Origin of the sequence: Aeromicrobium phragmitis, assembly GCF_003674095.1 — a bacterium.
Classification (GTDB): domain Bacteria; phylum Actinomycetota; class Actinomycetes; order Propionibacteriales; family Nocardioidaceae; genus Aeromicrobium; species Aeromicrobium phragmitis.
In genome coordinates this window covers 1-56,673 of record NZ_RDBF01000012.1, presented here as the reverse complement: position 1 = coordinate 56,673, position 56,673 = coordinate 1, and the positions used below count along the sequence as shown (strand labels likewise).

Here is a 56,673-nt window from a genome sequence, read left to right as displayed (position 1 = left end):
GAGCGCCGTATCCGCGCCCAGTTCCCAGCGGTCCCCGTCGCGCTCGTAGCCGGCCTGCTCCAGACCGGCCTGTACTTCGTCGTCGGACAATGCCGAGGACCAACCGAAGGCCAGGATCGCTCCGGAAGCGCTTCGGGCGGTCAGCTCCCAGTCCAGCGACTGAGGGGAGAAGCCGAACACCTGCTCCCATACGAGCGACTGCGGGGCGATCGTCGAACGGGTGAGGCTGTCATCGCGTAGCCCCTCACGCACCGCGGAGGCGAGGTCGCCCTCGTTCACGCGGGACCAGTCGGTGAAGCTCGCTTCGAAGGCGTCGCCGGGCGCGACCGCCAACGCCTGCGCCACGGAACCACGCTCGACTGCCGACGCACCGCAGCCGGACAGCAGTGCTGCCAGGGCCGCGCTCACGAGCATCACCGATCTGGGCCGCATCTCACACCCTTCCGTGGTGGCGTCGACACCTTGAGCATGGACAATACTCACCATGGCGACGACCAAGGTCACTCCTGCCGCCGGCGGCGTCGTATGGCGCAAGGCCTCGTCGTCGAAGGACGGCGTCGAGGTTCTCCTCGTCCATCGGCCCCGTTACGACGACTGGACGTACCCCAAAGGCAAGGCCGAGGCCGGCGAACTTCCGCCGGTGACCGCCAGCCGGGAGATTCACGAGGAGACCGGGCTGACGGTACGACTCGGCCGGCCGCTCCCCGCCGTGACGTACCGCGTCCGCGGTGGCGTGAAGGAGGTCTCCTACTGGCTCGCCCGGCCCCGCGGCGAGTCCGAGTTCACGCCGAGCAAGGAGATCGACAAGACCGCGTGGCTGGGTCTGCGTGCAGCACGCAAACGGCTCACCTACGACCACGACATCGCGCTGCTCGACCAACTGGAGGACCTCGTCGCCGCCGGCACCCACCGCACGCGCACCCTCGTGCTGCTGCGTCACGCCACGGCGGAACCCCGCGAGGAGTTCGACGGTCCCGATGATCTCGCCCGCCCGCTGAGCACGCGGGGGCTTCGCGAGGCCGAGCTGATCGTCCCCACCCTGGCCGCCTTCGGCATCCGCCGGGTCGTCTCCTCGCCCGCGCTGCGCTGCCGCCAGACCGTCGAACCGTTCGCCACGGCGCACCGGCGTGACGTGCACCTCGACGAGGACCTGACCGAGGACGCCCGCCCCAAGGCGGTGCGCGATGTCGTCCGCGACGCGCTGGAGCACAAGGCCGTGCTGCTGTGCTCGCACCGACCGACCTTCCCCGACCTGTTCGCTTCCCTCGACCTCGACGATCCGGGTCTCGACCCCGGCGAAGCCGCGGTCGTACACCATCGCAAAGGCAAAGTGCTGGCGTTGGAACGCTGGTGACGAGGACGTTTCACCATCGTTCACCTTCCGTTCACCGGCCTTCGGCTTCCGATACACCTGCCCTCCTTAGCGTCGTTGACGTCAGGCTGACCTGGCACCTGTCGTAAAAACCCAGAGAGGGAATCCACGTGAATCGCATGTCCATGCGCAAGGCCGCGGCGCTCGGCGCCGGAGCCGCGCTTGTGTTCGGCCTGTCCGCTTGTGGTGCCGGAAACGAGTCCGGCGACGGCGAAGAGAGCAACAGCGACCTGTCCGGCACGCTCAACGGCGCGGGCGCCAGCTCTCAGCAGGCCGCCGTCTCCGCGTGGCAGCAGGGCTTCCAGACGGCCAACTCCGACGTCACGGTCAACTACGACCCGATCGGTTCCGGTGGCGGCCGCGAGCAGTTCCTCGCCGGTGGCACCTCGTTCGCGGGCTCGGACGCGTACCTCGATGAGGACGAACTCGCCGACGCCCAGGAGCGCTGCAACGACAGCGACGTCGTCTCGGTTCCCACCTACGTGAGCCCGATCGCCGTCATCTACAACCTCCCCGGTGTCGACGACCTGCAGCTCTCGCCCCAGACCATCGGTGCGATCTTCGAGGGCACGATCACCACCTGGAACGATCCGGCCATCGCCGAGGACAACCCGGACGCGGAGCTGCCCGACAGCCCGATCACCCCGGTCCACCGTTCCGACGACTCGGGCACGACCGAGAACTTCACCGAGTACCTGGACGCCGCCTCGGAGGGCAGCTGGACCGCCGGTCCGGTCGAGACGTGGCCCATCCAGGGCGGCGAGGCCGCCAACGGCACCTCGGGCGTCGTCGCGGCGGTCGAGTCCGGTGAGGGCACCATCGGGTACGCCGATGCCAGCCAGGCCGGCGACCTCGGACAGGTCGCCGTCAAGGTCGGCGAGGAGTACGTCGGCCCGACGCAGGAGGCTGCGGCTCGCGTGCTCGACACCGCCGAGCGCGTCGAGGGTCGCGCGGAGACCGACATCGCTCTGCACATCGACCGCAACACGACCGAGTCGGGCGTCTACCCCATCGTGCTCGCCTCGTACATGATCGCCTGCCAGTCCTACGAGGACTCGGCCGAGGCCGAGCTCGTCAAGGAGTGGCTCATGTACGTCACGAGCGAGGACGGCCAGCAGGCTGCCTCCGAGAGCGCGGGCTCGGCTCCGCTCACGGACAGCTTCCGCGAGACGGTGCAGTCCGCGATCGACACGATCAGCTGATCGAGAGACGCGTCATGATCCCGGCGAAGGGTTCGACCCTTCGCCGGGGTCATGGGTTTCTCGCCCAGTACCACCGCGACGTTCGAAAGGCTCCACTGTGACCTCGATCCAGTCCACCGCCCGCAAGCGGTCGACGCCCACCCGGCCGGGTGACCGGATCTTCCGCGGCACGTCCATCGCCGCGGCGCTGACGATCCTGGCGACGCTTGCGGGCGTTGCGCTGTTCCTGACCATCGAGGGCATCCCCGGCGTCCTCGCCTCGCCCGACGAGGTCAAACACGGCACCACGTTCATCGACTACGTCGTCCCGCTGGTCTTCGGCACGCTGCTGGCCGCGGTGCTGGCCTTGGCGCTGGCGATCCCCGTGGCGATCGGCGTCGCGCTCTACATCTCCCACTACGCGCCGCGCCGCCTCGCCTCCACCCTCGGCTACATCATCGACCTGCTGGCCGCGGTGCCCAGCGTCGTCTACGGCGTCTGGGGCATCAGCTTCCTCGCCACGGCGCTCGTGCCGGTGTACTCCTGGCTGGAACGCACGCTGGGCTTCATCCCGCTGTTCGCCGGTCCCCCGTCCGCCACCGGGCGCACGATCCTGACCGCGTCGATCGTGCTCGCCGTGATGGTGCTGCCGGTCATCACGGCGCTGTGCCGCGAGATCTTCCTGCAGACTCCCCGACTGCACGAAGAAGCCGCGCTCGCCCTCGGCGCCACGCGCTGGGAGATGGCCAGGTTGGCGATCTTCCCGTATGCGCGCTCGGGCATCATCTCGGCCTCGATGCTCGGCCTCGGCCGCGCGCTGGGCGAGACGATGGCGGTCGCCATGGTGTTGTCGGCCAGCGGCGTCATCACCTTCAACCTGATCAGCTCGACCAACCCGTCAACGATCGCGGCGAACATCGCCCTGACGTTCAACGAGGCGACCGGCCTGACCGTCAACGCGCTCATCGCGTCCGGCCTGGTCCTGTTCCTCATCACCTTCCTCGTCAACTTCGCCGCGCGCGCCATCGTCGAGCGCCGCAAGGACTTCTCGGGAGCGAACTGATGACTTCCACCCTGCAGCCCACCAGCCCCCCGACTCCCTCCCCGGAGATCGCCAAGAGCCTGCGGGGCCGGAGCCTGCCCACCTGGGCCCCCAAGGCCATCGGAGCCCTGTCCGTGGCCCTCGCCCTCGTCGGCGTCTTCGGGCCGGTCGGGTTCTGGCTCGTGTTCGTCGCTTGGCTCGTCGCCGCCATCGTCCCGCTGTGGTCGATGTTCGTCGAGGGCCGGCGCAAGGCCACCGACCGCTTCGTGACGCTCCTGGTGACCACCGCGTTCGTGATCGCCCTGTTCCCGCTCGGCAGCATCCTCACGACGGTCGTCACGCGCGGCGCGCCCGTGCTCAGCAGTGACTTCTTCACCTACTCGATGCGCAACGTCCTCGGCGAGGGCGGCGGCATCTATCACGCCCTCATGGGGACCTTGCTGATCACGGCGGCCGCGGCGGCCATCTCCGTGCCGATCGGCTTGTTCACGGCGATCTACCTCATCGAGTACGGCGAGGGGAAGCGCCTGGCGCGTTGGATCCGCTTCCTCGTCGACGTCATGACCGGCATCCCGTCGATCGTCGCCGGTCTCTTCGCCTACGCACTCTTCGTGATCTTCTTCGGTCCGGGCGTGCGGATGGGCGTCGGCGGTGCGGTGGCGCTCTCGGTGCTGATGATCCCCGTCGTGGTGCGGTCCTGCGAGGAGATGCTCAAGCTGGTGCCCAACGAGCTGCGCGAGGCCTCGTACGCCCTGGGCGTGCCGAAGTGGCGCACGATCGTCAAGGTCGTCCTGCCCACCGCGCTGGCGGGTATCGTGACAGGTGTGACGCTGGCCGTCGCCCGCGTCATCGGTGAGACGGCCCCGCTGCTCATCATCGCCGGTCTGACCGACTCGGTGAACTTCAACCTGTTCGACGGACGCATGGCCACGCTGCCGGTGTTCACCTACTTCTCGATCATCACCCCGGGCGTCCCGCCCGGACCCAGCATCGAGCGAGCCTGGGGAGCGGCGCTGGTGCTGCTCATCATCGTCATGCTGCTGAACTTCGCAGCCCGGCTCGTCTCGTACTTCTTCAGCCCCAAGGGAGAGCGGTAAATCCAATGGCCAAGAGCATCGACGTCAGTGATCTGAACATCTACTACGGCGACTTCCTCGCCGTCGAGGGGGTGACGATCCCCGTCGCCGCCCGCTCGGTGACCGCGTTCATCGGCCCGTCCGGTTGCGGCAAGTCCACGTTCCTGCGCTCGCTCAACCGCATGCACGAGGTCATCCGCGGTGCCCGTGTCGACGGCAAGGTCCTCGTGGACGGTCAGGACCTCTACGCCGACGACATGGACCCGGTGAACGTCCGCCGGATGATCGGCATGGTCTTCCAGCGCCCCAATCCGTTCCCGACGATGTCGATCGCCGAGAACGTGCTGGCCGGGCAGAAGCTCAACAGCAAGCGCATGAAGAAGTCCGAGGCGGACGACATCGTCGAGCGCTCGCTGCGCAGCGCCGGCCTGTGGAACGAGGTCAAGGATCGTCTGGACCGTCCCGGCTCGGGCCTGTCCGGCGGCCAGCAGCAGCGCCTGTGCATCGCTCGCGCGATCGCCACTCAGCCTGAGATTCTGCTCATGGACGAGCCCTGCTCGGCGCTCGACCCGATCTCGACGAGCGTCATCGAGGATCTGATCCACGAGCTCAAGAAGGACTACACGATCGTCATCGTGACCCACAACATGCAGCAGGCGGCGCGCGTGTCCGACACGACCGCGTTCTTCAACCTCGCCGGCGTGGGACAGCCCGGCCGGCTCGTCGAGCACGGTCCGACCGAGAAGATGTTCTCCAACCCCGAGGATCCCGCCACCGAGGCCTACATCCAGGGTCGCTTCGGCTGATCGGTCCCCCACGCGTTGAGTGTGGGGGCACCGCCCTGCACGAAGCGAAGCGAGTGCTTGGGGGAACGTTTGGCAGGTGAATTCGTCGATTTCACCTGCCAAACGTCACACTCAACGCGTTCTTTCAGCGGCGCTTCAGCGAGCTTCTGCCAGGATCGGGACGTGCGCATTCTCGTCGTCGAGGACGAAGTCCGGCTCGCGAGCGGGCTCAAGGCAGGGTTCGAGGCCGAGGGCTTCGCCGTCGACGTCGCCCACACCGGCACCGACGGCTTGTGGCTCGGCCGCGAGAACACCTACGACGTCATCGTCCTCGACATCATGCTTCCGGGCATGAACGGCTACAAGGTGTGCGAAGCGCTGCGTCACCACGAGGTGTGGTCGCCGATCCTCATGCTCACCGCCAAGGACGGCGACTGGGATCAGATCGAGGCGCTCGACACCGGCGCCGACGACTACCTCACCAAGCCGTTCTCCTTCGACGTCCTGCTCGCCCGGGTACGCGCGCTCATCCGGCGCGGTCGCGGCTCTCGGCCGGCCACGCTCGCCGCCGGTGACCTCACCCTCGACCCCTCCACGCGCGCCGTGCATCGCGGTGAGACTCCGGTCGAGCTGACCTCCCGGGAGTTCGCGGTCCTCGAATATCTCCTGCGCCGCAAGGGCGAGGTGGTGTCCAAGACCGACATCCTCGGCAACGTGTGGGACTTCGACTTCGACGGCGACCCGAACATCGTCGAGGTCTATGTACGGCATCTACGCAACAAGGTGGACCGTCCGTTCGAGCGCGGCGCGATCGAGACCATCCGGGGCGCCGGATACCGGCTGGCCGCGAACGGAGGGTGAGCGTGTCCTCGCTTCGCGCCCGCATCACGATCGGCGCGACCCTCATCGTCGCCGCCGTCCTCGCCCTCGGCGCGGTCCTGTTCACGTGGTCGCTGGAGCGGTCGCTCATCGCCTCCACCGCCGATGCCGCGGAACGGTCGGCCTCGGCGATGGCGCGCGACCTCGATGACGACGACGGGCTGCTCGTCGGGGTCGATGACGAGGACCTCGCCCAGCTGCTGTCCTCCGACGGCACGGTACGGGCCAGCAACGCGGGTGCGGCGGGGCTCGGACCGATCACCTCGCCGGAGCGGGATCAGCGCGTGATCGCGGTCGAGGAGGACCGCTACGTCGTCGTGACCACCCCCACGGAGGACGGCGTCCTCGCTTTCGGAGTCCCGCTCGACGAGGTCGACGAATCGGTGGCGACCACGCGGCGGCTGTTGTGGCTGGCCGTGCCGGTGCTGCTCGCGCTCGTCGCCGGCGTGACGTGGCTGACCGTCAGCCGGGCGCTGCGTCCCGTCGATCGCATGCGCGCCGAAGTGGAACAGATCGACGCGGCCGATCTCAGCCGGCGCGTCCCGGTCCCGCCCGGTCGCGACGAGCTCGGCCGGCTCGCGCGCACGATGAACGCCATGCTCGACCGGCTCGAGGCCTCGTCGGAGCAACAGCGCCGCTTCATCTCCGACGCCTCCCACGAGTTGCGCTCCCCCATCGCCGCGATGCACCAGCACGCCGAGGTCGCTCAGCGGTACCCCGACCGCGATCTCGACCTACCCACGACGGTCATCGCGGAGACCGAGCGCCTGCAGGGGCTGGTCTCGGCGATGCTCGTCCTCGCGCGTTCCGACGAGCACGGGCTCGCGCTGCGGCGTGAGCCCGTCGACGTCGACGACCTCGCGGTCGCGGAGGTGGGACGGCTGCGGTCGTCCACGGCCCGGACCGTCGACGGCTCCGGAATCGCTCCTGCGCGCTTGCAGGGCGACCTGCGCCTGCTGGGGCAGGTGTTCCGCAACCTGGCCGACAACGCGGCGCGGCACGCCCGCAGCACGGTCGCCTTCTCTGTACGCGAGGAACCCGGAACGGTTGTCGTCACCGTGGAGGACGACGGAGACGGCATCGCCGTGGGTGATCGGGAGCGCGTCTTCGAGCGTTTCGTGCGGCTCGACGAGGGCCGCGCCCGTGACGCGGGCGGCAGCGGCCTGGGCCTCGCCATCGTGGCGGAGGTCGTGCGGGCACACGGCGGCGACGTGCGCGTCGACGACAGCACACTGGGCGGGGCCCGTTTCACCCTGCGCCTGCCTGCCTGAAAGCACGTTCAGCAAGCTTCAGGGAGCGTTCAGCGGCCACCGCGGAGAGTGGTAGCACTGACCCGTTCGACCCAGGAGTTGAGTGCCATGAAGAAGACCATCATCGCCGCCGGAGCCGCTGCCGCCATCATCGCCGGAGGAGCCGGATACGCGCTCGCCTCGACCGACGACCGCGACGACATCCCCGAGATCACCCGCTCGACGTCTTCGGCATCGCCGAGCACCGCCCCCGACGCCGACGGTCGCTCCGACGACCGTCACGACGACGGACGCATCGATCTTCGCGATGACGACGACGATCGCGACGATCTCACCGGAGAGACGCTGCAGCGTGCCGCGGACGCTGCCCTCGCGCATACCGGCGGCGGCCGGGTGACCGAGGCCGAGAAGAGCGACGACGACGACCGCCACGAGTACGAGGTGGAGGTGACGATGGACGACGGCAGCGAATACGAGATCGACCTCGACGAGAACTTCACGATCGTCGACGTCGACCACGACGACGACTGACCCTCCCCGGGCCGTAGGTGGTCGAGTGACGGCGCCCTTCGATACGCCGCTCGTTCCTCGCGGCTACTCAGGACCCGCAACGAGGGCGCAATGGATCCGTGGCAATGAGGGCGTAGCCGCCACGTGTCGAGACCAGCTCACACAACCTGGTCTCGATACGGCACTCCGCTAGCGCTCCGGCCTACTCGACCACCGACGACCGGGATAACTGGTCGAGCGGCGAGTCCGCCCGTAGCCGCCACAGAACGAGACCAACTCACGCAACCTGATCTCGATACGGCACTCCGCTAGCGCTCCGCCCTACTCGACCACCTACGACCGGGACAGCTGATCGAGCGGCGAGTCCGCCGCAGCCGCCACAGAACGAGACCAACTCACGCAACCCGGTCTCGCTAGCGCTCCGGCCTACTCGACCACCGACGGCCGGGACAGCTGGTCGAGTAGCGGCGAGTCCGCCCGTAGCCGCCACGGAGCGAGACCAGCTGACGCAACGTGGTCTCGATACGGCACTCCGCTAGCGCTCCGGCCTACTCGACCACCGACGGCCGGGACAGCTGGCCGAGCGGCGAGTCCGCCCGCAGCCGCCACAGAGCGAGACCAACTCACGCAACCTGGTCTCGATACGGCACTCCGCTAGCGCTCCGGCCTACTCGACCACCTACGACCGGGATAACTGGTCGAGCGGCGAGTCGCCCGCAGCCGCCACAGAGCGAGACCACCTACACGCGGGCGCGGGCGATGGCGTAGAGGGCAACTCCGGTCGCGACGCCGGCGTTGAGCGACTCGAGGTCGCTCGACATCGGGATGCTGACGAGCTGGTCGCAGGTCTCGCTGACGAGCCGCGAGAGTCCCTTGCCCTCGCTGCCGATCACCACAACGAGCGGACCGTCCGCGAGATCGAGCGCCGGCAGTTCGACGTCACCGTCGGCGGCCAGGCCGACGACCATGAGGCCCGCCTCCTGATACGCCTTGAGCTGCCGGGTGAGGTTGGTGGCCCGTGCCACCGGGACCCGCGCCGCAGCACCGGCCGAGGTCTTCCAGGCGGCCGCGGTCATCTGCGCCGCACGCCGCTCGGGGATCACCACGCCGTGCGCGCCGAATCCGGACGCCGACCGCACGATGGCGCCGAGGTTACGCGGATCGGTGATCCCGTCGAGCATGACGATGAGCGGCGGCTCACCGAGTTCCTCAGCGCGTCCCAGCAGGTCGTCGGGGTGCGCGTACTCGTAGGCGTCCAGCTTGGCTGCGATGCCCTGGTGCACGGCACCGCCGGTGAGCCGGTCGAGCTCCGGGCGGCCGACCTCCAACAGCGCGATGTGCTGCTCGGCGGCGAGTCGGAAGATCTCCCGCAGCCGTTCGTCGCGCTCCGTGCCCTCGGCGACGTAGACGCCGTTGACCGGAACGTTGGCCCGCAGCAGCTCGACGACCGAGTTCCGGCCCGCCACCCATTCGGCGCCGCCATCACCTGCCTTGCGGCGCGGCTTGCTCTGCTGGCGCTTCTCCTCAGCGCGCACCATCTTGTACTTCTTGTGATTGGGGCGTTCCTCCGCGCGCGGCGTCGGCCCCTTGCCTTCCAGGCTGCGGCGACGGCGACCACCGGATCCGGCGGTCGGGTTGCCCTTGCCTGACTTCTTGATGGCGCCTCGACGCTGGCTGTTGCCTGGCATCAGCGCTCTCCCTCCTTGAGGCTCCAGCGCGCGCCCTGCGGAGTGTCCTCCACCTCGACGCCGGCTGCAGCCAACTGGTCACGAATTCGGTCGGCGGTGGCGAAGTCTCTCGCGCCACGCGCTTCGGCTCGCTGATCGATGAGACGCTGCACGAGGACCGCGAGCGCGTCCTCGACAGCGGTGTCGGTGCTCGAGGACGCCCACATCGGGTCGAGCGGGTCCAAGCCGAGTACGTCCAGCATCGCCCGCACGGCACCGAGGGCCGTGGCGAGCCCGGACGGCTCGCCGCCTCCGAGCAGCTTGTTGCCCTCGGCCACGGTCTCCTGCAGCACCGCGAGCGCGGCGGGCACGGACAGGTCGTCGTCCATGGCCGCGGCGAAGGCGTCGGGGATCTTGCCGTCGTCACACGGCCCGACGAGCTCTGCGGCCCGCCGGACGAAACCCTCGATGCGCGAGAACGCGGTGGCCGCCTCGGCCAGCGCCTCCTCGCTGAACTCGATGATCGAGCGGTAGTGCGCGGCCACGAGGTAGTACCGCAGCGCGATCGGCGGCACGCGCTTGACGACCTCGCTGACCATGAGCGTGTTGCCGACGCTCTTGCTCATCTTGGCGTTGCCGAGGTTGAGCATCGCGTTGTGCATCCAGATGCGCGCGAACGGCTGGCCCGCGGCACGCGACTGCGCGAGCTCGTTCTCGTGGTGCGGGAACCGAAGATCGAGTCCCCCACCGTGGATATCGAACTCGGGGCCGAGGTACTTGGCCGCCATCGCCGAGCACTCGAGGTGCCAGCCCGGACGCCCACGGCCCCACGGGGTGGGCCAGGAGGCCGACTCTGGCTCGCCCTCCTTGTGCCCCTTCCACAGAGCGAAGTCACGGGGGTCGCGCTTGCCCTCCAGCGGAGCGTCGGGAGCAGCCTGCATGTCGTTGACGGACTGGTTGGACAGTTCGCCGTATGCGGGCCAGGAGCGCACGTCGAAGTAGACGTCGCCGGAGCCGTCCTCAGCCGGGTAGGCATGGCCTCGCTCGATCAGGGCCGCGATCATCCCGATCATCTCCGGCACGTGCCCGGTGGCGCGCGGCTCGTACGTCGGCGGCTGGCAGCCCAGCACCTCGTACGCGGCGTGCAGAGCGCGCTCGTTGCGATAGGCGACGGCGAACCACGGTTCGCCGGTCTCCGCGCCCTTGGCGAGGATCTTGTCGTCGATGTCGGTGACGTTGGCGATGATCCGCACCTCGTACCCGGCGCGCTCGAGCCACCGCCGCAGGACGTCGAACACGACCTCCTTGCGGATGTGGCCGATGTGCGGCGGACCCTGCACCGTGAGCCCGCAGTGGTAGATCCCGACGCGGCCCGGCACCACCGGGTCGAGCGGCGTGATCCGCCGGGTCGCGGAGTCGAAGAGATGCAGCGTCACAGCTCAACCCTATCGGCGTGGACCACTAGGGTTTCGGGCATGGCGCTCGTTCCACGTGTCGGACTCGGTACCGATGTCCACCGGCTCGTCTCCGGCCGTGAGCTGTGGCTCGCCGGACTGTCCTGGCCCGACGAAGAACTCGGACTCGAAGGACACTCCGACGGAGACGCCGCAGCGCACGCGATCGTCGATGCGCTGCTGTCTGCGGCGGCTCTCGGCGACATCGGCCAGCACTTCGGCACCGCCGCTCCCGAGTTCGCCGGCGCCTCCGGCGCGACGTTCCTCACCGAGACGGCGCGGCGGGTCCGCGAGGCCGGTTTCACAATCGGCAACGTCAGCGTGCAGGTGATCGGCAACCGGCCGCGGATCGGTGCGCGCCGCGAGGAGGCGCAACGCGTGCTCGGGGAGGCGATCGGCGCGCCCGTGGCGGTGTCCGGCACGACGACGGACGGCCTCGGACTCACCGGCCGCGGCGAAGGCATCGCCGCGGTGGCCGTCGCGATGCTGTTCACCTGACCCGCTCCCCTGAGCGCGCTGCCAGAGCGGGAGGGAAACGGCGACGGCGCCGCCCCCGAAGGGACGACGCCGTCGGCTGATCGAAGATCAGGAAGCGAGGACCTCGTCGAGGCGGGTCTCGGCTTTGTCCTCGTTGGTGTTCTCCGCGAGCGCAAGCTCGGAGACGAGGATCTGCCGGGCCTTGGAGAGCATGCGCTTCTCACCGGCCGACAGCCCGCGATCATGATCGCGGCGCCACAGATCACGGACGACCTCGGCGACCTTGAGGACATCGCCGGAGTGCAGCTTCTCCAGGTTGGCCTTGTACCGGCGCGACCAGTTGGTCGGTTCCTCGACGTGCTCGGCACGCAGGACCGAGAACACCCGCTCCAGACCGGCTTCGTCGACCACGTCACGGACGCCGACCAGGTCGACGTTGCACGCCGGGACACGCACGACGAGGTCGTTCTGGGCCACGATCCTCAAAACCAGGTATTCGCGGATCTCCCCCTTGATCGTTCGCGTTTCGATGTCTTCGATGACTGCAGCGCCGTGATTCGGGTACACAACGGTTTCGCCGACAGTGAAAGTCATAGACATTACACCTTTCCTAGGTGACTAGGATAACACGGGAATGCGAGCCAGTTCCCGGCCATTTCCCCCGGGCGGAACGCCCTCCGATACGATGCCATCGTGAGCCTTCGACGACGCCGCCTCGCCGCCACCGCCCTGGTCGCCACCGCTCCGTTCGTGCTGTCCGCGTGCGGCACCAGCTTCAACGCCCAGACGAACCAGCAGTACCAGCCCGGCATCGGTGCCAACGTTCGTGATCTCGATGCGCCCGTGCAGGTTTACAACGGCCTCTTCGTCGACAACGGCGACGGCACCGCCACCTTCTCCGGTGCCCTTCTGGCCCGCGGCGAGGACGAGCGGATCGTCGAGTCCGTCGAGGTCACACCCGAGGAAGGCCAGTCCGTGGAGGCCGTCCTTCCCGGGACGCTCCGCCTCCCCGCGGAGGTCCTGGTGCCGGTGGGCGAGGCCGGCGAGATCTTCGTCGAGAGCCCGGCCGTCCGCGCCGGCTACTACGTCTCGATGACCCTCACCCTCGCTTCCGGCGACCAGGTCAGCCTGCGCGTGCCGGTCGAGCCGCGCGAGGAGATGTACGCTTCCGTGGCCCAGACGCCGTCGACGCCCGAGGCTCCCGGCGACGACACCGGCGAGACCGGCGTCGAGGTCGATCCCGACTTCGGCGTGGAAGGTGAGTCGACCCTCGACACCGAGCGGTAGATTTCGACCACGAGCATGACGAAGGGGGCTGCCGGTGGCAGCCCCCTTCGTCGTTCGGTGAGATCAGTTGCCGACCGGCAACTCGCCGGTCACGAGGAAGACGACTCGACGGGCCATGTTGACGGCGTGGTCGCCGAGGCGCTCGTAGTAGCGGCCCAGCAGCGCGAGGTCGATGGCGGCCTCCATGCCGTGCTCCCAGGAGCCGCCGAGCAGCACCCGGAAGAGATCGGCACGCAGCCGGTCCATCTCGTCGTCCTCGACCTCGAGGGCGGCGGCAGCAGTCAGATCGCGGTTGCCGACGATCCGCGCGGCCTTCTCGATCATCGAGTCGGCCACCGACGCCATGGAGCGGATGGTGGGCTGCACCGCCAGCGGCACCGCCGACTCGGGCACCCGGCGGCGGGCGACCTTGCTGACGTGCACCGCGAGCGCGTTCATGCGCTGCAGGTCCGCGAGCATGCGCAGCGCGGCGACGATCTGGCGCAGGTCGGTGGCGACCGGCTGCTGCGTGGCGAGGACGACGAGCGCGCGCTCCTCCACCTCGTCGATCGACGCGTCGACCTCCCGGCCCGCGTCGATCACCTTCTCCGCGATCGTGGTGTCGGCGTGCAGGAGCGCCGTCGTGGAGTCGGCGACCGAGCCCCGGACAGTCGTGGTCAACGTGACGAGGTCGTCGACGATGCGGTCGAGTTGCTCGTAGTACTGGTCTCGCATGCCGCGAGACTACGCCGGGCCGGTGAACGGTGAGCGACGCATGGTGAACGGGACGTGAACGACAACCGAAACTGTGGGCGAGGTGCGGTCCTGGATGCGGATCCTGGGTGAACAGCGCCCTACGATCGAGCATGTGGAGGTCAGCGCGAGCTATGTCATCGTCGGGATGCTCGGCGTCGTGGTCGGGGCCGCGCTCGCCTGGGTCTGGAGGCTGAGCGAGCGACGCCAGGAGGCGCTGCCGCCGGTCGAGGAAGCTCCGCTCGTCCCGCAAGGGGTCACGGACGTCCTGGCCGTACTCTCCTCGTCCGCCGTGCTCATCGACGACGCCGACGCCGTCGTGCAGGCCTCGGCACCGGCCGTGGCACTCGGCATCGTCAAAGACGGCGAGCTCGCACCCGGTGAGCTCACCGAGCTCAGCCGGCAGGTGCGGCGCGACGGGCAGGTCCGCGAGGCCGAGCTGACCATCCGTCAGCGCCGCCGCCCGCCGATCCACGTGCAAGCCCGAGTCGCACCGCTGACGAGTCGCCTGCAGCTCGTCCTCATCCACGACCGCACGCGCGAGCGACAGGTCGAGACGATCCGGCGCGACTTCGTGGCCAACGTGAGTCACGAACTGAAGACGCCGATCGGCGCGCTCAACCTGCTCGCCGAGGCCGTGGGCGAGGCGAAGGACGACCCCGAGGCGGTGGTCCGGTTCTCGCAGCGAATGCAAGCCGAGAGCGAGCGCCTCACCCGGCTCGTCCAGCAGATCATCGACCTCTCGCGCCTTCAGAACGACACGGCGAGCGAGGACGCGGCGACCGTCAAAGTCTCCGAGCTCGTCTCCGAGGCCGTCGAGCACTCGACCACCGAGGCCGAGGGCAAGGACATCGAGATCGCCACCGAGGTGGAGCCGGACCTGGTCGTGCACGGCGACCGTGCCCAGTTGCACTCCGCGGTGAGCAACCTCGTCGAGAACGCCGTCACCTACAGCGACGCCGGCGGCAAGGTCTCGGTCGTCGCCACGCGCGACGAGGACGACGTCCGCATCACGGTCTCCGACACCGGTATCGGCATCCCGGACACCGAGTTGGAGCGCATCTTCGAACGCTTCTACCGGGTCGACCCGGCCCGGGCGCGTTCCACGGGCGGCACCGGCCTCGGGCTGTCCATCGTCAAGCACGTCGCCGCCAGCAATGGCGGCACGGTCGAGGTCTGGAGCGAACCCGGCCTCGGTTCGTCCTTCACGCTGGTGCTGCCAGCCGTAGCGCTCGATGAGGAGCAACTGTGACCAAGGTTCTGATCGTCGAGGACGAAGCCTCCTACAGCGAAGCGCTGTCGTACGTGCTGCGCAAGGAGGGCTTCGATGTCGCCGTCGCCGAGACCGGAACGGACGCCTTGGAGGCGTTCGAACGCGGCGGTGCCGACATCGTCCTGCTCGATCTCATGCTGCCGGGCATCCCCGGCACCGAGGTCTGTCGGGCGATCCGGCAGACGTCAGCCGTCCCGATCATCATGGTGAGTGCCAAGGACACCGAGGTCGACAAGGTGGTCGGGCTCGAACTCGGCGCCGACGACTACGTCACCAAGCCGTATTCCCCGCGCGAGCTGGTCGCGCGCATCCGCGCGGTGCTGCGCCGCGGTGGCGTGGAGGAGGCCGAGGAGAGCCCCACGCTGCAGGTCGGCACGGTCCGGATGGACGTCGACCGTCACATCGTCACCGTCGACGGCGTGGAGGTGCGGTTCCCGCTCAAGGAGTTCGAGCTGCTCGAGTTCTTCCTCCGCAACCCGGGTCGCGTGCTGACCCGCGGGCAGCTCATCGATCGGGTGTGGGGCGCGGACTACGTCGGCGACACCAAGACGCTCGACGTCCACGTGAAGCGCCTGCGCGCCAAGATCGAACCCGACCCGGCGCACCCCACGACCCTCACGACCGTCCGCGGCCTCGGCTACAAGTACGGCACCTGACGCGAGTTGTAGGTGGTGAGTAGCGGCGCCCTTCGATACGCCGCTCGTTCCTCGCCCTGTTAGGTGGTCGAGTAGCGGCGCCCTTCGATACGCCGCTCGTTCCTCGCGGCTACTCAGGAACCGGAACGAGGGAGCATGGAGCCGTGGCAATGAGGGCGTAGCCGCCGCGTATCGAGACCACGCGACGTGGCGAGGTCTCGATACGTCGGTCGCTGAGCGACCTCCTACTCGACCACCAACGGCCGAGTGAAGGTGGCCTCGATACGTCGGTCGCTGAGCGACCTCCTACTCGACCACCTATGCCGGGATAGGTGGTCGAGTAGCGGCGAGGAACGAGCCGCGTATCGAGACCACGCGACGTGGCGAGGTCTCGATACGGCGCTCCGCTAGCGCTCCGGCCTACTCGACCACCAACGGCCGAGTGAGGTGGCCTCGGCCTCGATACGTCGGTCGCTGAGCGACCTCCTACTCGAGCACCTATGCCGCTTAGCGGCCTTGGTTGGCGACGGCGGCGATGGCGGCCGCCGCGGCCTCCGGGTCGAGATACTTCCCGCCCTTCTCGATCGGCTTCATGTCGTCGTCGAGTTCGTAGACGAGCGGGATGCCGGTCGGGATGTTGAGGCCGACGACGGCTTCCTCGGAGAGGTCGTCGAGGTGCTTGACGAGCGCGCGCAGCGAGTTGCCGTGCGCCGTGACGAGGACCGTCTTACCGGCGCGCAGATCGGGGATGATCTCGTCGTACCAGTACGGCAGCAGCCGGACGAGCACCTGCGCGAGCGCCTCGGTGCGCGGCAGCAGTTCCGACGGCAGCGAAGCGTAGCGCGCGTCGCCGGCCTGGCTGTACTCGTCGTCGTCCGCGATCGGCGGGGGCGGAGTCGCGTAGGAGCGGCGCCACGTCATGAACTGCTCCTCGCCGAACTCCTCGAGCGTGGCCTTCTTGTCCTTGCCCTGCAACGCTCCGTAGTGGCGCTCGTTCAGCCGCCAGGAACGCTTGACCGGGATCCAGTGACGGTCGATGCCGTCGAGGGTGATCTGCGCGGTGCGGATGGCGCGACGCAGCACCGAGGTGTGCGAGACGTCCGGCAGGATTCCGGCCTCGCGGAGCAACTCGGGCGCGCGCATGGCCTCGGCGACGCCCTGCTCATTCAGGTCGACGTCGACCCAGCCGGTGAACAGGTTCTTGGCGTTCCATTCGCTGTGACCGTGGCGCAGCAGGACCAGTGTGCTCATGCCGCTCAGCCTAGCGATCAATCGATGCCGTGGGCGATGCGGTGGAGCGCCTGGAGGTAGTCGTCCTGCGAGTGTCCGCCCGCGATCGTCCGCGAAGCGTTGACGACGATGAACGGCGTCGTGTCCACCCCGAGGTGCGCCGCGGTGTCGCGCTGCCGCTCGACGTCCTCGGCGTACTCGTTGCTCGCCAGCAGCCCGTCCGCGGCTTCGAGTTCGAGTCCGACGAGCGCCGCCCGGCTGGCGAGCACGAACGAGTCCGCGATGTCGGTGCCTTCGAGGAAATGCGCGCGCCACAGCTGGTGGAGCAGTTCGCGCTGCACCGCTTCTCCGGACTCCATCGCCCAGGTCAGCAGCCGCCAGGCGTCGGTGGAGTCCGCGGGGACGATCTCCTCCACGTTGAGCTCGATGCCGCTGATCCGCGCGGCCGCGACCACCTCGTCGGCGGGCGCGGCGTCAGCAACGCGGCAAGCTCGGTAGCCGATCTCGACCGGCTCGCCGGTGAGGATCGTGTACATCGCCGCGGCCCGCTCGAACCGCACCGAGCCCACGTACGACCACGCGTCGACGACGTCGACGAAGACCGTTGCCTTCATGCCGTCGATTCGTCGTCGCGGGGGCGGAGGTGCTTGAAGGCCTCGAGATTGCGGGTCGATTCACCGCGCGACTCGCGCCACGCCCATTCCTTGCGTATGGAGCTGGCGAAGCCCAGTTCGAGGATGGTGTTGAACGACTCGTCGGCGTAGGTGAGGACCGCCCCGAGGATGCGGTCGATCTCGTCCTCGGTCACCGCGTGCAGGGGCAGCCGCCCATCGAGGTAGATGTCGCCGACGCTGTCGACCGCGAACGCGACCCCGAACAGCTTGAGGTTGCGTTCGAGCAGCCAGCGGTAGACGGCCTCGTGGTTCTCGTCCGGACGGCGCGCCACGAACGCGTGCACACCGAGCGCGTGGCGCCCGATGTCGAGGCGGCAGGTGGTCTTGAGCTTGCGCTCCCCCGGCAGGTCGATCTCGAAGACGTCGTCGCCGTGCCGCACGTACTCGAGCCCGGACGCGGCGAGGGCGGCGACGATGGTGTCGTGGACGGCGCTCATGGCGTGCTCCTCAGCTCCTCATGACGTTGGCGCACAGCGGCCTCATAACTGGCGATCGTACGGTCGGCCGTGACGTCCCAACTGAACATCTCGGCGTGCGCGACGGCCTTCTGGCCCACGTCGGAACGCAGTTGCCCGTCGGTCAGGTAGGCGAACAGTGCGTCGGCGTAGTCGCGGGGTTCGTGGCCGTCGACCAGGGTTCCGGTGACCCCGTCGGCGACGGCGGTGGTCAGCCCGCCGACGCGTGCGGCCACGACCGGCGTGCCACACGCCTGCGCCTCGATCGCGACGAGTCCGAAGGACTCGTTGTAGGACGGGACGCAGACGGTCGACGCGGCGGAGTACCACTGGGCGAGGTCGGTCTGCGAGACCGTGGGAACGAAGTGCACGGCCTCGGTGATGCCGAGTTCCTGGGCAAGATCCTGCAACTCGCCGGGACGATCCAGGCCGCTGCCCGAGGCGCCGCCGACGACGGCGACCTCGACGCCGAGCGCCGGATGGCGCCGACGCAGGTTCGCGACCGCCTTGAGCACGATGTCGGGCGCCTTGAGCGGCTGGATGCGGCCGGCGAACACCACGAGCGGGGTGTGCGGCGCGATCCCGAGCCGTCGCCGGGCCTCGTCGCGATCGTGCGCGTGGAAGACGTCGAGGTCGACGCCCGGATGGACGATGTCGACGCGGCCGCCGTGAGCTCCGTACAGCTCGATGAGCTCGCGCCGTTCCTCGTCGGTATTGGCGATGAGTCGGTCGGCGAATCGCACGATCTCCTCCTCGCCCCAGACCCGGCCCAGCGGTTCTGGAGTGTCGCCGTCGGCGAGCGCGGCGTTCTTCACTTTGGCCATGGTGTGCATCGAATGGACCAGCGGAACGCCCCAGCGGTCGCGGACGACGGTGCCGACCTGCCCGGACAGCCAGTAGTGCGAGTGGACGAGGTCGAAGTATCCGGGCGCGTGTTCGACCTCGGCGCGCAGCACGTCGCGGACGAAGGAGCACAGCTGCGCCGGCAGGTCGTTCTTCTCGAGGCCGTCGAAGGGGCCGGCGGCGACGTGATGCACCCGGATTCCGGGCTCGGCGTCCACGACGGGAGGAAGGTGTCGCGAGGTGGCTCGGGTGAAGATCTCGACCTCGATGCCGCGACGTGCCAGCCGTCGAGACAACTCCAGGACATAGACGTTCATGCCGCCGGCGTCGCCGTTGCCGGGTTGCTCGAGGGGCGATGTGTGCGCCGAGAGCATGGCGATGCGGCTGATATCCACCTAGGCATTCTCCCGCATCGTCCCCAGCGGGCAACGCGACGTCCACCTCACAGGAGGAGGTGAACGAGGGCTAGGGGCACACCGGCCGCGACGGCGGTGCTCGTCGCGGCGAGGACGAACAGTCGCGCTGTCCCCTGGGCGAGCGTCCGCAATTGGACGGTCGTGCCGAGCGCGAACATCCCGGCCGCGAGCAGACCGGTGGCGAGCCGATCGGCCGTCGCGAGGACGGCAGGGTCGAGGACGCCGGTGCTCCGTACCCCGACCGCGAGCAGGAAACCGATGACGAACCAGGGCACTCGGAGTGTGCGGGCGCCGCCGGCGGTCCGGCCCCGGCCGACGACGACCGCCAGCGGCGCGAGCAGCATCACGCGGGCGAGCTTGACGGTGACCGCGATGCCCACGGCCGTCGGAGCAGCGGCCGCGCCGGCGGCGACGACCTGGGCGACCTCGTGGATGCTCGCTCCGGCCCACACCGCCGTCTCCCGGGGGCCGAGCCCGAGGAGGTCGGCGGTCAGTGGCACCACGGCGATCATCGCGGAACCGAAGATCGTGACCATCGCGACGGCCTGAGCCACCGCCGCACCGCGAGCGCGCACGACGTCTTGGATGCCGGCGATGGCCGCCGCGCCGCAGATCGAGAACCCGACGGCGACGAGCGTGACGAGATCCTCGTCAAGTCCGAGTCGCCGGCCGACCACGCGCGTCGCGGTGTATGTCGCGGTGACGGTCAGGACCACGACGACCAGCCCGGCGAGGCCGATATCGGCCAGCTGGCCAGCCGATAATCGGAGGCCGAGCAGCACGACGCCGAGCCGCAACGCGAATCGCCCGAGGTCGTCGATCGTGGCCGGGCGCCAGCGCTCCGGGAACTGAGCGACCGCAACACCGGCGACCAGGGCGACGACCAAGGGACTGACCGGCCACCCCGAAGCGACGGCACCGATCAGCGCGATCGCCGCCAGCAGCAGCCCGCTGCGGGTCACCGGCGTCATGCCTCAAGGCTGGTCGAGTCGAGGCCGGCTCGGTAGACCCGAGATCGCGACCAGCCATAAGCTGCGTTGATGATCCCGGACCTCGAAGGAGCCGAAGTCCTCATCGCCGTCGACGAGCACGGCAGCATCGGCGCCGCCGCTCGCCATCTCGGCATCACCCAGCCCGCCGCCAGCGCACGACTGCGGACGATGGAGGCGCGCTGGGGCCTGGCGCTGGTGGAGCGCTCGGCTCGAGGGTCCCGGCTCACCGACGCGGGGCAGGCCGTCGCGGGGTGGGGCCGCGCGGCGTTCGAGCGGGTCGCCGCACTCCAGGCGGGGCTCGAAGCGTTGCAGGAGCGGCACGACCGAGGGCTGCGCGTGGCAGCGAGCCTCACCGTCGCCGGTTACCTCGTGCCCCGCTGGCTCGGTGAGCTGAGGGCTCGGTATCCGGCCGCAACACCGCAGCTCATGGTCGTCAACAGCGCCGCCGTCATCGGTCTCGTGCACGACGGGACCGCCGACCTCGGATTCATCGAGACTCCGGACCTCCCGCCCGACCTGGCGGTACGCCGAATCGGCGAGGACGCGCTCGTGGTGGTCGCCCACCCCTCGCATCCGTGGGCACACCGCGACGAACCGGTCGCGACCGACGAGCTGGCCGCCGAGCCCCTCGTCCTGCGCGAACCCGGCAGCGGCACTCGACGGACGTTCGAGGCGGCGCTGGGCAGCGCACCGACGGTGGCGCTCGAGGCGAGCTCGACGGCGAGCCTCGTCGGCGCCGTGATCGCCGGGATCGCACCGGGCGTCGTGTCCGAGCGCGCAGTGACCGCTGCCGTCCAGAATGGCGAGCTCGTGCCCGTGGCGACCACGATGAACGCTCGTCGCCCGTTGAGCGTGGTCTGGTCGCGCGAACGGAGGCTGTCGCGCACGGCAGAGGCGCTCGTCGCGATCGCGACGGCGGGCTCTGCGACGATGAAGCCATGAGCAGCCAGCCCCTCGCCGTCGTGACCGGCGCCAGCAGCGGCATCGGTGCCGCCACCGCTCGCGCGCTCGCCGCCCACGGGTACCGCGTCGTGTGCGCGGCACGCCGAACCGAGCGCATCGAATCGCTCGCCGCTGAGATCGGCGGCACGGCCGTCACATGCGACGTGACCGACCCCGACGCCGTCGCCGCGCTCGCCGACGCAGTGGGCCCCTCACTGGACCTGCTCGTCAACAACGCCGGCGGCGCGATCGGCCTCGAGCGCGTCGAGGAGTCCGATCCAGCGGACTGGCGACGGATGTACGACATCAACGTCATCGGCACCCTCAACGTCACGCGGGCGCTCCTCCCGGCTCTGCGGGCAGCCGGCTCGGGAACGGGCACGATCATCAACGTGGGCTCGATCGCCGGGCACCACGCGTACGAGGGCGGCGGCGGGTACACCGCAGCCAAGCACGGCCTGGCGGTCATGACCGAGACGTTGCGGCTCGAACTCAACGGTGAGCCGGTGCGGATCAGCGAGATCGCTCCGGGCATGGTCCAGACCGAGGAGTTCTCGCTCACCCGGTTCCGCGGCGATCAGGAGCGCGCCGAGAAGGTGTACGAGGGCGTGGAGAACCCGCTGTCGGCCGACGACGTCGCGGACGCGATCGCTTGGATCGCGACCCGCCCCGCGCACGTGGACATCGACGTCCTCGTCATCAAACCCGTTGCCCAGGCCGCCTCGCACAAGGTGGCCCGCGGACCGCTTTCGCCGCGCCCCTGACGAGTACGTCCGTTTGCCTGCGGCGGCGCTCGCTGACACAGTGTTGGGTTGGCAGTTACTCCCCAATGCAAGGAGTTGACAGTGGCATCGACCTCGACGGACGACGCACCGCGGCTGCGGCGTGGCGTTTTCTACCCGGCGCTCGGCTTCCTCGCGGTCGTCGTAGCGATCAGCGTCGGCTTCCCCGACGCGACCGGGAATGTCATGAGCACGCTGCAGGACACGGTGGTGCGCGGCCTCGGCTGGTACTACGTCCTCATCGTGTCCGGTTTCGTGATCTTCGCGATCTGGATGGGCGCGGGTCGCTTCGGTGACATCGTGCTCGGCAAGGACGACGATGAGCCGGAGTTCGGCATCTTTGCCTGGTTCTCCATGCTCTTCGCGGCCGGCATGGGCATCGGACTGGTGTTCTGGGGCGCCGCCGAGCCGCTGACCTTCTTCGTCGACCCCAAACCCGGCGTGAGCGGCACCGACGGTCAGTTGGTCAACTCGGCGATGTCGCAGGTCTTCCTGCACTGGGGCTTCCACGCCTGGGCGATCTACGTCGTGGTGGGCCTGGCGTTGGCGTACGCGATCCACCGCAAGGGGCGGCCGGTCTCGTTGCGCTGGGCGCTGGAGCCGCTGCTCGGCGACCGGGTCAAGGGCTGGGTCGGCGACATCATCGACGTCGTGGCCATCGTCGGCACCATCGCGGGCGTCGCGACGTCGCTCGGCCTCGGCGTTCAGCAGATCTCCGCCGGCCTCGTGAGCCTCGGTGTGATCGACGAGGTGTTCGACTGGCAGCTCGTCGCGCTCATTCTGGCCATCACACTGGTCGCGACCCTCTCGGTGGTCAGCGGCGTCGGCAAGGGCATCAAGTGGCTCTCCAACGCCAACCTCGGTCTGGCCGGCGTCTTCCTGATCGCGATCCTGGCCCTCGGTCCGACGCTGTTCCTGCTGCGTGACTTCGTCCAGAACATCGGCAACTACCTGTTCAACCTCGTGCCGATGAGCTTCAACACCAGCGCGCTCACGGGTGAGGCCGGCATCGAATGGCAGGCCGCCTGGACCACGTTCTACTGGGGCTGGTGGATTTCCTGGTCGCCGTTCGTCGGCCTGTTCATCGCGCGGATCTCCCGTGGCCGCACGGTGCGCGAGTTCGTCTCGGGCGTCCTGCTCGTGCCCGTCCTCGTCACCATGGCGTGGTTCACGGTCATGGGCGGCAGCGCCATCTATCAGCAGATGAACGGCGAGAACCTCACCAATGAGGACGGCAGCGTGACGAGCGAGAACGCGCTGTTCGAGATGCTCGGAAACCTCCCACTCAGCTCCGTGTTGTCCGTCATCGCGATCGTCATGATCATCATCTTCTTCGTGACCTCGTCGGACTCCGGTTCGCTCGTGGTCGACATGCTCGCGCACAACGGACACCAGGAGCCGCCGACCTGGAGTCGCGTGATGTGGGCCTTCCTCGAGGGCGGCGTGGCGATCGGCCTGCTCTTGGCCGGCGGACTGGTGGCGCTGCAGACCGGCGCGATCCTCACCGCCGTGCCGTTCAGCATCGTGATGATCGCGATGTGTTTCGCCACCTACAAGGCGCTCAAGTCGGAGTACCGGGAGATTCGCCGCCTCAGCCGGCGGGCGCGCGAACGTGAGTGGCAGCTCGAGTTGACCGAGCGGGTGACACCGGCGGTCACGTCGCAGGTGGTCGACACGATCTCGGAGAACTTCGAGGATCACTTCGGCGAACAGGTCGATGAGCGCATCTCGAGCGCGATCGACGAGTACGACGCCGAGCAGTCCGACGGTGACGGCGACGACACCGGGGGCACCACCACCTCCCGGTGAACGTGACGAAGGCCCCGGCGCTGCACCAGCGCCGGGGCCTTTGTCGTGTTCTCAGTGGATGACGACGGGCGGCTTGCCCTCGTCGTCCAGCAGGTGGCTCGCCTCGCGCTTCTTGGGCAGGAAGAGCGTGGCCACGAAGGTCACCACGCAGAGCGCGAAGGCGATCCAGAAGCTGTGGGCGAACGCGGCGGCCGCCTCCTGCGACACGAGCTTCTCGAACTGATCGCCCACCGACTGGACGTACTGCAGCACCGCGGACGGCGGTTGCTCGCCCGTGCGCTCGGCCTCGGCGAGGGCCCGGGCGGCGGACACGGCGTCCGAGCTCTTCTGCTGGTTGGTCAGCACGACCGAGATGATCGCGACACCGACCGAACTGGCGACCTGCTGCGTGATGTTGAGCAGCGTCGAGCCGCGCGCGACCTCATGGTTGGCGAGCGTCCGCAGCGCCGACGTCATCAGCGGCATCATCGTCGCGCCCATGCCGAGGCCCATCACGAACAGCACGCCGATGAGGTACGGGTACGAGGTGTCGGCCTCGACCCGGGTCAAGCCGAACATGCCGGCGCAGATGAGTGCGAGCCCGACCGGCACGATGCGACCGACCGGGAAGCGGTCGACGAGGGCGCCGGCGATCGGCATCGTCAGCATCGCGCCGATGCCCTGGGGAGCCACCAGGAGCCCGGCGTCGAACGGCGTCTCCATCCGGACCTGCTGGAAGTACGTGGGCACCAGCAGCAGCCCGCCGAAGAACGCCGCGGCGAACAGGAACATCGTGAGCGTCGAGATCGACAGGTTGTAGTTGCGGAACAGTCGCAGATCCAGCAGCGGGTGCTGGGGCTTGAACGAGTAAGCGATGAACGCGAGCACCAGCAGGCCGCCGGCGAGCATCGTGGCCCACACCTTGGGAGCGGCCATCGTTCCCTCGTCGGGAATCGACGAGACGCCGTAGAGGAACAGCGCCAGGCCGGGCGACATCATCAGCATGCCGAGGAAGTCGAACGACTCGCCCGGCTGCGGGGTGTCCTTGGGCAGGACGACCCACGAATAGACGAGCGCGGCGACGCCGAGCGGCAGGTTGATGAGGAAGATCCAGTGCCACGTGGCGTGGTCGATCAGCCAGCCGCCGAGGATCGGGCCGAGGATCGGGCCCAGCAACATCGGCACACCGAGGATCGCCATGAGGCGGCCCATCCGCTGCGGGCCGGCCGCCCGGGTCAAGATCGTCATGCCGAGCGGCATGAGCATGCCGCCGCCGAGACCTTGCACGACACGGAACGCGATCAGCGCCTCGATGCTCTGCGCTGCCGCACACAGCACGGACCCGGCGGTGAACAGCGCGAGCGCGAGCAAGTAGAGACGCTTGGTACCGAAGCGATCGGCGGCCCAGCCGGTCAGCGGGATGACGGTCGCGAGCGCGAGCGTGTAGGCGGTGACGGTCCAGGCCACGGTGGAGTAGTTCTGGACGTTCAGGTCGGTCATGAACGTCGGCAGCGCGACGTTGACCACGGTGATGTCGAGGATCGACATGATCGAACCGAGAACGACGACACCGGCGATCTTGAGGACTGCGGAGTCGATCTTCTCGGGGTATTCAGGCAGCTCAGTGCTGGTCATACAGGTCCTCTTTCGTGAGGGCGAGCAGGGGCGCGAGGGCCTCGCTGAGGCGCTCGCACTGATCGAGGTCGAGTCGGTCGAGCATGTGGCGCACGGAGTCACGCTTGGCGTCCAGATGTGCGCGGGCGAGTTCGACGCCTTTGTCGGTGAGGGCGACGATCTTGACGCGCCTGTCCTGGTCGCACTCGGTGCGCTCGACGAGCCCGAGCTTGACGAGCTGGTCGACGTTACGACCGGCGGCCGCGACCGAGAGTGACACCAGCTTGGCGATGTCACCGATGGCGAGCGGACCGTCGGTCTGCGCGAGCGTGAACAACGTGCGGGCCTGCGAGAAGGACAGGTCCATCGCGAGGAAGACCTCGTAGGCCTCCGACTCGGCGTTGATGAAGACCCGACCGAGGAAGGCCTCGAGGTCCGCGAAAGCGGCCGTGCGCGGGTCTGAGGAAGTCACCGCAAGATACTAACGCCCGCGCAACTGTTGCGTCTCCGTGATGATTACCACAGCGCAACGTTGATAGGTGGTCGAGCAGCCCCGAGCCGTTCCATAGGTGGTCGAGTAGGCCCGAGCCGTTCCATAGGTGGTCGAGTAGGCCCGAGGAACGAGGGCCGTATCGAGACCACGTCGCGTCAGCCGGTCTCGATACGCCGCTCGCAGAGCTCGCCGCTACTCGACCACCCACAGCGTCAGGCCGTCGTGATCTCGCGGGCTCGTCGTTGGTAGTGGCGGCGAACGGGGTCGCAGGCGCACCAGTGCGCGGCAGAGGTGAACAGCGCCGCGGCCAGCTCCGGGTTTCCGGCCTCGGCATGCAACTCGGCGAGCGCACCGGCCGTCCGATGATCCCGTGGGTCGAGCATCCCCAACTCGGTGAGCGCCTGCGCCGCGCCGTGGACGCGTGCGACAGCGACGGCTCGATTGAGCCGCACCACCCGATCCTCACCGCTGAGCGCGAGCAGTCGGTCGTAGAACGTCAGCGCCAGCGGCCAGTCGGTCTCGTCAGGATGGAGCGCCACTGCGTGGACGGCCGCGATCAGCGCTTGGAGCCGCAGCTCCTCGGCGAAGCCGGCGGACGGGCCGAGGGCGAGCAGCCGCTCCATGGCCCGGGCGATCTCGTCGTGTCGCCAGCGCCGACGGTCCTGCTCGGCGAGCAGCACGAAGTCGCCCGCCGCGTCCGCACGAGCGTCGCGCCTGGCGTGCTGCAGTTCCACGAGCGACCGTAGGGCTTGCACGTCGGCGCGTCCGGGCAGGAGGTCGTCGACGACGGCGACCAGGCGTATGGCTTCCGCGCAGACCTCGGGCCGGACCACTTCCGTGCCCTCGGACGGCGCATACCCGGACGTGAACAGCAGGTGGGCCGTGCGAAGGACGCCCTCCACGCGGTCGTCGAGTGCCGCTCCGGTGGGCAGCTCGAACGCGCGCGGCTCGGCGGCAGCGCGCTGGCGCGCCCGGGTGAGGCGCGCGGACATCGCGGTCGGTGCGACCGCGAACAACCGCGCGATCTCCGTCGTGGGCAGGCCCAGCACCCACCGCAACGCCAGTGCGGTCTGCGCGTGCGGCGGCAACGCCGGATGGCAGGCGAGGAAGACCAGCCGCAGCATGTCGTCCGCGACGGCCTCGAGCTGGGGCTCGCCGGGATCGACGCGCTGCGCGAGGTCCTCGGCGATCCGCGCGGCGGCCCGGTGCGCGCTGACCTCGCTACGCAGCCGGTCGATCACCTCGCGCTGGGCGACCCGGTGCAGCCAGGCGACCGGCGAGGCGGGCACACCGTCGGTCGGCCACCGGCGCGCGGCTCGGGCGAATGCCTCAGCCAACGCGTCCTCGGCGAGGTCGACGCGTTCGAACCGCGCGGTGAGGAGAGCGAGGAGCCGTGGCCAGTGCTCGCGCCACGCCTCCTCGACTGCGTCCTCGGTCGTCACGATCCGGACTCGTCCACCAACCGACGCACCTCCACGACGCCGCCGTTGAAGGTCATGAGCTTGCAGACGTCGAGCAGGTCGTCGAGGTCGTCGCTGGCCACGATGTAGAAGCCGCTCAGCTGCTCGGTGGTCTCGGCGTAGGGGCCGTCGGTGACGACGTGTCCGGAGCCCTCGGCGCGCACGACTTTGGCGTGCTTGGAGTGCTCAAGCTCGGCGCCGCCGGTGATCTCGTGGCCTCTGGCGGCGAGCTGTTCGGAGAACTCCCGGTGCCGGTCGAACACCTTCTCGCGTTCTTCCGGTCCCATCTGCTCCCAGACGTCCTCGTCGCCGGGGAGGGCGATCAGATACTGCGTTGCCATGCTTGTCCTTCCATCGTTGGTCACCACGATGACGGACCGACGCGGGGAATTTCGACACTTCGCATAGGATTTCCCGGTGCCCACACGCTCTGACCTTCGTAACGTCGCCATCGTCGCCCACGTCGACCATGGCAAGACCACCCTCGTCGACGCCATGCTCCAGCAGCAGGGCGCGTACGCGGAGCACGAGGAGGTCACCGAGCGGGTGATGGACTCGGGCGACCTCGAACGCGAGAAGGGGATCACGATCCTCGCCAAGAACACCGCGGTCCGCTACCAGGGCCCCGGGTCGGACGGCGGCGTGACGATCAACATCATCGACACCCCCGGCCACGCCGACTTCGGTGGCGAGGTGGAGCGCGGCCTGTCGATGGTCGACGCCGTCGTGCTGCTGGTCGACGCGTCCGAGGGTCCGCTGCCGCAGACGCGCTTCGTGCTGCGCAAGGCGCTGACCGCGAAGATGCCGGTGATCCTCGTCGTCAACAAGGTCGACCGGCCGGACGCGCGCATCGCCGAGGTCGTCAACGAGACGTACGACCTGTTCATGGACCTGCTGCCCGAGGACGCCGACGACGACGCTCTCGACTTCCCCGTCGTGTACGCCTCGGCGAAGGCCGGCCGCGCCTCGCTCGAGCAGCCGGCCGACGGTGGTCTGCCAAACAACGACAACCTCATCCCGCTGTTCCAGACGATCATGGAGCACGTCCCGGCGCCGGAGTACGACGCGGACGCTCCGCTGCAGGCGCACGTCACCAACCTCGACTCCTCGCCGTTCCTCGGCCGCCTCGCCCTCGTCCGCGTCAAGAACGGCGTGCTGAAGAAGGGGCAGCAGGTCGCGTGGATGAAGCGCGACGGTTCGGTCGACCGGGTGAAGGTCACCGAGCTGCTCATCACCGAGGCGCTGGAGCGCAAGCCGGGTGAGCAGGCCGGCCCGGGCGACATCGTCGCCATCGCCGGCATGTCCGAGATCATGATCGGCGAGACGCTCGCCGACCCGGACAACCCGATCGCGCTGCCGCTGATCACCGTCGACGAGCCGGCGATCTCGATGACGATCGGCACCAACACCTCGCCGCTCGCCGGCCGCGAGAAGGGCACCAAGGTCACCGCCCGCCTCGTGAAGGATCGGCTCGACAGCGAGCTGATCGGCAACGTGTCGATCCGTGTGCTGCCCACCGACCGTCCCGACGCGTGGGAGGTCCAGGGCCGCGGCGAGCTCGCGCTGGCGATCCTCGTCGAGCAGATGCGCCGAGAAGGCTACGAGCTGACCGTCGGCAAGCCGCAGGTGGTCACCAAGCAGATCGACGGCAAGCTGCACGAGCCGGTCGAGCGGCTGACGATCGACACGCCCGAGGAGTACCTCGGCACCGTCACGCAACTGCTGGCCGTGCGCAAGGGCCGCATGGAGCAGATGATCAACCACGGCACGGGCTGGGTCCGGATGGAGTTCCTGGTGCCGTCGCGCGGACTGATCGGCTTCCGCACCGAGTTCCTCACCGACACCCGCGGCACCGGTATCGCGCACCACGTGTTCGAGGGCTACGAGCCGTGGCACGGCGAGATCTCGACGCGCCCGTCGGGCTCGCTCGTCGCCGACCGCGCCGGCGCGGCGTCGTCGTACGCGATGACCAGCCTGCAGGAACGCGGCACGCTGTTCATCGACCCGGGCACCGAGGTGTACGAGGGCATGATCGTCGGCGAGAACTCCCGTGATGACGACATGGACGTCAACATCACCAAGGAGAAGAAGCAGACCAACGTGCGCTCGTCGACCGCCGACAACTTCGAGAAGCTGATTCCGCCGAAGAAGCTGTCACTCGAGCAGTCGCTGGAGTTCTGCCGCGAGGACGAGTGCGTCGAGATCACGCCGAGCAACGTGCGTATCCGCAAGGTCATCCTCGACTCGGGCGAGCGCGCCCGCGCCGCCCGCAAGCGAAGCTGACCTCGCGCTAGCCTGAGCGCGATGACTCGCACACCGAGATTCGGCCGAGAGCCGGAGCAGTCAACGTACCGCGTCGGCGACTCGCCGCAGTACAGCGGCATGGCGATCTACCGGTTCGCGCTCGGGTGCCTCTTCCTGGCTCTGGCGATCGCTGGCGCCGTCGCGCTGTTGCTCGGCGTCGGGCCGACTCACCCGGCCTTGATCGTCGGGTACGTGCTCGCGGGTCTGACCGTGTGTTTCTTCCTCGGCTCGTTCCTGCCGGACCGCGACCGGGGCACGCCGACCGACCCCAGCCAGGGCACGGACTTTGCCGTGCAGAACACCGACTGACCCGTCGGCGACGGGTTCCCACGCGGGTCCAACCGCCGGTCGACGACGCCGTCGGGCTCGACGAGGTGCGCAGCACGATCGCCATGCCGCAGACCCCGGACGGCCATGGCCGCCTCGAACTCAGGCAGTACCTGCACCGCGAGTCCACGGGCGACACCAACGACAATCCCGCCGAACACGCTCGGCTTGCATCGCGTGTCGTTCGAGGTCGACGACCTCGAACGCCGAACTCGCCCGCCTTCGCGAGCAGAGCTACGAGCCGCGCTGCGTGACGTCGTGAACTACCGGGACGTCTTCCGCCTCTGCTACATCCGCGGACCCGAAGGGCTCATCGTCATGCTCTTCGAGTCGCTGACCTGATCGCGCGAGTACAGGGCGGTCCCTATCGGTTTCCGGCATGTATCAGCAGACGGCGGCCCAGAGTGCCGCGCGTGCGTGCATTGACCGTGAGCGCTCCGACCATCACCACAAGAAGCAGCGCTGGGTTGGTCTGCCAGTCGAGCGACGTCGAAACGACACCACCGAGCCACGACGAGCCGAAGTAGTGCTGCGCAAGCACGACGCCGACGTACAAGACGAGAACGGCCGCTCCCCCGAATAACGGGCCGAGGAGCCGGATGAGGATCGCGGCGACGGCGGAGTACACGAGCAGTGTTGCGAGCATCCCTGCGGGATGAGGCAGGTCGGTGGCGGATCCGTCGAGTCGGACACGGGCGTAGAAGGCGACGAACGGCACGAGCGGAAGTACGAGTAGGACCACGCTGTGCGCGAGCAATGGCACCCGTGCTTCACCGATGGCGTCGTGCTCGGCCAGTCCGAGGGAGTTCAGCGATACCAGGGGCAACGCGATCGACAGCAGCACGGCCGCCAGCTCGTAAGAGTTCGCACCCCGGGGCGGGTGGCCGAACCAGATCTCCACGACGACCCCCGAACCAGGCCAGAGCGCGCAGTAGGCAGTTGCGGCGGCCGTCAGCACCAACGTGATCCCGAAACTCCGCGCCACGAGAAGTGTCCTCATCATGGCGACAAGTCCTCCCGGGTGAGACCGCAGCGCCACATTTGGTCAGCGTTTTCGCGCAGCAACTGCACGAACTCTCGGTCGCTGAAGGATGCCACGAGCTCGGCGATCCGTCGGTCGGTTCCGCTGAAGTAGTGATGACCGATGCCGAGAGCCTCACCGAGTCGAGCCGAGATGGCTTGAGCCACGTTGATGTTCTCCTCATCGGAGGTGCCCGGCTCGTGGCATAGCAGGAGACCCGACGCCTGATCGACGAGCGCGGCATCGAGAGGTTCAGTCAGATCTGCGGGGTAGATGTTCGAGAGCACGCGACCCGGCCGGAACTCGATCACATCGGCGGCCGAATAGTCGAGGAACGACTCGACGAGTGGTACGCCGAACGCCTCATTGGCGGCAGAAATACGTCGACCGACGACGGGGATCGCCTTCTCGTTCGCCGGATGCACGCAGATGTCGACACCGTCGACGACCCGGCACGTCGGTTCGGCCTCCACACGGTGCACGTAGAGGTGCGGGCGCCACGCGAAGGGGTACGCCGCCATGATCAGCGCCCCGACGAGCCCGCCAGCGGCGACGAACCGGGGCGCGCGATTGCTCTCACGCGAGTGCCAGACGAACGCCACCGTGACAACGAGGGCGGCGAACAAGACGAAGTAGGTCGCGACGGTGAGGTTCGGCGAGAACCGCGGGTGGGAGGACCAATGCCAGGCCGGCGAGACTACGCTCAGCGCCCGATCGACGACGATGGGCAAGAGCAGCCACAAGGCACCGCCGACCGCGACGAGCAAACTCCACACGACGCGCGTCGTCATCGCACCCAGCACGAACATGACGGTGTTGAGCGCCACGATTCCCGCCACCGCGATGAGGACGTCAGCGATGCTCGGAGCGCCCCAGGTAGCCGAGCTTGCAGTCCACCACCACAACGGAGTGAGCCCGGCGACGAAACCGACCAGCGCGGCAACGGACAGGACGGCCACGTGCCAGGCAAGCTGCCGGGCACGCCGGCCGACGGCGGCCGCGTGCAAGAGGGTCCCTCTGCGGGCGAGGTCATGGCCCAGCAACGCAGAGGTGACCGTCATCGGCAGTGCGACCACGGCGAGCGACTCGCGCGGCGCAGCCGACGACTCGACCCACCACGGGTACGCGCCCTGACCGGGAAGATTGGCGACGAGCCCGAACACCGCGATCAGACCCATCATGCCGAGAACCCAGGCCGGACTGTAAGGCCACCAAAGACGCGCAAGCATCAGCTGTTTCCGTTGACGATGGCGTCGTACGCCTCTTCGAAAGCAGAACCATGAACACCCGCATCCGCCGCCGGCGCCCGCGCTAGCAGCTCGTCCACGGAACCGGTGAACTCCAGTCGTCCGCGATTGAGCACCCCGACGTCCGAGCAAAGGTGCTCGATGTCCTCGACCAGGTGGGTCGCGATGAGCACACAATCCACAGAATCGAGTTCTTTGATGCAACGGCGCACCGCGAGGCGCTGGGTGGGGTCGAGCCCCGCCGTGGGTTCATCGAGGATGAGGACCTCGGGGCGGTGCGCTACAGCAGCGGCGATCGCCACACGCTGACGCTGTCCGCCCGACAACGCGCGAACCTTCGATGTGGCGAACTCCTCGAGAGCGAAGGACTCGATGACGTCATCGGCGAGCGCCCCGGTCGCTTTGCGGGGCACGCCCCGCAGCCACGCGCAGTACTCGATCGTCTCCCGAACCCGCAACTGTCCCGGCAACTCCGGCTTCTGCGGCACGAAACCCACGGAGGCGCCGGAGTTCGCGAACTCGATCCGCCCGGACCGAACTCGCAACAAGCCGACCAAACAGTGAATCAGCGTGCTCTTTCCCGCACCATTAGGTCCCACGAGGCCGACACGGCCAGGACCGATGCTCCAACTGACGTCGTCCAGCGCTTTCCTGCGGCGATAGCTCACGGTGACGTTCTCCATCGTTATCGACGGGACAGACATCGTGTCCTTCCTCGGCATACACGCACGCGGCTGCTGTTCGAACCACCACTATGCACGAATTCGGACGCTGATCAGCGAAGTTTGGCGACCAGCGTCTGCATCGGACGGCACGCGCCGAACGCCCCAAGCTGCATGGCCTGTCCTTCACGGTCGACCATTTCTGCGCTGAGGTCGCACGGCTTCGCGAGCAGGGCTGCGCGCCACTGCTCGACGTCGTGCGCTGGACGTCTTCCGGCTCCGCTACGTCCGAGTCACCGAGCTGATCGGCCTCAGAACAGGCTGGCCGCGGTGCGGACGGTCTGGATGACGCCGTAGGCGAGCGGGATGCCGACGACCGCCCAGGCCACGACCAGCAGTGGGGTCGTTCCCGTCGAGGAGGTGGCCTCCGACTCCGCCTCCACCGGCGCGTCGTCCGCGGTCGGTTCCGCCCCCGCCTCCTCGCGCGGCTCGTGAAACTTGTCGGCGACGGGACGCACCAGCATGTTCGCGAGGAAGCCGACCACCAGCACTCCGACCATCGTCAACAGCGCCGGGCGATAGTCGGATGCGGTGAGAGCGCCGGGCTCGCCGCGGGCGTCGAGGAAGCCGTTGATGATGAGCGGACCCGCCACCCCGGCCGCCGACCACGCGGTCAGCAGGCGGCCGTGGATCGCGCCGACCTGGAAGGTGCCGAAGAGGTCGCGCAGGTACGCGGGAATCGTGGCGAATCCGCCGCCGTAGAAGCTGAGGATCACGCCGGCGAGCAGGACGAACAGCAGCACGGACGACGATCCGCCGAAGGCCAGCGTGGCGTAGAGGATGACGCCGAGGCCGAGGTAGACGATGTAGATGTTCTTGCGGCCGATGATGTCGGACGTCGACGACCAGACGAACCGTCCGGCCATGTTGCACAGCGACAGGAAGCCGACGAATCCGGCGGCCGCCGACGCGGCGACCGCGGACGAGTCACCCTCGCGGAAAAAGTCCTGGATCATCGGCGCCGCCTGCTCGAGGATGCCGATCCCGGCGGTGACATTGCAGAACAGCACGACCCACAGGAGCCAGAACTGTGGCGTCTTGAGTGCGTTGTTCGCCGAGACGCTCTCGGTGGTGACGAGCGACTTGCTCTTCACGGTGCTCGGGTCGAAGCCCTCCGGGCGCCAGCCGGGAGCGGGCACGCGCACCAGCCAGGCACCGAACAGCATCACGACCAGGTAACCGATACCGAGGGTGAGGAACAGCTTGCCCACGGCGTCACCTGAGGCCACGCCGCCCTCCATCACGGGGTCATAGAGGTCGAGAAGGTTGCGGGACAGCGGGCTGGCGATCATCGCGCCGCCGCCGAAGCCCATGATCGCCATGCCCGTGGCGAGCCCTGGACGGTCCGGGAACCACTTGATGAGCGTCGAGACCGGCGAGATGTACCCGATACCGAGGCCGATGCCCCCGATGACGCCGTACCCGAGGTACAGCAGCCACAGCTGCTCGGTGAAGATGCCGAGCGCGCCGACGAGGAAGCCGACCGACCAGCAGACGGCCGCCGCCGCCATCGCCCGTCGCGGTCCGCCGGTGTCCACCCACGTACCGAACACCGCGGCCGACAGACCCAGCATCACGATCGCGATCGAGAAGACGATGCCGACCTGCGTGAGCGAGACGTCGAAGTGCTCGATTAGCGACGCCTTGTAGACGCTCGTCGCATACACCTGGCCGATGCAGAGGTGGACGGCTAACGCCGCCGGCGGAATCAGCCACCGGTTGAACCCCGGCTTGGCGACGGTGCGTTCCCGGTCGAGCACTGCAAGCGACATGCGCTTCCCCCTGTATCAGCATGAACGTGACGCGGGTTTCAGCCTACGCAGATCGTGCCGTGTTCGCAGCCACAGCTGGGAGGGTTGCCGACGTGCACTTGAAGCACCGCGGAGCGCGATTCACTCTCCGCCTACGCCCACAGCGGATACGCTCGGCTCAACCACTCCCTTACTCGCCAGGACCCCTTTCTATCGGACGTCCACCTCGCGTCCTATTCCTTCGCCGCCGCGGCTCCTGCGAGTTCGGCGCTAAGCGAGAGGATGAATTACCCTCGCGAAGAGAGCTCCCCCGACTCCGCTTCAATCCCCACGCATGTATCAGCGCATGATGTAAAATGAAGTGCCCCTTCAGATAGATCTGAGTCTCGTCGCGACGATGAAAAAACTGCATATGACTTTCATTATGACTCGGCAGGTAGTTTCCGATAGCTCCGGCGTAAAAGAGGAGCTGAAGTAGAGAATCAGTCTGCCCCTCAGCCATCGACGAGACCTCTGCCAGTGCTCCTTCAAAGTCCTTGCGATCGAACGTTTGTGCATTCATAAACTTTAGGGCCGACAAGGCGGCAGATGCCTGCTCAGGGCCGCCTTCGAAACCGGCGAATTCGTTCTGAATCGCTCCCACAAAATACTTCGCCGAATACTTAAGCACTCCTTCATGAATAACTTCGTCGGCGAGGGTTTCTCCCCCGTCGCCATAAAGTCCCGAGGACTCTACCTTTCGGATTTCCTCGAACAAGCGCAATAAATCCCGAGGTGTGTGGCGGGTCATATTCAGTAGATACTGAAATGTTGGAATGCGTTTAGGATCTCCCGGGCTTCGCTGACCGACGGTAATCTTTTCAGGAAAGTAGCTCAAGACGTCTACCCTCTCGAGGTCGAGAGCCCGGGCAGCCTTCGCATTGACCAGCTGCATGAGTGGGGCATTCACACCCGCCTGGCCGGAAAGTACCCGCCAATCGAGGTCAATCGACAGATCATCACGCATCTTTTGGGAATCGGGGAGAGAGAGCGCAACACGGGCGAAAACGTCGTTGCGAATGAGGAGGGCGACACTGCCAGTCGCTTGATGCTCTCGTAAAATCTGGTTCAATGAATATGCGGCCTGAACTAGCGACGAAAGACTCTCGTCATAGAGAGTGTCGTTAAGAAAGATCGAGTCCAATCCGTCCAGCACTAGGACGTGACGAGTCTCCGATTGAGCCTCTGCCACCCATCGCTCCATGTAGGGGATTAGGTTGAAGATGTTAAGCGACGCCCTATTCTCCTTTTTGTATATCTGCCCGAGCGACGGTAGCGGAATCGTGATTGTGGTGCTCGAAGCACGTACCAACGCTCTGCCTGAGGCGTCACCCATGAATCCGAAATCGCGCAGAATTTTCGCGATGCGCAAGACTTCCCGCTCGTTACGCAACTTGCACCCATGATCACGCAAGAGAAGTTCTAGGTAGCTACATAGAAGGATGAATTTCCAAGCTGTGACTGTTCGCTCAGGCCCCTCGGCCTGGCCAGTTTGAAGACGCGGAATTTCAGCCAAAGGCAAGTTGGCGGCGTCGCGGACAAGAGCGAGGTGAGTACCTGCCGTCTCGGCAGCGCTCAGGTACCAGGCTAGGGCCGATTTACCAGTGCCCTTCGGACCCAGTATTAGGAAGGCTCGACCTGAAGTAACTGCCTCCACAGCACCGTTCAGATCAACGTAACTCTTTACGAACTCGTCTCGGTCATCGTTGACCTCGTTACGCGAATCACTCTTACCAAAGTACAGATCCTTGTACGCAGGACGCATCCCTAGATCATCGCTTGGTCGTAGGCTCACCAGCCGAGACTAGCGCGGAATTGGTCGAGACGGACGGGAAATCTTGTCTGACGAGCTGCCCACCGTATTCAAGGAGCTGACTGCGGGCAGGCACAAGCAGGACGGCCTAGAGACCTGCGAGAAAATGCACGATTGGAACAGCACCGAGGGTCACCGTGAGTGCGAGTCCACCGAGGTCCAATCGCGACCACGTGGCGGGTTCGGCCCAGGTCCGAGCGCGCGCGTCGGCGAAGCCGCGAGCGTCCATCGCGATGGATGACGAGGACGCTCCACGCATGGCTTGGACGAGCAGCGCGAAGGCCATCGAGCCGCTGTGCTTCACCTGGCCGACCGGATGACGTCCGGGCGCGACGCCGCGAGCGCGTCGGGTGCGTTCCAGCGATTCCCATGTTTGCGCGAAGCCGCTGAACCGCTGGAGCGCCGCGGAGAACGCCGCGACTCCCCGGGCCGGGAGACGGAGGGTCTGCGCGGCGTAGTCGGACAGCCGCCCGGGGTCGATGAACCCGACCATCACGGAGCCCGGCCACGCCAGCACCAGGATGCGCAGGCCCGCCACCACGGCGACCTCGGTGTTCGGTCCGCCGAGGCGCCAGGTCGAGTAGACGATCGTGACCGCCGCGAAGCCGGAGAACGCCAGACATGCCAGCGGGTAACGCCACGTCGGTAGGAAGATCAGGGCGGCCAGCGCGTAGAGGCCGATCGTCACGAGGGCGATCGGCAGCGAACGGACCGCGAAGGACCCGATCAGCGAGAACGCGCCCACCGACAACAGCACGAGCGGGTTGACCCGGGTGACGAGTGTCCTCATGTCGCCGTCACCGCCTCACCTACGGAGATCTCCGCGTCGCGAGGCGCGTCCGGATCGTGCGTGGCGAGCGCGACGACCGCGCCCGCCCGCGCGGCCGCGGTGTACCAGCCGGTCACCACCGCCCAGGTGTCGCGGTCCTGCCCGACCGTCGGCTCGTCGAGCGCGACGAAGCCCGGACGATGCGCGAGGGCGCTGATCATCGCGAGCCTCCGCTGCTCCCCTCCGGACAGCCGATACGGGTGCGAGGGCGCGAACCGCTCGAGACCGACGAGTGCGAGCAACTCGTCCGCATCCACCTCGACGCCGAGCGCACTCGCGGTGCGCTCGACTTCCTCGCGGACGCTCGTCGTCAGAAATCCCAGCTCGGGATTCTGCGGCACCCAGCCGATCTCCCGCGCCAGGTCGCGCGAACGCATCCGCGTGCGGTCGGGCGTGACGGTTCCGCCGGACACGCGGACGAGACCGGTCATCGCGAGCAGCGCGGTCGATTTGCCGGCGCCGCTCGGGCCGGTGATCGCCGTGGTGGTGCCCGGGTCGAGTCGGGCGGAGAAGTTCGAGAGTGCAGGGTGCCGACGCGTGCCGCGGATCATCCGCGTGGTGAGGACGACGTCGACGTCGGAGGCGATGACGGGCTTGGGGGCGCTCGGAGCGTGGTCTCGCTCCATCGCGGCTGACGCCCCCTGCTGCGATGGCTCCATCACCGCTCGTTCTGGTTCCTGAGTGTCGAGGAACGAGGCGGTGTATCGAAGGGCGCGGTTACTCGACCACCTAGAAACGGGGCTACTCGACCAGCTATGGGGGGTGGGCGTGACGAAGGCGGCGGGGATGTCGACGGGGGTGGGCGGTGGGGCACCGGGCATCCACAGGCCGGGCCGGCCGCCCAAGGCGAGGAACTCCCCCACCGAGCCGTCGAAGCCGACCACGCCGCCGGGATCGAGCGCGACCACCCGGTCGACATGGTCGAGCCACGGCTCGAACCGGTGCTCGACCACGACGAGCGTCCGGTCCCCCACCGCGGCCAGCACGGCGTCGCGCGCACGCTCGGCCGTGACCGCGTCGAGCATCGAGGTGGGCTCGTCGAGCAGCACGACGTCCGGCTCGGTCGCCAGCACTCCGGCGAGCACGAGCCGCTGTTGTTCGCCGCCCGACAGCGCCGAGGTGAGGTGGTCGCGCGGGTAGTCCAGCCGCACCGCGGACAACGCCCTGTCCACGCGCCGCCAGATCTCATCGCGCGGCAACCCCAGGTTCTCGGGACCGAACGCGACATCGCGACCGATCCGCTCGGCCACGATGGCGTCGGCGGGATTCTGCAGCACCAGACCGAGGCGGCCCTCGACGCTGACGTCGCCGGACGCCTCACCGGAGATCGTCGTGCCGAGCGCGCCCGCTGCCGCGTGAAGGAGTGTGGACTTGCCGCTGCCGCTCGGGCCCACGAGCAGCACCCGCTCGCCGGGCTCGATGTGCAGGTCGAGCCCGGCGATCGTGGGGTTCTTGCGTCCGACCGGACGCCAAGTGAAGCCGCGGAAACGGATCGCGCCGGAGCGCATGGCGGCTAGACCTCCGTGGTGGACTCGCGGCCGGCCGCGAACGAGTCGAGCACGCCGGCCGTGGCCAGCGCTCGGGTCAGCGCCCAGCCGCCGATGCCGGCCACGACGACGCCGGACACCACGAAGAAGCCGAGGTGCGCGAGCTGGTAACCGAAACTCCAGTCCGCGTAGTAGGAGTACCACTCGTAGACCGACTCGAACGCGGCCGCGAGCGCGCCCGCGCCGGCGGCCACCAGGATGCCGAAGCGACGGTAGAAGAACGCGAGGAAGATCAGCTCGGCGCCGAGGCCCTGGAAGAAGCCCGAGGCGAAGACGCTGAAGCCCCACTGCGTGCCGCCGATGATCAGTGTCGAGACGGCCGCGGCGATGAACTCGGTGGCGAAAGCGGCGCCCGGTTTGCGGACGATCAGCCCGCCGACGACGCCGGCCATCAGCCACACGCCGCCGAGCAGCGCGGACGATGGCGGGAACGCGAACAGCGCCAGGTTGCTGAGCGGCTCGTAGAGCTTGCCCCACGCCCAGAACACGACGCCGAAGGCGACGCCGAGGGTGGCGATGGTGACGAAATCGATCGTGCGGTACCGCAGATCGAGGGTAGGTCGGGTTGCAGAACTCATCGTGACTCCCTTCGCCGGTGCTAACCGGAGCAGGTTCAAGGGTCTGCGGCTTCTCCGCACTCTCAGCGCCCTCTGCATGGCGCTCCCCTGTCGTGTGCGCTCCAGCCTAGCAGCGAGACTCGATGGCCCTGTGCGCCGTTTCTAGAATCAGGACATGACCGACACCGTGCGCAACGTTCAGGACGCCCTCTCGACGATCACGGAGCACTGGCATCCTCATCGCCTGACCAGCGTCAACGACTACGACGTCAAAGTGGTCAAGCTGCAAGGCGAGTTCGTCTGGCACACGCACCCTGACACCGACGAGTTGTTCATGGTGGTGAGCGGGGAGCTGACGATCCAGCTCCGCGATCGCGACGTGGTTCTCGGCCCGAACGATGTCTTCGTCGTCCCCAAGGGCGTCGAACACTGCCCTAAGGCCGACCACGAGACCCAGGTGATCTTGTTCGAACCTCAGGGCACGGTGAACACCGGCGATGCCGGTGGCGAGATGACCACGCAGCTTCGCGAACTGAACTAGTCGGCGAGGAGGTCCTCGCGGCCGAACATCGTGGCGGTGGCCCGGGCGGACGGAGTTCCGGCGTCGGGATCGGCTCCGTGCTCCCGCAGCGCGGCGACGACATCGTCCTCGCCCTTGAACACGGCGCCGGCCAGCGGGCTCTGCCCGCGGTCGTTGAGCCGGTCGACGTCGGCACCCCGCTCGGCCAGCGCGCGGACCGTCGCCGCGTGCCCGTGGTAGGCCGCGAGCATGAGCAGCGTGTTGCCCTGAGCGTCGGTGAGATCGGCCGGCGCCCCCGCGTCCACGTAGGCGGCGAGGCGCTCGGTGTCGCCCTGCCGCGCGAGATCGAACAGCTGATGCGCCAGCTCGACGAGTCGGGGATCGGGTTCCTCGGTCACGGTTCCAGCCTACGGGCGCGGCAGTGGTGACCCCCGAGTAACTTCCGCTCAGCTGTGTCGTTGGTCACAGTGACTCCGGAGGTGGTCATGCGTCGCGTCGTCGTCCTCGTCCTGTCCCTCGGCCTGCTGCTCGCGCCGTCCGCAGCCCCGGCAGAGCCCAGCGCCCCCGGCTCGTCGTGGAGCCCGCGGGCCGCGCAGTATCCGGGGTCGGTGACCGAGAGCAATGTCGCGATTCCGATGTCCGACGGTCTCGAGCTGCGCGGCGACGTGGTGCGGCCGGTGGACGAGAACGGGGAGGTCGTCAACGAGCCGCTTCCGGTCGTCGTCACCATCACCGCCTACAACAAGAGTGCGTTGTCCGCGGCCGGCTTCGGCGGCGGCGAGGCCGACTACCTCGTCTCCCGCGGCTACGTCCGCCTGACCGTCGATGCGCGCGGCACCGGCAACTCCCCCGGCGTCTGGCAGGTGTTCGGCGAGCGCGAGCAGCTCGACGCCAAGGAGGTCGTCGAGTGGGCGGCGCAACAGCCGTGGAGCGACGGTGCCGTCGGCATGTCCGGCGCCTCCTATATGGGCATCAGCCAGCTGTTCGCCGCCGGACAACAACCCGCGGGACTGGAGGCGATCTTCCCGCAGGTCCCGAGCGCCGAGGTCTACCGCGATGTGGTCGCCTCCGGCGGGCAGCTCGACGTCGGCTTCATGCCGCTGTGGCTCGGTCTCGTCAACGTCACCGGCCTGATTCCCGGCACCTCGCTCGACGCGATCGCCGTCGTCCTGCAGCACCTGCTCGGCACCACGCCGTCGAGTCTGGGTCTGCTCTTGGAGGCGTTCCTCGGCGGTGAGCAGGCCTACGACGGGCCCTACTACGAGGAGCGGTCCACGCTGACGCGTTCGGTCCCCGCCATCGACGTCCCCACCTTCCTCGTGGGCGGTCACTACGACCTCTTCCAACGCGGCACACCGCTCGTCTTCCAGAAACTCCACGAGCGCGGCGTCCCCGTCAAGATGATCCTCGGCCCGTGGGACCACCTCCAGGGATCGAGCGGCGCCGAGATCGTCGAGGCCGGCTACGGCACCCTCGACGAACTCCAGCTGCGCTGGTTCGACCATTACGTCAAGGATCTGCCCGACCCCACCCTCGACGCCGACATCGCCGACTTCACGTACTACGAGCTCGGTTCCGGCCAGTGGCGCGAACGCGACGCCTATCTCGACGAGCAGACGGCCTCCGTGTACCACCTGTCGGGAACGTCCGCCCCGATCTCCGGCGGGGGCCAGCTCACCGAGGGCGACGTCGAGAGCGGCAGCTCGTCGATCGCGCCGATCGCGCTCGCGGGTCTGTGTTCGCGCTCGGCGACCCAGTGGACCGCCGGTGTCACCAACCAGATCCCACTCGACAACCCCTGCAACACGGACAACGCGCTCAACGACCGCTTCGGGGTGGTGTTCGAGACCGAGCCGCTCGCCGAGCCACTGCACATGCTCGGGCCGATCGCCGCCCGGCTCTACGCGTCGAGCACGACCGGCGACGGGCTGCTCTCGGTCCACGTCTCGCGCGTCCAGCCCGACGGACGGGTGGAACGGTTGACCGGCGGCTGGCAGGTCATGTCGCTGGCCGCGCTGGACGAGGAGAAGTCGGTCAAGCTCGGCGACGAGATCGTGCAGCCCTGGCACCCGTTCACCCGCGACTCCCGCCGACTCCGCGCGCCCGGGGAGGTCACACCCGTCGACGTCGAGGTGTTTCCGACCGGCGCCGTCATCAACCCCGGCGACCGGCTGCGGATCTCGGTGCAGACCTTCGACCTGCCGCACCTCGCACCCACCTTGGAACAACTCCCGGGCGCGCTGGGTGTCGTGACGATTCACAACTCGCCAGAGCACCCCTCGCGGCTCGTCGTTCCGGACCTCGCCGGCGAGGTACCCACCGACGAGGGCGACGAGTCCGGTGTCGTCGATGCCATCGAGGACGCGCTCGGCGGCGCGGCGGGCCTGACGCCCATTACCGCGGACGCCGGACCTGAGCGGAGCTGGCCGGCTCGGATCGCCGACGCGTTCCTGCCCGCTACCGGCTCGCCGATGTCAGGTGTGCTGATCCTCGTCGCCGTCGCGCTGGTGCTCGGCGGGTCGGCCCTGCGACTGCGTGGCGGAGACGGGTCACCGTCGTCGTAGGCTCGGGGCATGGGCACCGCGACCGACCTCGTCCTCATCGCGACGCACCCGGGCACCCACAAGCTGCTACTCAGCACCGTCAACAACGACGCGATCCTCGGCGGCGCGCACCTGCTCGACCTCGTGAAGGCCGGCCGGATCGGTGTGGAAGGCAACGCGAAGAAGGCCAAGGTCTTCGTCGTCGACGGCTCACCCGTGGCCGACCCCGAGATCGACGCCGCGCTGGCTCGCATCCGTGACGGCAAGAAGCGTCGCGCCAGCGACGCGGTCGGCCGCATGGGCAAGAACGGCGTGAAGAACGCCTACCGCCGCCTGTGTGAGAACGGCCAACTGCGACCTCGGAACGAGACGTTCCTCGGGTTCCCTCTCCGGCGCCACGACGTCATCGACCTCGCCGGTCGCGAGGGACTCCGCAACCGCGTTCGCGCGTGTCTGCTGCAGGGGCAGCCGGCCGACGGCCGCACGGGCCCGCTCATCGGACTGCTGCACGCGAGCGACCAACTCAAGCTCGTCGTGGACAAGCACGAGCGCAAGCAGGCCAAGGCCGCTGCGGCGCACATCAGCGAGGGAGATTGGGCCAGCGCCGGAGTGAAGGACGCCATCGCGGCCACCCAGACGGCACTCATGGTGGCGGTGTTCGTTCCGACGATGACGGCGGCGTCATCGGGCTCCTGAGCCGACCATCGACCACAATGGGCAGCATGTCTTCGGTCCGCACCCCTGATCCCAATCCCGGCTGGCTCTCGGAGTTCCAGCTCGAAGAGACGCGCTCACGTGTGCCGATCCTCTACGTCGAGGCGGTGCCGATCCGGGTGGACGCCCTCGGCCAGGTCGAGCACGTCGGCCTGCTGCTGCGCGGATCGGCACAGACCGGCGGAATCACTCGAACGCTCGTCTCGGGTCGCGTGCTGCACGGCGAGTCGATCCGAGGCGCGCTGATTCGCAACCTCGAGAAGGACCTCGGCCCGACGGCCTTTCCGCAGGTCCCGCCCTCCATCACCCCGTTCACAGTGGCCGAGTACTTCCCGGTGCCGGGCGTCACGCCGATGTACGACGCGCGCCAGCACGCCGTCGCCCTCGCCTACATCGTGCCGGTGACCGGCGAGTGCGATCCACGCCAGGACGCCCTCGAACTCACCTGGCTCACGCCCGAGGACGCCGCGATGCCGGGCATCCTCGACGAGCTCGAAGGCGGCCGCGGGCACCTGCTCAAGCAGGCCCTCGCGCACCTCTGCGTCCTGCCGTGAGGCTGCAGATTCGCGACGCGACGCCGGCCGATCTGCCCGCGATCCTCGCGCTCACCGCCGAGGACTCGATGCACTACTACGCCGACGAGCCGAGCGAGCCGACACCCGAGCTCGTGGCCGCGCTCGAGGAGATCACCGGTGACGCGCATCAGCGGTTGCTGGTGGGCGAGGTGGACGGCGTCGTGGTCGCCACCGCCCAGGTCACGTACATGCGGATGCTGAACGGCAACGGCGCCCTCTACTGCCAGGTCGAGTCGGTCCGCACGGCGTCACGCCGTCGCGGCCAGGGCCTCGGCTCTGAACTCATGCAGTACATCGAGGACGAGGCCCGCGGTCGCGGGGTCGCCCGCATCCAGTTGACGTCCAACGCCCAGCGCAAGGACGCCCACCGGTTCTACGAACGCCTCGGCTACGCCGCCAGCCACGTCGGGATGAAGAAGTACCTCTGAGTCCGCGTCGCCTAGGTCTTCTCTTCGCGGATCTGGTCCAGCAGCCACGTCGCGAACGAGGCGGTCACCACGCCCACGGTGGCGATGCCGCCGAGCATGAGGAACACGGCGACCAGACGACCCGTCGCGGTCACCGGATACATGTCGCCGTAGCCGACCGTCGTCACGGTGGTGCACGCCCACCACAGAGCATCGCCGAAGGACTGGATCGGCCCACCGTGTCCGCGCTCGGCGTCGAGGACGGCGAGCGCCCCGACGAAGATGATCAGACTCACCGAACCGGTCAGGTAGACGCCGATCTTGCCCCGCAACGAGGAACCCGCGTAGCGATTCAGCGCCGTCAGCAGGGTGATCAGCCGCAGCAGTCGCAGGGGCCGGAGCAGCGGCAGGATGAGCACGGCCAGATCGAGGGGATGGCGCCGGACGAAGTCCCGCCGGTCCTCGGCCAGGTAGAGCCGCATGCCGAAGTCGATCCCGAGCAACCCCCAGGTCGCCCACACCGCTGTCGTACACGCCTGACGCCACCCGCGGCTGAGATCGGGATCGAGAATCGGCCAGGCGTAGGCAGCCAGGAAGATCAGCGTCGACACCGTCAATGGGATGTCCAGTGCCTTGGACCATTGCCTCTCGCGATTCGGCATGCCCAGCATTCTCGCGCTCGCCCGCGCGACGAAGCACCGTTGCCCGGCTAGCGGCCCGAGTTCGCCTAGCCTGACGAGGTGTCTCTGCTGTTTCTCGACGACGGATCTCCCGCTTCCGACTCGTCAACGGACCTGTTTTTCGCGCTGTGGGACGGGTCCGGACACCCACAATTCGACTCGCCGCCCGTCCTCGACCTGGTGATCCGCAGCTACCGGATCGCACGAGGAACCCTCGACGACTGGATGACCTGGGCCTCCCGGGTCGGCAGCACCGAACCTGCGCTGTGCTGGCCCTCGGACCATCGCTGGTTCCTCGCGTCGGACGTCGATCCTCACTGGGCGGGTGTCGGCGCGGCTGAACCGGACATCCGGGCGCTCGCTTCGGACAGCGTCCTCCACGTCGAGGCTGCCGATCCGACACGGGAGTACCCCAGCTACGGCGGTTGAGCCGTTCCGGCGGAGGCCGGGGCAGGCGTCCCGACCGGCGCTGAGAAGATGCGAGCGTGACGCGATCGCCGAGTCCGTGGCTGATGCTCGTCATCGGCATGCTCGGGCAGCTCGCGGGCACGCTCGTGGTGAGCACGCCGCCGTTTCTCATCCCGCATCTGCATCTGCGCGAGGACGTCAGCCTGGTCTCGGCCGGCGCCCTCGCCGCTGCGCCCACGGTGGGCACCATGCTGAGCCTCGTCGCGTGGGGCGCCGTCGTCGACCGGTTCGGCGAACGTCTCGCAATGGCGGCCGGGCTCGCACTCGTCACGATCGGCGCTGCCGGCGCCTTCACGAGCGACTCGCTCGGCGTCCTCGGCGCCTGGTTCTTCCTGTGTGGCGTGGGCGCCGCGAGCACGAACGCCGCGAGTGGCCGCCTCGTGGTCGGATGGTTTCCCGCGCGCCGTCGAGGTTTCGCGATGGGCATCCGTCAGACCGCGCTGCCGCTGGGCGTCGGCGCGGCCGCGCTCCTCGTGCCCAACGTCGTGGACGCTGCCGGCCTGCGTCCGGCGATCCTCACCGTGGCGGTCGTCGCCGCTGTCGCAACCCTCGTCTCGCTCGCGATCGTCGATCCGCCGCGCCCCGAGCGCCCGGCACCGACACCCGGAACTCGCCGGGACAATCCCTACCGCGGTCACGGCACGCTCGCGCGCATCCACCTTGCCTCGGCGCTGCTGGTGATCCCGCAGTACGCGATCTGGACGTTCCTGCTGCTGTGGCTCATCGACGCGCACCACTGGTCCACCACCGCAGCGTCAGCGCTCGTCGCCGTCACCCATCTCCTGTCCGCCGCCGGCCGCATCGGCGTCGGATGGTGGTCGGATCGACTCGGGTCGCGTCTGCGACCGATGCGCTGGGTCGCGATCGCCGCGGCGGCCATCATGCTCGGGCTCGGACTCCTCCAGGGCAGCATGATCGGTATCGCCCTCGCGGTCGCCGCCACCGTGGTCACGGTCGCGGACAACGGGCTGGCGTTCACGGCAGTCGCCGAACGCGCGGGACCGTTCTGGTCCGGACGGGCGTTCGGCTTCCAGAACACCGGGCAGTACCTCACGGCCGCTGCCGTCCCGCCCCTGGTCGGAGCCGTGGTCACGTCGGCCGGTTACGGCTGGGCCTTCGGGGGCGTCGCCATCGCAGCCGCCTTGGCGGTTTTCGTCATTCCGGACGATGCAGATCCGCTACAGTGAGGCCGTGCGCACCGCTGCGACCTCCGTCGCTCGTCCCCGTGTCTTCGCCTTCCTTGTTGCATTCGTCCTCGCGTGCGCGGCGGCACTGCTCGCCGTCCCGGCCGCTCACGCGGCCGCGGTCAACAACGCGGAAGCGCTGCGCAGCGAGGTGTCGTCGAGCGGCACCGATTCCACCGTCACCCTGGCGGCGGATATCGACGTCACGGGAGTCCTCGCCACCGGGCGAAGTCTGACCCTCGACCTCGCCGGGCACCACCTCACGGCCGACGGCGTGGAGCTCGCACCCGGCTCCGATCTCAGGATCGTGGACGGCGTGGGCGGAGGAGCTTTGACCACGGCAGCTCCGGCCGGAAGCAGACGCGCAGGCATCCGAACGACGGACGCGGCGTTGGTGATCAACGGCGGGACGATCACGGCGATCGGCGCGCCCGGTGTGGAGGGCGGAGACGGTGGCGCCGGGATCGGCGGTTCCGTCGATGGCGACGCGGGCAACGTCTTCATCGCCGGTGGATCGGTCACCGCAACCGGCGGCCCGCGCTCCGCCGGCATCGGCAGTGGTTTCCGAGGCATGGGTGGTCGCGTGGTCATCACCGGCGGCACGGTCGAAGCTCGTAGCGAATTGCACGGAGCGGGCATCGGTGCTGGTGCTGTGGCGGCGACCAGTGGTGAGGTGCTGATCACCGGCGGCACGGTGACGGCGCTGGGCGGACGGGGCGGCGCCGGGATCGGCGGAGGCCTGAGCTCACAAGGCGCCACCGTGGATCTCCTCGGCGGTGAGATCGTCGCTCGCAGTGAGCTCGGACTCGGTATCGGCGGTGGGTACGCCGGTGGGGCCAACGAGGACGGCGGTGATGTCGTCATCGGCGAGCACGCTCGAGTGACGGCGTCCTCGAGTTCGCACGAGATCTCGGCCATCGGCGCGCGTCACTACGTCCCGGACAACGGCGAACCGCCATTCGGGTCCCTCACGGTCGCCGGCGAGCTGATTCTGCCGGCCGACACCGCGCTCATCGTCCAGGACGGCATCACCGTCCCCGTCACGGCGACCGGCCGGATCACCGGCGACGGAGCCATCAAGGGTGCTGGCACCATCGCGAACGCCGGTGCGATCACCAATGCCGACGTCTCCGTCGACGTCACCGGACACCACTACCTGGTGACCTTCGAGCCGAACCTGCCCGTCGGCGAGGAGACGCCGGAACGGGTCCGCGTCTACGCGAGCACTTTCGCCGCCGGAGGGCGTGACCTCGCTCCCTCCCCGGCCGCGGGGACCCTCGCCGGCTGGTTCTCGGCGCGCGAAGGCGGCGAGGAGTTCACCACGACGACACCGCTCACCGCGGACCGCACCGTCTACGCCCAGTGGACCCCCGACCGCATCGCCCTCCGTCCCGAGACGACGGCGGTGACCGCCGGTGACGTGGTGCCGTTCGAGGTCGAACTCCTCAGCGACCAGCTCCCCATCCGCGACGTCACCGACGAGGTCGTCGTCTCGGAGACCGAAGGCGTCGACGTCACCGACGACGGCGTGCTCCTGACCCGCGCCGGCGACGCCATCGTGACGGTCACGCTTCCCGGAGAGCCCGAGCTGACCACCACCGCGACGATCGCCGTGACACCCGGCGACATCGCCTCACTCGCATTGAGTCTTCCTGACCGGGTCGATCAGGGCGAGTCGCTCACGGCGACCGTCGAGGGTGCCGACCGCTTCGGCAATGCGCGCCCAGACGCCCCCGAGCTCGTCACGCTGACCAGCGACCATCCCAGCGATGTGATCGACGGGCTCACCATCACCTTCCCGGCCGCGAGCGAGCACGTCATCACGGCGACCCTCGACAGTGATCCCAGCGTCACCGACTCCGCGACCGTCACCGTCGTCCCAGCGGCCGTGCCGGAGCCGCCCGCTGAAGAACCCTCGCCCGAGGAGCCTGCGGTCGATCAGCCCGTCCGGCCTTCCGCCGGCGGTCCGGCGCGGGCCGGCGGTGCTCTCCCGGACGCCGGGGGCGTGGATGCTGCCCTCGTCCTGGCCGCAGTGGGTCTCGTCGCGGGAGCGGCGGTCGTGCTCGGCGCGGCTCGCACACGGCGCAGCTGACGTCCGCGAGGACGGGCACCCTCAGCGCGTCTCCACCTGGCTCACCTGCCACAGCACCTCGAACAGATGCGCTTGAGTCTCCGCGTACTCGGCGCTCTCGATCATCATCGCGAAGTTCTCGCGTCGCGACGACAACACCGCGACGGCGTGCGGCCCGACGATCATCGTCATGGTGAAGATGTGACTCTCGGGTGCGTAGCGCGTCTCGCGAAGATCCTCCGCGTCGGTGGGCCACCCGGACGGGTAGTCGCGCTCAGGCGACCGGACGACGCGCAGGAACAGGTTCCGTTCTCTGCGCCCTTCGATGTACTCGCGCATCGCGGACGAGCCGGGAACCGTCAGGAGGTCTTTCATCGACAAGATGCCACGCAGCGGACTCGGCCAGGACAAGGTCTCGAAGAGCGCCGCGCGAATGCCGGCTTCCCCGGCCATGAACCTGACCCGCGGCTGGTGTTGACCGTCACCGCGCAACGCTCTCAGCCGCGGCACGAGATCGTCGAGCAGGTTCTTGCGGTACGTCCATTCATCGAGTAGATGACCCGGATCGTTCGCCGTGAGGACGGCCCGCCCACGAGCGCCCGCTTTGCCACTCGCCCCGACCTCGGTCAGGCTCAGCAGCCCGCGATTGACCAGCTTTCGAGCGATGTCGTAGGCATTGGTGCGCGTGACGTCCGCCAGAGTCGCCGCCTCGGCCACCGTGCATCGCTGGGCTTCCAGCACCGCAAGGTAGAGCCGCGCCTCCTTGGGGTCCAGCCCGGCACGAACGAGTTCTTCCCACATGCTGGCTTTTCCTTCCGCACAGTGTCGAAACATTCCGACACAGGACCGGAACGCGATTGTTACCAGGAGACCCTTGTGACCTGGATCTCGTCGTCGTAGGGTACCGCAACTCCTCGGCCCATCGAGGAGTGTTGTCGAAAATCTTCGACAACCCGCGCCCACGTTCCCAGGAGACTCTCATGGGCAACAGACCCGTCAATCAGTTCACCCAACTGCGGGTGGCCGCCGTCCAGGCTGCCCCCGTCCCCTTCGACACCGATGCGACGATCACCAAACTCGAGGGGCTCGTCGCCGAAGCCGCAGGAAACGGGGCTCAGCTCGTCGCGTTCGGCGAGACGTTCGTCTCGGGCTTCCCGGTCTGGAACAACGTGTTGCCGCCACGTGAGCAGCACGACTTCCAGGTGCGTCTCGTCGAGTCCGCCATCGAGGTTCCCGGCCCCGAGACCGAGCGGCTCGGCGCCATCGCCCGCCGGCACGGCGTGAACCTCTCGGTGGGAGTCAACGAGGTCAGCCCCGTCTCCGTCGGCACCGTCTGGAACGCCAACCTGATGTTCAACAGCGACGGGATGCTGGTCAACCACCGCCGCAAGCTGGTCGCCACCTGGAGCGAGCGGCTGGCCTGGTCGCACGGCGACGGGCACGACCTGACGCCAGTCGACCTCGACGGAGCGCGGGTCGCCGCTCTGATCTGCGGCGAGAACACCAACCCGCTCGCGCGATTCGCGGTGATGGCCCAGGGCGAGGAGGTCCACATCGCCACGTACCCGCCGGCCTGGCCGTTCGACGCTTCCTCGGACCGCGGCGATTACGACCTCACCGAGAGCATCCGCCTCCGCTCGGCCGCGCACAGCTTCGAGGCGAAGGTCTACAACATCGTCGCCGCGACGAGCCTGGATGACGCCATGATCGATCTCGTGGCGAAGGGCGATCCGGACATCGAGAAGGCCTTTCGCGCTCACCCGTGTGCCTCGATGATCCTCGATCCCGTGGGGCACCCGATCGCCGGACCGCTGGTGGAGGATGAGGGCATCCTCTACGCGGACATCGACACCCGCACCCGGATCGTCCCGAAGCAGGCCCACGACGTCGTCGGCACCTATAACCGCATGGACATCTTCCGCCTCGAGGTGAACACCGAACGCCACCGGCCGATCCGCACCTACGACGGCGGTGCCGCTTCCGAGGAGAACGCTCAGGCGCCCACCCCAACGGATCCGACCGCCCGCCGCATCGTCCTCGGAGGTGCCGAATGAGCAGCATCGCCTCGAACCTCGGCACCGAACCCCTCGAGCCCGATCCACCGGGCGCCCCCGATCGCGAGTCTGCCGAGTTTCGAGCGAAGGGCCGGCGCGCCCTCGGCGCCGCCGTCTTCGGGTTCTTCGTCGATATGTACGACGTCTACCTGCCGGTCATCGTCCTCGCACCGGCGATGGCCTACTTCATGCCGCCGGAGACGTCGACCGCCGACACGGCGATCTTCTTCTCACTGATCTTCGTGGCCTCGATCATCGGACGCCCCCTCGGGTCGCTACTCTTCGGCCCGCTCGGCGACCGGGTCGGCCGCCGCAGGATCACGCTCATCGCCGCCGCCGGCTCAGCCATCTGCACGGGCGCCATGGTGGTGCTCCCGGGCTACTCGACCCTAGGCGTCGGCGCTCTCGCCATCCTGGTCGTCCTGCGACTGCTCGACGGGATCTTCCTCGGCGGGGAGTACACGGGAGCGAACCCGCTCGCGATGGAGTACACGCCCGCCCATCGCCGCGGAGTCGCCGGCTCCTTGATCAACACCGGATTCCCGCTCGCGCTGGCGTTCATCACGCTGGTCACCTTGGCCACGATGTCGGTCCTGCCCACAGGGGACGCCGACTCGGCCTACGCCGTGTGGGGATGGCGCATCCCGTTCCTCCTCGGCTTCCTGCTGTGCTCGGCCCTGTTCCTCTACTACCTGTTCTCGGTTCCGGAGTCGGAGATCTGGACCAAGGCATCGAAGCCGGCCGGAAACCCTCTGCGTGAGCTGTTCTCCCGCCGACACCTCCGGGTCATGGCCGTGTCCTTCGTCGCGGTGACCGGAGCGTGGCTCACGATGAACAGCACCGTCGGCGTCTTCGCCAACCACTTCCGTGGCCTCGGAGTCGGCGACGGCAACATCAACGCCACGATCCTGGTGGTAGCGCTCGTCGGCGCCTCGCTCTTCCCGGTGATGGGCGCGCTCGGGCAGCGTTTCGGCCGCCGGCAGGTGATCATGGGGATCGGGCTGACCTCCGCGGTCGTCGGCTCCTCGGCCTTCGCCCTCGCCGTCAGCAACCGTGACAACGGAGCGCTGCTGTTCGCTCTCGGCATCCTCGTGATCCTGCCGGGCTTGATGATCTGGGCGCTGATCACGGCCTTCTTGATGGAGTTGTTCCCCACCGAGATCCGGGCCTCCGGCTACGGCGTCGCCTATGCGCTGCCCAGCATCATTCCGGCGTGCTACGCCTACTACATGGCGTGGCTCGGCAACGTCATGGACTACGCCTACACCCCCGTCGTCCTCATCGTCCTCGGTGGCGCGCTGATCGCCCTCGGCGGCTACCTCGCGGCAGACCGACGACACGTCGATCTGGAGGACATCGAATGAGCCGGTCCTGGTCATGACGCTCCCGCGACGTCCTTCGGGAGATCGCGGCGAGCCTACCCCGCCGTCGTCGGTGCGGGTGGGCCCGACGCGGGTGCCCTTCGGGATCGCCGTGCTCGGCGGGCCGACGACCGTGATCGATCTTCACGGTCTTCGGCTCGTCGTGGACCCCACCTTCGACCCGCCCGGCGCCTACGGCTACCTCGCCAAGACCGCCGGAACCGCCGTCGAACCCGATGAACTCGGCCCGGTCGACGTCGTGCTGGTCAGTCACGACCAGCACGCGGACAACCTGGACGCCCGAGGACGGGCCTACGCCCGTGCCGCACCACTCGTGCTCTCCACGCCGACGTCGGCCCCGGAACTCGGTCCGCAGGCGCGGGGGCTGCGCCCCTGGGAACGCGTGACCCACCACTCGGGAGTGCGCATCACCGCGACCCCGGCGGTCCACGGTCCGGCGGACGGCGCGGACCCGAGCGGCGTCGTGAACTGCGACGTCACCGGGTTCCTGATCGAACCTCCCGCCGGGCCGGTGGTCTACGTGGCTGGTGACAACGCGTCGCTCGCGGTCGTGCGAGAGGTGAGCGACCACGCCGGGCACGTCGATGTTGCCGTGCTCAACGCGGGAGGTGCGCGGGTCGCAGCGAAATTCGAGGGAAGGCCGTTGACCCTCACCGCCGCTCGCGCTGCGGCTGCCGCAGAGATCCTCGGCGCATCGCGGGTCGTCGTGGCCCACCAAGAAGGGTGGGAGCACTTCTGCGACGGCGCAGACGCGACCCGCACCGCCTTCTGGGAGGCAGGAATCGAGTCCGTTCTCGCACCGTCGGCCCTGGGCTCGTGGGCGGTCCTCGACGCGGGCGCCACCTGAGCATCCGTCGTCCGGCTCGTGCCGGCCGGTGCGGGCAGCCCCATGCATGAGGTGCCCGAGACTGGCGCGCTCGTTACCCCCGGGTAACATGACCAGCGCGTGAACGAACTCACCCGGTATGGCATGCCTTAGTGAACTGGGCCGCATTCGGGCGACTAGTCTCAGCACCACCTGTACGGTCCGATCCGGAGGATCCCATGAGCACGGTCTCGATCGTCGCGGGAGTGATCTCGCTCGCCGTCACCGCAGTCGCGGTTTACCTGGCCGTCGTCGGCGTCAGCAGAATGTTGCGCGTCATGAAGGCCGGCCAGCCCGCCGTCAACCGCACCGATCAGCCCGGCAAGCGCATGGCCACGATGCTCAAGGAGACCGTCGGCCACACGCGCATGCTGCAGTGGACCTGGGTCGGCATCATGCACTGGTTGGTGTTCGCCGGCTTCATCTACTTGAGCACGGCCGTGCTGACCGGCTACTTCCAGGTGTGGGACCCGCACTTCATGCTGCCCATCATCGGCACCTGGTACCCGTTCGTCTGGCTCACCGAAGCGCTGTCGTGGCTCACCGTCCTCGGCATCGTCTACCTGATCGTCTACCGCCAGAAGCATCACCCGAAGCGCCTCGCCCGCCAGAGCCGCTTCTTCGGGTCGACCTTCTGGCAGGCCTACTTCGTCGAGCTGATCATCCTCGGCGAGGGCCTCGCCGGCGTCATCATCCGCGCCTCGGAGTACCGCCTGCTGCAGGCCGAAGGCTCCACGGACGCCAACTTCGCGCACTTCCCGCTCACCGGCTGGATCGGCGAGACCCTGTTCGGTGGCCTGTCCGCCACGGGCGCCGAGAACGTGATCGTGGTCGTGGCGCTGGCCAAGATCCTCATGGCGATGGTCTGGCTCGGGGTCCTGGCCCGCAACATCACGATGGGCGTCGCGTGGCACCGCTTCACCGCCTGGTTCAACATCTACTTCAAGCGTGAGTCCGACGGCAACGTCGCCCTCGGCGGCCTCGTCCCGCTGTACCTGAACGGCGAGCAGCTGTCGATGGAGAAGATGGAGGACCTCGAGGAGGAGGACTTCGAGAAGCTCGGCGTCGGCAAGGTCGAGGACTTCACCTGGAAGGGCATCCTCGACTTCACCACGTGCACCGAGTGCGGTCGCTGTCAGAGCCAGTGCCCCGCCTGGAACACCGAGAAGCCGCTCAGCCCCAAACTCCTCGTCATGGGCCTGCGCGAGCACGCCTACGCCAAGATCCCGCTGCTGGAGCAGGACGGCGATACCCTCACCGAGGTTCAGCAGCGTGAGCTCGAGCGTCCGCTCGTCGGGAGCGAGGAGCTCTTCGGCGTCATCGATCCCGACGTTCTCTGGTCGTGCACCAACTGCGGCGCCTGCGTGCAGCAGTGCCCCGTCGACATCGAGCACGTCGACCACATCGACAACATGCGCCGCTACCAGGTGCTCGTGGAGTCCAACTTCCCCGCCGAGCTCAACAACATCTTCAAGGGCCTCGAACGCAAGGGGAACCCGTGGGGCATGAACCCCAAGAACCGCATGGACTGGGCCAAGGACCTCGACTTCGAGGTCAAGCAGGTCGGCACCGATGTGGAGAGCCTCGATGAGGTCGACTGGCTGTTCTGGGTCGGTTGCGCCGGCGCGTTCGAGGACCGCGCCAAGAAGACCACGCAGGCCGTCGCGGAGCTGCTGAACATCGCCGGCGTCGACTTCGCCGTCCTCGGTGACGGCGAGACGTGCTCGGGCGATCCGGCTCGCCGCGCCGGCAACGAGATCGTGTTCATGCAGCTGGCGATGGAGAACGCCGAGGTGTTCAAGGAGACCAAGGCCAAGAAGGTCGTCTCCACCTGCGCCCACTGCTTCAACACCCTCAAGAACGAGTACGCCGAGTTCGGGGTCGAGCTCGAGGTCGTGCACCACACGCAGCTGCTCAACCGCCTCGTGCGCGAAGGCAAGCTCAAGCCGGTCCCGCCGGCCAAGGGCGAGGCGCAGAACACCATCACCTACCACGACCCGTGCTTCCTCGGCCGCCACAACCAGGTGTACGAGCCCCCGCGCGAGCTGCTCGGCGCGATCCCCGGTTCGACGTACGCCGAGATGCCGCGCAACAGCGAGACGTCGTTCTGCTGTGGCGCCGGTGGCGCGCGGATGTGGATGGAGGAGACCCTCGGGTCCCGAATCAACATCAACCGCACCGAGGAGGCCATCGCGACCGGTGCCGACCAGATCGCCGTCGGCTGCCCGTTCTGCCGCGTGATGCTGTCCGACGGCCTCACCGCCAAGCAGGCCGCGGGCGAGGCGCGAGTCGAGGTCGAGGTGCTCGACGTCGCACAGATGCTCCTCGCATCGGTCAAGCGCGAACCCACCGCCGAGGAGTCCGAGGCCGTGGTGACCGAGGCCGAGGCGGCCACGGCTGCCGCCGCGACCGGCGGCGACGAGGACAAGGCCACCGAGGCCGAGCCCGACGCTGAGGACCGCGCCGACGACGCGACGCTCTCCGACACCGAGGAGATGGGCGCGGGCGCCAAGGCGACCGTGACCGGCGAGTCGGACGAGGGCGACAAGGCCGACCTCAACGAGCCGATCTCGCACAGCCGCGAGGAGGACGTGGAGATCGCGGCGGAGAGCAACATCGCTGTCGACGACGAGGGCAAGGGCCACGGCGGTCGCACCGAGACGGTCGAGGAGGCCGGCGAGGGCGAGGTCGTCTCGGCCGACGAGGTTGCCGAGGAGAAGTCCGAGAACGAGGGCGACGCTGACGCCGAGACGACGGCGGAGCCGGAGCCGGAGACCAAGTTGGACGAGGAGCCGGCGCCGCAGCAGACGGCTCCGGAGTTCGGCGACGCGACCGACCCTCAGGGCGAGGTCATCAACGCCGAGGACGATCGTCCGGAGATTCCCGCGACCAAGGACAACGACGACGCCCCCGCCGAGGAGCTTTACGAGGGCGATCCGCACGCCGACCACGAGACCGCAGAGCGCAACGAAGAGCTCGACGCGATCGAGGACGACGACAAGAAGTCCTGAGCCGGAGACGTGAAGGCCCCGCACAACAGTGCGGGGCCTTCACCATTCCCGGGGCTAGGTAGCCGAGTAGCAGCGAGCTCCCATGTAGGTGGTCGAGTAGCAGCGAGCTCTGCGAGCCGCGTATCGAGACCAGGTAACGAAACGTGGTCTCGATACGTCGGTCGCTGAGCGACCTCCTACTCGACCACCTACCTAAGTTGTAGGTGGTCAAGTAGCAACCGAGTGACGAAGCACGCCCGCATAGGTGGTCGAGTAGCGACCGAGGAACGAGGGAGCGTATCGAGACCACATCTCACGTGACGTGGTCTCGATACGTCGGTCGCTGAGCGACCTCCTACTCGACCACCTATGGCCGGGGTAGGTGGTCGAGTAGCGGCGAGCTCTGCGAGCCGTGTATCGAGACCACGTGGGGGTTGTGAACAAGGTCGTGGGAGTGTCGGTGGCCTTCTCTAGGTTGGAAACATGATCGAGAGCAGCTCTGACGTCCGGGTCGGTTTCCTGGCCGACTTGCGGCACGCGAACGCTCTCGCGGAGTACCGCCGCTGGTCGGGCATGCTGGAATACCTCGACGCCGAAACTGCTCGGATTGAGCGGGAGCTCGAACCGCGGGCGCGGGAGCTTGAGGTCGCGGCGGTGCGGTCGGTGATCGCTCAGGCGAACGGGTGGAGTGAGCATCAGCTGGCCGCCCGCCTGCATGAGGCTGAAACCGCGCGCGATGACCTGCCGGCCGTGT

The 56,673-nt window shown here is 68.2% G+C and carries 56 protein-coding genes and 1 riboswitch (1 of these 57 only partly in view); of the genes, 31 read left to right on the top strand and 25 right to left on the bottom strand.

The genetic code is table 11. The features are described from left to right. Positions 1-432 carry the 5' end (the start) of a hypothetical protein gene (locus D9V41_RS13860; RefSeq protein ID WP_133434199.1) on the bottom strand. The gene continues 540 nt to the left of window position 1, outside the view, so 432 of the gene's 972 nt are visible here — the first part of the coding sequence; its start codon is at positions 430-432; the stop codon falls past the left edge of the window. Positions 433-484: 52 nt separating this feature from the next. On the opposite strand from D9V41_RS13860, the gene D9V41_RS13855 reads away from it, so the two are divergent. The 8 genes from D9V41_RS13855 (at position 485) to D9V41_RS13820 (ending at position 8,116) form a co-directional block, all read left to right on the top strand. Continuing rightward, entirely contained in the window at positions 485-1,354 is an 870-nt protein-coding gene (locus D9V41_RS13855; RefSeq protein WP_121795175.1) for an NUDIX hydrolase, read from the top strand. Positions 1,355-1,491: 137 nt separating this feature from the next. Continuing rightward, the gene (gene pstS, locus D9V41_RS13850) at positions 1,492-2,574 is read left to right on the top strand and encodes a phosphate ABC transporter substrate-binding protein PstS (RefSeq protein WP_121795174.1); all 1,083 of its coding nucleotides are present in this window, start codon (positions 1,492-1,494) and stop codon (positions 2,572-2,574) included. Between the two features lie 97 nt (positions 2,575-2,671). Then, positions 2,672-3,616: a phosphate ABC transporter permease subunit PstC gene (pstC, locus tag D9V41_RS13845; protein WP_208006870.1), complete on the top strand. Its 945-nt coding sequence runs from the start codon at positions 2,672-2,674 to the stop codon at positions 3,614-3,616. Next, positions 3,616-4,692 (top strand): phosphate ABC transporter permease PstA, encoded by a 1,077-nt coding sequence (pstA, locus tag D9V41_RS13840; RefSeq protein WP_121795173.1) that lies wholly within the window; start codon positions 3,616-3,618, stop codon positions 4,690-4,692. The genes pstC and pstA overlap by 1 nt, the downstream gene beginning before the upstream one ends. A 5-nt stretch (positions 4,693-4,697) precedes the next feature. Then, the gene (gene pstB, locus D9V41_RS13835; protein WP_121795172.1) at positions 4,698-5,477 is read left to right on the top strand and encodes a phosphate ABC transporter ATP-binding protein PstB; all 780 of its coding nucleotides are present in this window, start codon (positions 4,698-4,700) and stop codon (positions 5,475-5,477) included. A 162-nt stretch (positions 5,478-5,639) separates the two neighbouring features. Next, positions 5,640-6,317 (top strand): response regulator transcription factor, encoded by a 678-nt coding sequence (locus D9V41_RS13830; RefSeq protein WP_121795171.1) that lies wholly within the window; start codon positions 5,640-5,642, stop codon positions 6,315-6,317. Positions 6,318-6,319: 2 nt separating this feature from the next. Next, positions 6,320-7,606, top strand: coding sequence for a sensor histidine kinase (locus D9V41_RS13825; RefSeq protein ID WP_208006869.1), 1,287 nt, complete (start codon positions 6,320-6,322; stop codon positions 7,604-7,606). An 87-nt stretch (positions 7,607-7,693) separates the two neighbouring features. Then, entirely contained in the window at positions 7,694-8,116 is a 423-nt protein-coding gene (locus D9V41_RS13820; protein WP_121795169.1) for a PepSY domain-containing protein, read from the top strand. Between the two features lie 719 nt (positions 8,117-8,835). Here the strand turns inward: D9V41_RS13820 and rlmB are convergent. Together rlmB and cysS are read right to left on the bottom strand one after the other, a co-directional pair. After that, positions 8,836-9,783, bottom strand: coding sequence for a 23S rRNA (guanosine(2251)-2'-O)-methyltransferase RlmB (rlmB, locus tag D9V41_RS13815; protein ID WP_121795168.1), 948 nt, complete (start codon positions 9,781-9,783; stop codon positions 8,836-8,838). Beyond that, entirely contained in the window at positions 9,783-11,198 is a 1,416-nt protein-coding gene (gene cysS, locus D9V41_RS13810) for a cysteine--tRNA ligase (RefSeq protein WP_121795167.1), read from the bottom strand. The genes rlmB and cysS overlap by 1 nt, the downstream gene beginning before the upstream one ends. A 39-nt stretch (positions 11,199-11,237) precedes the next feature. Here cysS and ispF point away from each other — a divergent pair, with 39 nt between their 5' ends. After that, entirely contained in the window at positions 11,238-11,714 is a 477-nt protein-coding gene (gene ispF / locus D9V41_RS13805; protein ID WP_121795166.1) for a 2-C-methyl-D-erythritol 2,4-cyclodiphosphate synthase, read from the top strand. Between the two features lie 87 nt (positions 11,715-11,801). On the opposite strand, the gene D9V41_RS13800 is transcribed toward ispF, so the two are convergent. Continuing rightward, entirely contained in the window at positions 11,802-12,287 is a 486-nt protein-coding gene (locus tag D9V41_RS13800) for a CarD family transcriptional regulator (protein ID WP_121795165.1), read from the bottom strand. A 99-nt stretch (positions 12,288-12,386) separates the two neighbouring features. On the opposite strand from D9V41_RS13800, the gene D9V41_RS13795 reads away from it, so the two are divergent. Next, positions 12,387-12,980 carry a hypothetical protein gene (locus D9V41_RS13795; RefSeq protein ID WP_121795164.1) on the top strand — a complete coding sequence of 198 codons (594 nt, stop codon included), beginning with the start codon at positions 12,387-12,389 and terminating at the stop codon, positions 12,978-12,980. Between the two features lie 63 nt (positions 12,981-13,043). On the opposite strand, the gene phoU is transcribed toward D9V41_RS13795, so the two are convergent. Continuing rightward, the gene (gene phoU / locus D9V41_RS13790; RefSeq protein WP_121795163.1) at positions 13,044-13,694 is read right to left on the bottom strand and encodes a phosphate signaling complex protein PhoU; all 651 of its coding nucleotides are present in this window, start codon (positions 13,692-13,694) and stop codon (positions 13,044-13,046) included. Between the two features lie 133 nt (positions 13,695-13,827). On the opposite strand from phoU, the gene D9V41_RS13785 reads away from it, so the two are divergent. Both D9V41_RS13785 and D9V41_RS13780 read left to right on the top strand, forming a co-directional pair. After that, a complete protein-coding gene (locus D9V41_RS13785; RefSeq protein WP_121795259.1) occupies positions 13,828-14,964 on the top strand; it encodes a sensor histidine kinase in 1,137 nt (378 codons plus the stop codon). Further along, on the top strand, positions 14,961-15,641 hold the full coding sequence (locus D9V41_RS13780; protein ID WP_121795162.1) for a response regulator transcription factor: 681 nt from the start codon (positions 14,961-14,963) through the stop codon (positions 15,639-15,641). The genes D9V41_RS13785 and D9V41_RS13780 overlap by 4 nt, the downstream gene beginning before the upstream one ends. A 486-nt stretch (positions 15,642-16,127) precedes the next feature. Here D9V41_RS13780 and D9V41_RS13775 read toward each other — a convergent pair whose 3' ends face one another. From D9V41_RS13775 to D9V41_RS13755, 5 genes are read right to left on the bottom strand one after another with little or no spacing between them, the layout of a single operon-like run. Continuing rightward, positions 16,128-16,871 (bottom strand): phosphoglyceromutase, encoded by a 744-nt coding sequence (locus tag D9V41_RS13775; protein WP_121795161.1) that lies wholly within the window; start codon positions 16,869-16,871, stop codon positions 16,128-16,130. Positions 16,872-16,888: 17 nt separating this feature from the next. After that, positions 16,889-17,464 (bottom strand): DsbA family oxidoreductase, encoded by a 576-nt coding sequence (locus tag D9V41_RS13770; protein ID WP_121795160.1) that lies wholly within the window; start codon positions 17,462-17,464, stop codon positions 16,889-16,891. Continuing rightward, a complete protein-coding gene (locus tag D9V41_RS13765; RefSeq protein WP_121795159.1) occupies positions 17,461-17,961 on the bottom strand; it encodes a type III secretion system chaperone family protein in 501 nt (166 codons plus the stop codon). Before D9V41_RS13765 ends, D9V41_RS13770 begins: the two co-directional genes overlap by 4 nt. Further along, positions 17,958-19,217 (bottom strand): D-inositol-3-phosphate glycosyltransferase, encoded by a 1,260-nt coding sequence (gene mshA, locus D9V41_RS13760; RefSeq protein WP_341770327.1) that lies wholly within the window; start codon positions 19,215-19,217, stop codon positions 17,958-17,960. The genes D9V41_RS13765 and mshA overlap by 4 nt, the downstream gene beginning before the upstream one ends. Before the next feature lie 47 nt (positions 19,218-19,264). Further along, a complete protein-coding gene (locus D9V41_RS13755) occupies positions 19,265-20,209 on the bottom strand; it encodes a YeiH family protein (RefSeq protein ID WP_121795158.1) in 945 nt (314 codons plus the stop codon). A gap of 69 nt (positions 20,210-20,278) precedes the next feature. On the opposite strand from D9V41_RS13755, the gene D9V41_RS13750 reads away from it, so the two are divergent. The 3 genes from D9V41_RS13750 (at position 20,279) to D9V41_RS13740 (ending at position 23,763) form a co-directional block, all read left to right on the top strand. Beyond that, positions 20,279-21,172 carry a LysR family transcriptional regulator gene (locus D9V41_RS13750; RefSeq protein WP_121795157.1) on the top strand — a complete coding sequence of 298 codons (894 nt, stop codon included), beginning with the start codon at positions 20,279-20,281 and terminating at the stop codon, positions 21,170-21,172. After that, positions 21,169-21,936: an SDR family NAD(P)-dependent oxidoreductase gene (locus D9V41_RS13745; RefSeq protein WP_121795156.1), complete on the top strand. Its 768-nt coding sequence runs from the start codon at positions 21,169-21,171 to the stop codon at positions 21,934-21,936. The genes D9V41_RS13750 and D9V41_RS13745 overlap by 4 nt, the downstream gene beginning before the upstream one ends. 81 nt (positions 21,937-22,017) lie before the next feature. Next, positions 22,018-23,763, top strand: coding sequence for a BCCT family transporter (locus D9V41_RS13740; RefSeq protein ID WP_243697280.1), 1,746 nt, complete (start codon positions 22,018-22,020; stop codon positions 23,761-23,763). Positions 23,764-23,814: 51 nt separating this feature from the next. Here the strand turns inward: D9V41_RS13740 and D9V41_RS13735 are convergent, their stop codons facing one another. The 4 genes from D9V41_RS13735 to D9V41_RS13720 form a co-directional block, all read right to left on the bottom strand. Beyond that, complete coding sequence (locus D9V41_RS13735) at positions 23,815-25,377, bottom strand: DHA2 family efflux MFS transporter permease subunit (protein WP_121795154.1); 1,563 nt, start codon at positions 25,375-25,377, stop codon at positions 23,815-23,817. After that, complete coding sequence (locus tag D9V41_RS13730; RefSeq protein WP_208006868.1) at positions 25,364-25,828, bottom strand: MarR family winged helix-turn-helix transcriptional regulator; 465 nt, start codon at positions 25,826-25,828, stop codon at positions 25,364-25,366. Before D9V41_RS13730 ends, D9V41_RS13735 begins: the two co-directional genes overlap by 14 nt. 233 nt (positions 25,829-26,061) lie before the next feature. Beyond that, positions 26,062-27,291 carry an RNA polymerase sigma factor gene (locus D9V41_RS13725; RefSeq protein WP_166376050.1) on the bottom strand — a complete coding sequence of 410 codons (1,230 nt, stop codon included), beginning with the start codon at positions 27,289-27,291 and terminating at the stop codon, positions 26,062-26,064. Beyond that, complete coding sequence (locus D9V41_RS13720) at positions 27,288-27,650, bottom strand: YciI family protein (RefSeq protein ID WP_166376049.1); 363 nt, start codon at positions 27,648-27,650, stop codon at positions 27,288-27,290. Before D9V41_RS13720 ends, D9V41_RS13725 begins: the two co-directional genes overlap by 4 nt. A 76-nt stretch (positions 27,651-27,726) precedes the next feature. On the opposite strand from D9V41_RS13720, the gene typA reads away from it, so the two are divergent. From typA to D9V41_RS17870, 3 genes are all read left to right on the top strand, one after another. Further along, positions 27,727-29,592, top strand: coding sequence for a translational GTPase TypA (gene typA, locus D9V41_RS13715; protein ID WP_121795151.1), 1,866 nt, complete (start codon positions 27,727-27,729; stop codon positions 29,590-29,592). A 21-nt stretch (positions 29,593-29,613) separates the two neighbouring features. Beyond that, positions 29,614-29,922, top strand: coding sequence for a hypothetical protein (locus D9V41_RS13710; RefSeq protein WP_133434197.1), 309 nt, complete (start codon positions 29,614-29,616; stop codon positions 29,920-29,922). Between the two features lie 195 nt (positions 29,923-30,117). Further along, a complete protein-coding gene (locus D9V41_RS17870; RefSeq protein ID WP_166376048.1) occupies positions 30,118-30,282 on the top strand; it encodes a VOC family protein in 165 nt (54 codons plus the stop codon). 22 nt (positions 30,283-30,304) lie between these two features. Here the strand turns inward: D9V41_RS17870 and D9V41_RS13705 are convergent, their stop codons facing one another. From D9V41_RS13705 to D9V41_RS13675, 8 genes are all read right to left on the bottom strand, one after another. Beyond that, positions 30,305-30,943, bottom strand: coding sequence for a hypothetical protein (locus tag D9V41_RS13705; protein ID WP_133434196.1), 639 nt, complete (start codon positions 30,941-30,943; stop codon positions 30,305-30,307). Beyond that, positions 30,940-32,142, bottom strand: coding sequence for a hypothetical protein (locus tag D9V41_RS13700; RefSeq protein WP_121795148.1), 1,203 nt, complete (start codon positions 32,140-32,142; stop codon positions 30,940-30,942). The genes D9V41_RS13705 and D9V41_RS13700 overlap by 4 nt, the downstream gene beginning before the upstream one ends. A 47-nt stretch (positions 32,143-32,189) precedes the next feature. Continuing rightward, complete coding sequence (locus D9V41_RS13695; protein WP_208006867.1) at positions 32,190-32,912, bottom strand: ABC transporter ATP-binding protein; 723 nt, start codon at positions 32,910-32,912, stop codon at positions 32,190-32,192. A 269-nt stretch (positions 32,913-33,181) separates the two neighbouring features. Continuing rightward, positions 33,182-34,702: an L-lactate MFS transporter gene (locus tag D9V41_RS13690; RefSeq protein WP_121795146.1), complete on the bottom strand. Its 1,521-nt coding sequence runs from the start codon at positions 34,700-34,702 to the stop codon at positions 33,182-33,184. A gap of 169 nt (positions 34,703-34,871) precedes the next feature. Beyond that, complete coding sequence (locus D9V41_RS17605) at positions 34,872-36,485, bottom strand: P-loop ATPase, Sll1717 family (protein ID WP_133434195.1); 1,614 nt, start codon at positions 36,483-36,485, stop codon at positions 34,872-34,874. 136 nt (positions 36,486-36,621) lie between these two features. After that, entirely contained in the window at positions 36,622-37,323 is a 702-nt protein-coding gene (locus D9V41_RS13685) for an energy-coupling factor transporter transmembrane component T family protein (protein WP_121795145.1), read from the bottom strand. Further along, complete coding sequence (locus D9V41_RS13680; RefSeq protein ID WP_121795144.1) at positions 37,320-38,870, bottom strand: ABC transporter ATP-binding protein; 1,551 nt, start codon at positions 38,868-38,870, stop codon at positions 37,320-37,322. The genes D9V41_RS13685 and D9V41_RS13680 overlap by 4 nt, the downstream gene beginning before the upstream one ends. 5 nt (positions 38,871-38,875) lie before the next feature. Continuing rightward, positions 38,876-39,487, bottom strand: a complete 612-nt coding sequence (locus D9V41_RS13675) for an ECF transporter S component (RefSeq protein WP_121795143.1) — start codon at positions 39,485-39,487, stop codon at positions 38,876-38,878. Continuing rightward, positions 39,477-39,586, bottom strand: a riboswitch (TPP riboswitch). (Overlaps the previous gene by 11 nt.) A gap of 55 nt (positions 39,587-39,641) precedes the next feature. Between D9V41_RS13675 and D9V41_RS13670 the strand changes: the two genes are divergently transcribed. Next, complete coding sequence (locus D9V41_RS13670) at positions 39,642-40,007, top strand: cupin domain-containing protein (RefSeq protein ID WP_121795142.1); 366 nt, start codon at positions 39,642-39,644, stop codon at positions 40,005-40,007. Here the strand turns inward: D9V41_RS13670 and D9V41_RS13665 are convergent. Continuing rightward, complete coding sequence (locus tag D9V41_RS13665) at positions 40,004-40,384, bottom strand: ankyrin repeat domain-containing protein (protein WP_121795141.1); 381 nt, start codon at positions 40,382-40,384, stop codon at positions 40,004-40,006. The two genes, D9V41_RS13670 and D9V41_RS13665, sit on opposite strands and share 4 nt — an antisense overlap. 87 nt (positions 40,385-40,471) lie before the next feature. On the opposite strand from D9V41_RS13665, the gene D9V41_RS13660 reads away from it, so the two are divergent. The 4 genes from D9V41_RS13660 to D9V41_RS13645 are packed head-to-tail and all read left to right on the top strand — an operon-like array spanning position 40,472 to position 44,246. Beyond that, a complete protein-coding gene (locus D9V41_RS13660; protein ID WP_133434194.1) occupies positions 40,472-42,550 on the top strand; it encodes a CocE/NonD family hydrolase in 2,079 nt (692 codons plus the stop codon). Positions 42,551-42,559: 9 nt separating this feature from the next. Further along, a complete protein-coding gene (locus tag D9V41_RS13655; RefSeq protein WP_121795139.1) occupies positions 42,560-43,225 on the top strand; it encodes a GOLPH3/VPS74 family protein in 666 nt (221 codons plus the stop codon). A gap of 26 nt (positions 43,226-43,251) precedes the next feature. Continuing rightward, entirely contained in the window at positions 43,252-43,797 is a 546-nt protein-coding gene (locus D9V41_RS13650; RefSeq protein ID WP_121795256.1) for an NUDIX hydrolase family protein, read from the top strand. Beyond that, entirely contained in the window at positions 43,794-44,246 is a 453-nt protein-coding gene (locus D9V41_RS13645; RefSeq protein ID WP_121795138.1) for a GNAT family N-acetyltransferase, read from the top strand. The genes D9V41_RS13650 and D9V41_RS13645 overlap by 4 nt, the downstream gene beginning before the upstream one ends. 11 nt (positions 44,247-44,257) lie before the next feature. Here D9V41_RS13645 and D9V41_RS13640 read toward each other — a convergent pair whose 3' ends face one another. Then, the gene (locus D9V41_RS13640) at positions 44,258-44,887 is read right to left on the bottom strand and encodes a potassium channel family protein (RefSeq protein WP_121795255.1); all 630 of its coding nucleotides are present in this window, start codon (positions 44,885-44,887) and stop codon (positions 44,258-44,260) included. 78 nt (positions 44,888-44,965) lie between these two features. On the opposite strand from D9V41_RS13640, the gene D9V41_RS13635 reads away from it, so the two are divergent. From D9V41_RS13635 to D9V41_RS13625, 3 genes are read left to right on the top strand one after another with little or no spacing between them, the layout of a single operon-like run. After that, positions 44,966-45,334 (top strand): hypothetical protein, encoded by a 369-nt coding sequence (locus D9V41_RS13635; protein ID WP_121795137.1) that lies wholly within the window; start codon positions 44,966-44,968, stop codon positions 45,332-45,334. A 56-nt stretch (positions 45,335-45,390) separates the two neighbouring features. Then, complete coding sequence (locus tag D9V41_RS13630) at positions 45,391-46,560, top strand: MFS transporter (RefSeq protein ID WP_208006866.1); 1,170 nt, start codon at positions 45,391-45,393, stop codon at positions 46,558-46,560. A 4-nt stretch (positions 46,561-46,564) separates the two neighbouring features. Continuing rightward, entirely contained in the window at positions 46,565-48,649 is a 2,085-nt protein-coding gene (locus tag D9V41_RS13625) for an InlB B-repeat-containing protein (protein ID WP_133434193.1), read from the top strand. A gap of 21 nt (positions 48,650-48,670) precedes the next feature. Here D9V41_RS13625 and D9V41_RS13620 read toward each other — a convergent pair whose 3' ends face one another. Further along, positions 48,671-49,429, bottom strand: a complete 759-nt coding sequence (locus D9V41_RS13620; RefSeq protein WP_121795134.1) for a TrmB family transcriptional regulator — start codon at positions 49,427-49,429, stop codon at positions 48,671-48,673. Positions 49,430-49,608: 179 nt separating this feature from the next. On the opposite strand from D9V41_RS13620, the gene D9V41_RS13615 reads away from it, so the two are divergent. The 5 genes from D9V41_RS13615 to D9V41_RS13595 form a co-directional block, all read left to right on the top strand. Further along, complete coding sequence (locus D9V41_RS13615; protein WP_121795133.1) at positions 49,609-50,682, top strand: carbon-nitrogen hydrolase family protein; 1,074 nt, start codon at positions 49,609-49,611, stop codon at positions 50,680-50,682. Continuing rightward, positions 50,679-52,046: an MFS transporter gene (locus D9V41_RS13610; RefSeq protein ID WP_121795132.1), complete on the top strand. Its 1,368-nt coding sequence runs from the start codon at positions 50,679-50,681 to the stop codon at positions 52,044-52,046. The genes D9V41_RS13615 and D9V41_RS13610 overlap by 4 nt, the downstream gene beginning before the upstream one ends. A gap of 13 nt (positions 52,047-52,059) precedes the next feature. After that, positions 52,060-52,911 (top strand): MBL fold metallo-hydrolase, encoded by an 852-nt coding sequence (locus D9V41_RS13605; protein WP_121795131.1) that lies wholly within the window; start codon positions 52,060-52,062, stop codon positions 52,909-52,911. Between the two features lie 197 nt (positions 52,912-53,108). Continuing rightward, on the top strand, positions 53,109-55,940 hold the full coding sequence (locus tag D9V41_RS13600) for a heterodisulfide reductase-related iron-sulfur binding cluster (protein WP_121795130.1): 2,832 nt from the start codon (positions 53,109-53,111) through the stop codon (positions 55,938-55,940). A gap of 462 nt (positions 55,941-56,402) precedes the next feature. Beyond that, positions 56,403-56,673, top strand: a 271-nt coding sequence (locus D9V41_RS13595; RefSeq protein WP_133434192.1) for a hypothetical protein, incomplete at its 3' end; no start/stop codon positions are given.

Coding starts and splice junctions, on each gene's coding strand:
- D9V41_RS13800 (WP_121795165.1), bottom strand. CDS start 12,287: ATGACTTTCACTGTCGGCGAAACCGTTGTGTACCCGAATCACGGCGCT.
- D9V41_RS13660 (WP_133434194.1), top strand. CDS start 40,472: ATGCGTCGCGTCGTCGTCCTCGTCCTGTCCCTCGGCCTGCTGCTCGCG.
- D9V41_RS13750 (WP_121795157.1), top strand. CDS start 20,279: ATGATCCCGGACCTCGAAGGAGCCGAAGTCCTCATCGCCGTCGACGAG.
- D9V41_RS13770 (WP_121795160.1), bottom strand. CDS start 17,464: ATGAAGGCAACGGTCTTCGTCGACGTCGTCGACGCGTGGTCGTACGTG.
- D9V41_RS13605 (WP_121795131.1), top strand. CDS start 52,060: ATGACGCTCCCGCGACGTCCTTCGGGAGATCGCGGCGAGCCTACCCCG.
- pstS (WP_121795174.1), top strand. CDS start 1,492: ATGTCCATGCGCAAGGCCGCGGCGCTCGGCGCCGGAGCCGCGCTTGTG.
- D9V41_RS13610 (WP_121795132.1), top strand. CDS start 50,679: ATGAGCAGCATCGCCTCGAACCTCGGCACCGAACCCCTCGAGCCCGAT.
- D9V41_RS13600 (WP_121795130.1), top strand. CDS start 53,109: ATGAGCACGGTCTCGATCGTCGCGGGAGTGATCTCGCTCGCCGTCACC.
- D9V41_RS13755 (WP_121795158.1), bottom strand. CDS start 20,209: ATGACGCCGGTGACCCGCAGCGGGCTGCTGCTGGCGGCGATCGCGCTG.
- D9V41_RS13720 (WP_166376049.1), bottom strand. CDS start 27,650: ATGGCAACGCAGTATCTGATCGCCCTCCCCGGCGACGAGGACGTCTGG.
- D9V41_RS13655 (WP_121795139.1), top strand. CDS start 42,560: ATGGGCACCGCGACCGACCTCGTCCTCATCGCGACGCACCCGGGCACC.
- D9V41_RS13705 (WP_133434196.1), bottom strand. CDS start 30,943: ATGATGAGGACACTTCTCGTGGCGCGGAGTTTCGGGATCACGTTGGTG.
- D9V41_RS13820 (WP_121795169.1), top strand. CDS start 7,694: ATGAAGAAGACCATCATCGCCGCCGGAGCCGCTGCCGCCATCATCGCC.
- rlmB (WP_121795168.1), bottom strand. CDS start 9,783: ATGCCAGGCAACAGCCAGCGTCGAGGCGCCATCAAGAAGTCAGGCAAG.
- D9V41_RS13650 (WP_121795256.1), top strand. CDS start 43,252: ATGTCTTCGGTCCGCACCCCTGATCCCAATCCCGGCTGGCTCTCGGAG.
- D9V41_RS13700 (WP_121795148.1), bottom strand. CDS start 32,142: ATGATGGGTCTGATCGCGGTGTTCGGGCTCGTCGCCAATCTTCCCGGT.
- D9V41_RS13685 (WP_121795145.1), bottom strand. CDS start 37,323: ATGAGGACACTCGTCACCCGGGTCAACCCGCTCGTGCTGTTGTCGGTG.
- D9V41_RS13670 (WP_121795142.1), top strand. CDS start 39,642: ATGACCGACACCGTGCGCAACGTTCAGGACGCCCTCTCGACGATCACG.
- D9V41_RS13745 (WP_121795156.1), top strand. CDS start 21,169: ATGAGCAGCCAGCCCCTCGCCGTCGTGACCGGCGCCAGCAGCGGCATC.
- D9V41_RS13640 (WP_121795255.1), bottom strand. CDS start 44,887: ATGCCGAATCGCGAGAGGCAATGGTCCAAGGCACTGGACATCCCATTG.
- pstB (WP_121795172.1), top strand. CDS start 4,698: ATGGCCAAGAGCATCGACGTCAGTGATCTGAACATCTACTACGGCGAC.
- phoU (WP_121795163.1), bottom strand. CDS start 13,694: ATGCGAGACCAGTACTACGAGCAACTCGACCGCATCGTCGACGACCTC.
- D9V41_RS13680 (WP_121795144.1), bottom strand. CDS start 38,870: ATGCGCTCCGGCGCGATCCGTTTCCGCGGCTTCACTTGGCGTCCGGTC.
- D9V41_RS13620 (WP_121795134.1), bottom strand. CDS start 49,429: ATGTGGGAAGAACTCGTTCGTGCCGGGCTGGACCCCAAGGAGGCGCGG.
- D9V41_RS13735 (WP_121795154.1), bottom strand. CDS start 25,377: ATGACCAGCACTGAGCTGCCTGAATACCCCGAGAAGATCGACTCCGCA.
- D9V41_RS13675 (WP_121795143.1), bottom strand. CDS start 39,487: ATGAGTTCTGCAACCCGACCTACCCTCGATCTGCGGTACCGCACGATC.
- D9V41_RS13855 (WP_121795175.1), top strand. CDS start 485: ATGGCGACGACCAAGGTCACTCCTGCCGCCGGCGGCGTCGTATGGCGC.
- D9V41_RS17605 (WP_133434195.1), bottom strand. CDS start 36,485: ATGCGTCCTGCGTACAAGGATCTGTACTTTGGTAAGAGTGATTCGCGT.
- D9V41_RS13765 (WP_121795159.1), bottom strand. CDS start 17,961: ATGAGCGCCGTCCACGACACCATCGTCGCCGCCCTCGCCGCGTCCGGG.
- ispF (WP_121795166.1), top strand. CDS start 11,238: ATGGCGCTCGTTCCACGTGTCGGACTCGGTACCGATGTCCACCGGCTC.
- D9V41_RS13615 (WP_121795133.1), top strand. CDS start 49,609: ATGGGCAACAGACCCGTCAATCAGTTCACCCAACTGCGGGTGGCCGCC.
- D9V41_RS13710 (WP_133434197.1), top strand. CDS start 29,614: ATGACTCGCACACCGAGATTCGGCCGAGAGCCGGAGCAGTCAACGTAC.
- D9V41_RS13775 (WP_121795161.1), bottom strand. CDS start 16,871: ATGAGCACACTGGTCCTGCTGCGCCACGGTCACAGCGAATGGAACGCC.
- pstA (WP_121795173.1), top strand. CDS start 3,616: ATGACTTCCACCCTGCAGCCCACCAGCCCCCCGACTCCCTCCCCGGAG.
- D9V41_RS13695 (WP_208006867.1), bottom strand. CDS start 32,912: ATGTCTGTCCCGTCGATAACGATGGAGAACGTCACCGTGAGCTATCGC.
- D9V41_RS13690 (WP_121795146.1), bottom strand. CDS start 34,702: ATGTCGCTTGCAGTGCTCGACCGGGAACGCACCGTCGCCAAGCCGGGG.